Here is a 57,360-nt window from a genome sequence, read left to right as displayed (position 1 = left end):
GGACCGGGATCGGTTTCATGTTCGCGCCGATCCACCACCCGTCGATGAAGGTGGTGGCGCCGGTGCGCCGCGAGATGGGCGTGCGCACCATCTTCAACATCCTCGGCCCGCTCACCAATCCGGCCAGCGCACCCTCGGTGCTGATGGGCGTGTTCCACCCCGATCTGGTGGGCATCCAGGCGCGCGTGCTGCGCGAGCTGGGCACCGAGCGCGCCATGGTGGTCTGGGGCCGCGACAACATGGACGAGATCTCGCTGGGCGCCGGCACCCTGGTCGGCGAATTGCGCGACGGCAAGGTGCGCGAGTACGAGATCCACCCGGAGGACTTCGGCATCGCCATGTCGGCCAGCCGCAACCTGCGCGTGGATGGCCCGGAGCAGTCCATTGCCCTGCTGCGCGCGGTGCTGGACAACGAGCCCGGCCCGGCGCTGGACATCGTCGCGCTCAATGCCGGCGCCGCGCTGTACGTGGCCGGCGTGGCCAGTGACATCGGTGACGGCCTGGCCCGTGCCCGCGCCGCCATCGCCAATGGCAGCGCCCGCCAGCGCCTGCAGCAGTATGTTGAGACCACCCGCGCGCTGGTTGCCTGAGCGCGTGGTTCAGCCTGACCCCGTCGATGGCCGATAATGGCCGTCCTCACCGCCCCCGCACCGAACCGAAGACGATGAGCGACATCCTGCAGACGATCCTGGCCCGCAAGGCCGAAGAAGTAGCCCAGCGCCGCGCCCAGCGCCCGCTCGAGGAGCTGCAGGCCGCCCTGGCCGGCGCCCCGCCGGTGCGTGGTTTCGTGCGTGCGCTGCAGGCCGCCGTGGCCAACGGCGACCCCGCGGTGATCGCCGAAGTGAAGAAGGCCAGCCCCTCCAAAGGCGTGATCCGCCCGGATTTCCGCCCGGCCGACATCGCGGTCAGCTACGAGTTCGGTGGTGCCAGCTGCCTGTCGGTGCTGACCGACGTGGATTTCTTCCAGGGCGCCGACGCCTACCTGCAGCAGGCCCGCGAGGCCTGCACGCTGCCGGTGCTGCGCAAGGACTTCGTGATCGATGCCTACCAGGTGTACGAGGCGCGCGTGCTGGGCGCTGACTGCATCCTGCTGATCGTGGCGGCGCTGGACGATACCCAGCTGGCCACGCTGTCGGAACTGGCACTGTCGCTGGGCATGGACGTGCTGGTGGAAGTGCACGACATCGACGAGCTGGAGCGTGCGCTGCAGGTGCCGGCGCCGATGATCGGCATCAACAACCGCAACCTGCGCACCTTCGAGGTCTCGCTGCAGACCACCCTGGACATGCGCCTGGCCGTGCCGCGCGACCGCCTGCTGGTGACCGAGAGCGGCATCCTCGGGCCCCAGGACGTGGCGCTGATGCGTGATGCCGGCATCCACGCGTTCCTGGTCGGCGAGGCCTTCATGCGCGTGGAAGAGCCGGGCGAGGGCCTGCGTCAGCTATTCTTCGCGGCATGAAAACGCATTACCCGACGCCACGCGCGGATGCGCCGCTGGTGGTCTTCGACTTCGATCACACCCTGTACGACGGTGATTCGGGCACGCACCTGTTCGCCTCGCTGATCAAGCGCAACCCGTTGCGCATGCTCGCGGCGCTGCTGGTCACCCCGATCGCCGGGCCGATGGTGGCGATGCTGCCGACCCGCCGTGCCGGCATTTCGATCTACGTGTGGATCGGCAGCTTCGGCCTGCATCGTGCGCGCGAGTTCAACCGGGTGATCGACGCCTACGTGATCAGGAACGAGGCGCAGATGCGCGCCAAGCTGCTGCCGCAGGCGCTGGAGGTGTTCGCCGCGCACCGTGCAAAGGGGGATCGCGTGGTGGTGGCCACGGGCGCCCCGCCCGAACTGGCCCGCGCGATCCTGGCCTTCGTTGCGCACCAGGACGTGCCGGTCATCGGCACGGAGGTCGGGCCGCGCCTGGGAGGGGTGGGGCCGACCCGTCACTGCCACAACGAAGAGAAGATGCGCATGCTGCGTGAACGTGGCTACGGCGACATCGACATTGCCTACTCCGACAGCACTGCGGATCTGCCGCTGCTGCTGGCGGCGAAGGCGCCGGTGGTGGTCAACCCGAAGCCGGGCAAGGTGGCGTTCTTCCGCAGCGTACTGCCGGCGGGCACCCGCATCCTCAACTGGGGCTGCGTCGACCGCGGCGGCGACAAGGCCTGATCCACCGGACCCGCCGGGCCATGCCCGGCGAGCGCGGAGCGCGGTCAGCGCGCCAGGTACCCGGTCACCGCGTGGCCGATCTGGAACAGGCTGATGCCCAGTACCAGCACGCCAACCGCGACCAGTACCCAGCGTTCCTTGACCCGCTTGACCAGGATCGCGGCCACCGGCGCGGCCATCATGCCGCCGATCAGCAGCCCGGCGACGATCTGCAGGTGCTGCACCCCCATCGACAGCAGGAAGGTGGCCGAGACGGTCAGGGTGACCACGAATTCGGCTGCGTTGACCGTGCCGATGGTGGTACGGGCCTGGCCACCACGCGCCAGCAGGGTGGACGTGGCGATCGGGCCCCAGCCACCGCCGCCGCTGGCGTCCAGAAGGCCGGCGAAGAAGCCCAGAACCGGCACGCGGCGGATCTCGCCGCTGGGCATCCAGCGCCCGGCAGCACGGGCCAGAATGACGATGGCAAGCACCAGCAGGTACAGGTAGATCAACGGGCGGATGAAATCGCCGGGCAGTTGGGCGAGTACATAGGCACCGATCGCACCCCCGATCGCGCCGGGCAGCGCCAAGCGCACGAACAGGCGTTTATCGACATTGCCAGCCGCAAGATGCGACACACCGGAGGCGCCGGTGGTGAACACTTCGGCGGTGTGGATGCTGGCGCTGACCTGCGCCGGCGGCAATCCCATGCTCAGCATCACCGATGAGGAGACCAGGCCGAAGGCCATGCCCAGCGCTCCATCGACCAGCTGCGCACCGAGGCCGATGAGGATGAACCACCAGAATTCGCTGCTCAGTTCCATGCACCGAGCCTAGCGCGCGAAGGAGTGCGGACCAAGGTCCGCACCCACCGGGTGCTCAACGTTCAACGGGTGCCGTAAAGCACCACGGTCTTGCCGCGGGCATGCAGCAGCCCGTCGGTCTGCAGCTTCTTCAGCACGCGGCCGGCCATCTCACGCGAGCAGCCGACCAGGCGCGCCAGCTCCTGCCGCGAAACGCGCAGCTGGCTGCCCTGCGGGTGGCTCATCGCCTCCGGCTCCTGGGCCAGATCGTGCAGGGTGCGAACGATGCGGTCGGTGACGTCCAGGAACGCCAGGCGGCTGGCCTTGCGGCTGGTGTCGAGCAGACGCTTGGAGATCTGCTGGCCCAGCGCGTACAGCAGGCGCGGGGCGTCGGCCGACAGCGGGCCAAGGAACAGCTGATGCAGGCGCTCGTAGCTGATCTCGGCCAGCTCGCAGGCGGTGCGGGTCCGCAGGATCACTTCGCGGCGGTCCGATTCCACGAACAGGCCCATCTCGCCGACGAACTCGCCGGCACCGAAGTAGCCCAGCACCAGCTCACGATCGTCATCTTCCTCGGCCATGATCGAAACCGAGCCGCTGATGACGTAATACAGGGTTCCCGCCGGGTCTCCTGGTCGGAAGACGTCGGTCCGGGTGGGATATCGCCGCCTGTGGCTGTGCGCCAGGAAACGATCGATTGTTGCGATATCCAGGGCCAGTGGACTGCTAGCTAGGCGCACGGTTGACACGATAGGGGCGCTCCCTCTGCGCATGAACGGATTCACGGGGTCGATAGCGGAGCTTAACCAGCGCAATTGTTAAGGGCAAACAGTGTGCCAGAACTCTTGCGTCTTCACGTTCCCCCCGGGGGCGGTTTGCCCCATAATTCACCCTTTCTCTTCTTACACAGGAATCGACCGCCGTGGTCAAGCCGTTGCCTCGCCTGAGGTTGCAGGGTTTCAACAACCTCACCAAGGCGCTGAGCTTCAACATCTATGACGTGTGTTACGCGCGCACCGAAGAGGAGCGTCAGCGTTACATTGAATACATCGATGAAGAGTACAACGCCGACAGGCTGACTCAAATCTTGACCGATGTCGCCGAGATCATCGGCGCCAACATCCTGAACGTGGCCCGCCAGGACTACGATCCGCAGGGTGCCTCGGTGACCATCCTGATCTCCGAAGAGCCGGTGATCGACAAGAAGCTGGCGGGCAAGGAGCTGATCTCCGACGCCGTGGTCGCGCACATGGACAAGAGCCACATCACTGTCCATACCTACCCGGAAACCCATCCGCAGGAAGGCATCGCGACGTTCCGCGCGGACATCGACGTGGCCACCTGTGGCGTCATTTCGCCGCTGAAGGCCCTGAACTACCTGATCGAGAGCCTGGAATCGGACATCGTGATCATGGACTACCGCGTCCGTGGCTTCACCCGCGATGTGAAGGGCAAGAAGCACTTCATCGATCACAAGATCAATTCGATCCAGAACTTCCTGGCCAAGAACATCAAGTCGCGTTACGAGATGTTCGACGTCAACGTCTACCAGGAGAACATCTTCCACACGAAGATGCACCTGAAGGACTTCGACCTGGATCAGTACCTGTTCGAGGAAAAGGCCAGGAACCTGTCGTTCAAGGAACGCATGAAGATCGAGGCGCTGCTCAAGCGCGAGATCGAAGAGCTGTTCCACGGTCGCAACCTGTCCGAGTAACACCCCTGTGCGATGCCGGCAGGCATCGTCACCCAGGCGGGACGACCCGCCCCGTGGAACCTGCGTGCTGCGCAATTCATAGTTCCACGGCGATGTATCGACCTACGGCCCGGTGTGAAGACACCGGGCCGTTTCGTTTTTCAACCACTAGGTAAGGACCCCCACCCATGCCCTGGATCTACCTGCTGCTGGCCGGCCTGTTCGAGATCGGCTTCGCGCTTGGAATGAAGTACTCCGAAGGCTTCAGCAAGCCACTGCCCACGGCCGCCACGGTCGTTTCCGCGCTGATCAGCCTGTACCTGATGAGCCAGGCCATGAAGAGCATTCCGGTCGGCACGGCCTATGCCATCTGGACCGGCATCGGGGCCATGGGCGTGGCAGTGCTGGGCATCTACCTGTTCAACGACAGTGCTTCACCGGCCCGCCTGGCCTGCGTGGGCCTGATCGTCGCCGGTGTGATCGGCCTGAAGCTGGTGTCGCCGAACTGAGCCGGCGCTGAGGCGTCCAATGCCGCGTTGCCGGCAGCGCCGGGCCATGCGCGGCGGCCGTTCAGAGGCGGTACGCGATGGTCTTCATCACCTTCGAGGCCAGCGCCATCGCCCCCGGAATCGGGAAGGGCAGGCGGCGGGCGCCGGCCTGCTCGGCATGGTCCGCATGCCGGGCCTCGTCCTGCTTCATCACTTCGATGACCGCGCGGCTGCGCAGGTCGGCGGCCGGGAGATCGACCAGATGCTCATCCAGGTGGGCCTCTACCTGGCGTTCGGTCTCGACGACAAAACCCAGGTTCCAGCCATCACCGCGCAGCCCGGCCAGGGTGCCGATGGTGTAACTGCCTGCGTACCAGAGCGGGTTGAACAGGCTCGGCCGGCTGTCCAGTTCGGCCAGGCGGGTGGCACACCACGCCAGGTGGTCGGTTTCCTCCTGCGCTGCCTCCAGCAGATGCTCGCGGGTGGCCGGGTCGCGGGCCACGGCGGCCTGGCCGAAATACAGGCCCTGCGCGCAGACCTCGCCGACGTGGTTGATCCGCATCAGCCCGGCCGCATGGCGGCGCTGGCGGGCGTCCATGCCCGGCTCGTCGGTGTCCACCGCCGGATAGGGGCGGCTGGCCGGCGGGTTGCCGAACACCGTGTCCAGGGCGCGCTGGGCTTCGGTCAGCAGGTGGTCCAGCGGGGTGGTCTGGCGGAGCACGGTCATGGCGATACGGTGGGGCGGGAGACCCGCCGATTCTCGCCCGCGCCCGCGCCCCTGCCAACCCGGGACAGGGGGCGGCTTGCGCCGGGGCCTGGACCTGCGTACAATCCCGCCTCTTGCGCTTCACCTTTCACAACGCGTGGCAGAGTTCCGGCGAGTCCTTCGCCGCAATGAGCCCGACCTAACCTAGAGTTCTTCATGAGCACTTTCACTGCCAAGAACGAGACCGTCCAGCGCGACTGGTACCTCGTCGACGCCGAGGGCAAGACCCTGGGCCGTCTCGCCACCGAGCTGGCCCGCCGTCTGCGTGGCAAGCACAAGCCGGTCTACACCCCGCACGTTGATACCGGCGACTACCTGGTCGTCATCAATGCAGAAAAGATTGCCGTCACCGGCAAGAAGCTGCAGGACAAGATGTATCACCGTTTCACCGGTTACATCGGCAACCTGAAGACCGAGTCCCTGGCCCAGGCGCTGGAGCGCCACCCGGAGCGCGTGATCGAGATCGCCGTGAAGGGCATGCTGCCGAAGGGCCCGCTGGGTCGCCAGATGTACCGCAAGCTCAAGGTCTACGCCGGCACTGAGCATCCGCACGCCGCACAGCAGCCGCAGGTTCTGGATATCTAATCATGGCTATCACTCAAAACTACGGCACTGGCCGCCGCAAGTCCTCCACCGCTCGCGTGTTCCTGCGCAAGGGTTCGGGCAACATCACCGTCAATGGCCGTCCGCTGGACGAGTTCTTCGGTCGTGAGACCGCGCGCATGATCGTGCGCCAGCCGCTCGAGCTGACCAAGAACACCGAAAGCTTCGACATCTTGGTCACCGCCACCGGCGGCGGCACCACCGGCCAGGCCGGTGCGATCCGTCTGGGCATCGCCCGTGCGCTGGTCGAGTATGACGAAACCCTGAAGTCCGAGCTGCGCAAGGCTGGCTTCATGACCCGTGACGCCCGTGAAGTCGAGCGTAAGAAGGTCGGTCTGCACAAGGCCCGTCGCGCCACCCAGTTCTCCAAGCGCTGATCCACTGCGCCTGGCTGGGCTCCTCCGGGAGCCCGCTGGTTGGAAAAAGCAAAAGCCCGGCTTTGGCCGGGCTTTTGCCGTTTCGGGGTTGTGCATTGGAGAGGGTGGGGTCAGGGCCCATTCCTGCGAACAACCCCGGGGTTCTCTCTGGAGGGGAGCCCCCGCGGAGCCCAGAAACGCAGAAGGCCAGATCTTTCGATCTGGCCTTCTGCGTTTAATTTGGCTGCCCCGGATGGATTCGAACCACCGAATGCCTGAGTCAGAGTCAGGTGCCTTACCGCTTGGCGACGGGGCAATGTATCGTGTAACTATTTTCTCACTTTTCACGCTGAAAAACAACTTCAGCATGGTGGCTATGGGTGGACTCGAACCACCGACCCCAGCATTATGAGTGCTGTGCTCTAACCGGCTGAGCTACATAGCCTTGGTGAGCCCGCTATTCTGCGGATACGCCGTGGGACTGTCAACACATTTGTGCCGCGCTTGTCGCCTGACAGGCGGCGTGGGATAGTCCTGACCAGTAGATTTTTTTAGGAGTCCGCATCGTGATCGATCCGGACGGCTATCGACCGAACGTCGGCATCGTGCTGATGCGGCAGGACGGGCAGGTGTTCTGGGCACGACGCGTGCGCCGGGATGGCTGGCAGTTCCCGCAGGGTGGGATGAACACCGACGAGACGCCCGTCGAGGCCATGTATCGCGAACTGCAGGAAGAGACCGGCCTGCTGCCTGAGCACGTGGAAGTGCTGGGGGCAACGCCCGGCTGGCTGCGCTACAAGCTGCCGGCGCGGGCAGTCCGCCGCAATGAACGGCAGGTCTGCATCGGCCAGAAGCAGGTCTGGTTCCTGCTGCGCCTGACCGGTGACGAATCCCATGTGTGCCTGGACCATACCGATTCGCCGGAGTTCGATCACTGGCGCTGGGTGGATTTCTGGTATCCGGTGGAGCATGTGGTGATGTTCAAGCGCGGCGTCTACGCGCGCGCGCTGCGACACCTGGCGCCGCTGGCGCGCGGGGTGGCGGGGCAGGGCGTCACTGCCATGCCGAAGAGCGCAGCGGAAGCGTGGATGCCCGGCAACACCGCGGGCCACGACCGACCGCGCAAGCGGCCGCGCAGCAGGGGCTACTGGCCCAAAAAGGCGCAGGAAGGACCGACGAGCTGACCGCCTGAACGGTATCGAGAATGGTTCAGGTCTCTGATTGACAACCATTCTCGTTTCCATTGGAATAGCGACCAGGCCGCTTCTGGCCTGTCAGCCCGGTTCCCGCCTGTGTACGTCTGCATCTGCAACGGAGTCACCGACCACCAGATCCGCGAAGCCGCCAGCCATGGCGTGACATCGGTGGCCGAGCTGACCATGCGCACCGGATGCGGCGCTACCTGCGGGTCCTGCCTGGACATGGCCGGCGAGCTGCTGGCCAAGGCACGCGCCACCCACGATCTGCCGCTGCCGGTACTCGGTCTGGCCCAGGTCGCCTGACTGTCTTTTCCGCGGCGCGTTGATGCCGCGCCTGCGCATCCTTCACGTGTGGCCGCACAGGCCAATGCGCACGATTCGCGTTCCTTCACGGCCGCACGCAAGGCGGTAAAGTGCCTGCGTTTTCAGCGTGCAGGAGTATCCCCATGAAGGGCGACACCAAGGTCATCGAATTCCTCAACAAGGTCCTCTACAACGAGCTGACCGCGATCAACCAGTATTTCCTGCACGCCAAGATGCTGAAGAACTGGGGCATCAAGGAACTCGCCGAGCATGAGTACAAGGAATCGATCGACGAGATGAAGCATGCCGACATGCTCGCCGACCGCATCCTGTTCCTTGAAGGACTGCCGAACTTCCAGGCGCTGGGCAAGCTGCGCATCGGCGAGAACCCGACCGAGATCCTGCAGTGTGACCTCTCGCTCGAGCGTGATGGCGTGGTCACCCTGCGCGAGGCGGTGGCCTATGCCGATTCGGTCGGCGACTATGTGAGCCGCCAGCTGTTCGTGAAGATCCTCGATTCGGAGGAAGAGCATATCGACTGGCTGGAAACGCAGCTGGACCTGATCGAGCGCATCGGCGAACCGAAGTACCTGCTGAGCAAGCTCGAAGAGTGAGTCAGCCCGCCTGGCCGGCGCGATGCTGTGCCAGGTACCCGCCCAGCGCCACCCGTGCCCGGGCGAATTCGGCCACCAGCAGCGCAACCGCAACGGCGGGGCGCTGCAGACTGCCGGCGCGGGCCTCGTGCTCGATCCGCTGTGCGACCGCCGACAGCGACATCGCGCCGACATTCGCGCTGGAGGACTTCAGGCTGTGCGCGACTGCCTGCAGGCGCTGGCCATCGTGGTCCTGCGCCGCCTGCTGCAGCGCCTGCACCATCGCCGGTGCGTCTTCCAGGTACACCGATACGATCTGCGTGGCGGCATCACCGATGACCGCCTGCAGCTCGTCCAGCACGTTCCGGTCCAGAACCGGGTGGGCGACAGGTTCTGGACCGGCCTTCGCTGCCGCCGCCGGAACTGCCGGCGTGGGGAGGGCTTTGGGGCCCCAGCGCAGCAGCAGCGCGTGCAGCGTGTCGCGCGCGATCGGTTTGGACAGGTAATCGTCCATGCCTGCTCGCAGGCAGCGTTCGCGATCACCGGCCATGGCATTGGCGGTCATGGCGATGATCGGCAGGCGCCGGCTTCCGGCTGCGATCTCTTCCTCGCGCCACTGGCGCGTCGCGGCGTAACCGTCCAGCACCGGCATCTGGCAGTCCATCAGCACTACGTCCACACCGCCTTCGCGCAGCGCGACCAGTGCCTGCTCGCCATCGGCGGCGTTGCGGACCTCGCACTGGAATACCCGCAGCAGGTGTTCGGCCACCATGCGGTTGACCGTGTTGTCCTCCACCAGCAGCACGCGTAGACCGAGCGCTGGCAGGGCAGCCGGTGCCTGGCCCTCTTCGGCGGCAGCCAGCCAGGCGGACGGGCGCGCGCTGGCGGTGGGCGTGGCAAGCAGGGCGTGCAGGGCGGCATCCTCGAAGGCGACCGGCAGCTGGCGATGGCGCTCCTGCGCGGGCAGCGGCTCGTCCTGCAGCCACAGCACCTGCAGCGTGTCGTCCTCACCGCGCGCAGCCAGCGCCTGCCGCAGGCGGGTTCCGCCGCTGCGGCGCGCAGGCGCATCGATCAGCAGCCAGGCCGGCGCAGCGTGCCCGGGGCGGGGCACGGCTCGCAGCCGCTCGGCCAGCGCGTCCATCCCGTCGATGACCTGCACCTGCAGCTCGTGATGGGCGGCAATGCGTTCGATGCGCGCCTGCAGGTGGCTGTCGGCACTGAACAGCAGCAGGGTGGCCGGTGGGCGTGCCATCGCCGGCAGGTCGCCGGGAACCTTCAACAACGGAATCTCGAACCAGAAGCGGGCGCCCTGGCCGGGGGTCGACTGGACGCCGATGTGGCCGTGCATCAGGTCGATGATGCGTTTGCAGATGGCCAGGCCCAGGCCGGTGCCACCATAGATGCGGGTGGTTGACGCATCGGCCTGGCTGAAGGACTGGAACAGGCGTGCCTGCTGGGCCTCGTCGATGCCGATGCCGGTGTCGATCACTTCGAAGCGCAACTGGTGCTGGGCCGGACCTTCGCCCAGCCGTTGCACGCGCAGCTGCACCTGGCCGCGTGCCGTGAACTTGATGGCATTGGCCAGAAGGTTGCTCAGCACCTGCCGCAGGCGCACCGGATCGCCGCGCACGGGAAGGCGGACCGTCGGATCCAGTTGCAGCACCAGTGCCAGTCCCTTGGCGTCGGCAGCGCGCTGCATCAGCTGCACCACGGCGTCGAGCAGCTCGCGCAGATTGAAGCTGGTGATCTCCAGCTCCAGTGCCTGTGCTTCCAACCGCGAGTAATCGAGGATGTCGTCGACGATACGCAGCAGCTGCTGCGAGCTGGCCGATGCGGTGGCCAGCATCCGCCGCTGGTCCTCGCCCAGCGGGCCACGCGCGATCAGCTCCAGCATCGGCAGGATGCCGTTGAGCGGCGTGCGGATCTCGTGGCTCATCGTGGCCAGGAACTCGCCCTTGGCCAGCACCGCCGCCTCGGCCGCCTGCTTGGCCTGCAGCAACTGCTGTTCGAGCTGGCCCTGACGCTCGGTGGTGCGGCGCAGCTGGTCGCGCTCGCTGGCCAGCGCGGCACGATCCCGTTGCAGTGCGGCCAGCGCCTGGCTGCGCGTGCGCAGGCGCAGCCCCGCCAGCAGCAGCGCGATGGCCGCCACGGCCAGGGCCACCAGCAGCACCGCCCACAGCGGCATGTCAGAGCACCGCGTTGTGGAAGTCGAAGTTCAGGTCGCTGCCGGCGGACTGCACCATGTTGCCCTGGATGTAGTCGACCCCTCCCACCCACATCGCGGCCGCTGCCTGCGGATCTTCGATCTGCTGCCCGATGATCTGCAGACCGGCGCCGTGCGCCCGCTCGATCGCCCTGCGCAGTTCTTCGCGCGTGCCTGGATTGGCGTGGCTGCTGGAGAACCGTGCAGCCATGCGTACGAACGAAAGCGGCAGCTGGCCCAGCAGCGCGTCGGCATCGTTGCCGGGCTCGAACTGGCTCAGGCAGAAGCGCACGCCGGCCTGCGCCATGCGCTGACAGAACTGCTGCAGCGGCACGGTGTGGATCAGCGCATCAGGCAGGCGCACGTCGATGACCAGCGCACTGCCTGGCAGGTCGCGCTGCTGCAGCGACTCCAGCAGCCAGTCGGCGAAGGCGTCGCGCTGCAGGGTACGCAGCGACTGCGAGACGAACAGATTGAGCGGCTGGGTGGCATGCCGGTACAGATCCAGCAGGCCCAGCGCATGATCGAGCACCTGCTGGTCGAGGTCGGCGATGCGGCCGGCGGCTTCGGCGGCCGGAATCACCTGGCCGGCGGTCAGCACGGTGCCGTCGGCCTGGCGCAGCCGCAGCAGGACCTGGTACTGCGCGCTGCCTCCACCGGCGACGGCGACGATGGGTTGGTAAGCCAGTTCCAGCTGGCCTTCCAGCAGGGCCAGATGCTCCTGTTCGCTGATGGCCTGCCGATGCACGTGGCCGGCCACGCCGGCACTGAGCAGGCGTGCCTGCAGGGTCGTGCGCTCGACGGCTTCCAGCGCACTGGCGGCATCCTCGAAGCCGGGCGACAGCGGTGCATAGCCGACCACGCCACGCAGGTGCACCGATTCGTCATCGCGGATCACGAAGGCCCTCGCGGAGAGCTGCTCGCGCAGGGTGGCGGCCACGCTCTCCAGCCTGTCCTCATCGGCATCACGCGCCAGCAGCAGGAAACTGTTGTCGTTCAGGCGCGCCAGCAGGTGCGGATGGCCGGCTTCGGCCAAGCGCTGTCCGGCCTGCACCATCAGCCGTTCGAACGCAGCGTAGCCATAGCGCTCGCGCAGGCCCAGCGCGCTGGCCACCTCGATGAAGAACAGGCCGCCACGATCATGGTGGGCCAGGGCGGCATTGAGCTGCTGCAGCACATGATGGCGCGTCGGCAGGCCGGTTTCAGGATTGCTGGTGGCCGGCGTGCCGGAGGCGCCGGGCAAGGTTGCCGCCTGCGCGCGGGCACGGCGGATGCGGTTGGCGACCGCCGCGATCAGGTGCCGCGGCCGGATCGGCTTGCTCAGGTAGTCGTCGGCACCGCTGTCGAGCACTTCGAACTGGCGCTCCGGATCGGGATCGCCGCTGAGGAACACGATGGGCAGCAACTGCAGGCCGGGCTGCTGGCGAATCATCGCCGTCAGCCGCATGCCGTCCAGGCCGGGCAGGTGCAGGTCCATCAGGATCAGGTCAGGGCGATGGTCCTTGATCGATTGCTGGACGCCTTCGGCATCGCTGAGCACGATGGCCTGCATGCCGGCGCCGTGCAGCACGCTCTGCGCGAACAGGGCCTGCGCACGGTCGTCCTCGACGATCAGCACGCGGTAGGGTGAATCCGCCGGCGCCGGTGCCGGGTCGTGGTTGCCCGCCTCGGGCTGTGAGGTGACGCCCGGCAGCGGCGGCGGAGCACCGCCGGAGGCAGGCCCACTGTCAGCGACGCTGGACGGAACCGATGGGGAGGCACCCGCGTCCACCACCGCAGTGGCCCAGCGTTGCCAATGATCGGCCGGTGGCGTTTCAGCGCGACCCGGGCGGACGCCTGCGGGGGATTCAATTGCGGCCATGGGGGCTCCTGATGATCGCAGCCATTATGCGACACGCCCGGCGTTCATCCGGTGCGTGGCTGTTGCCGGTCAGTGCCGTTGCCGGCACGGGCAAGCCAACGCACGCCGCGCCACAGAGCGCGCCATGCCAGCCAGACCAGCAATGCGCCGGCCAGGCTGCATGCCAGCACCACGACCAGCGCGATCCACGGGTGTGCCAGGGCCAATGCCAGGCCGCCAACCACCACGGTGTCTTCGGCGATCGAGGCGACCCAGTTGCTGGCCGGCTCCGGCGAGGTGTTGAGCAGGGCACGGGTGCCCGCCTTCAGGCCATGGCTGGCCAGGGCTACGCCGGCGCCGGCAGCGAGCGCACCGGTACCCAGCTGCCCATCCGGCGACAGGGTGGCGGCGGCGAGGAAGGCGCCGGCGGGGACCCGGGCAAGGGTCTGCACCAGGTCCCAGACCGAATCCACGCCGGGAATCTTGTCGGCAAAGAACTCGGTCACGGCCAGCGCCGCTGAGGTACCCAGCACCCACCACGACTCGGTCGCCTGCAGGGCGGGTGGCAGGTCGACCCAGCCGAGCAGGCCGGCCAGGCCGACACCGAAGACGGTGAGGTAGACACGGATGCCGGCCAGCCAGGCCAGCAGGATGCCGATCACGAACAGGTGGGCTTCGGTCATGGCGATGCTCCGACGGCGGAACTGTGCGAGGGGCCACACTATCGACGATGGCGTGCCTGAACGCCACAGACCTCGGTCGCCTCCAGCGCAGGAATCCTGCCGATCCTGTCATACACTAGCCCGTCGTTTGCCACACGGGCCGTGCCGGTGTCGCGCCCGCGATGCCACGGGATCTACCCATGACCAACCGTCCTCCCATGCGCGTGCAGGTCCGCCTGCCCGGCGCGTCACATCCGCCCGCGGACCGCCGTCGCCTGTGGGTGATTGGAGGCATCTGGCTGCTCAGCCTGGTGCTGGCCACGATCGGAGGCTGCTGGATGGGGGCGCCGCGTGGCGAGCAGGGACAACGGTTGCAGGCAGCCGAGAAGCGTGCCGAGAGCCTGCAGGCGCAGCTGACTGAACTGCGCCAGAAGCAGGCCACGCTGGAAGCCTCCGACCGCATCAGCCGCGCCGCCAACAACGAAGTGCAGTCCTCGCTCGCCGAGCGCGACGAAGAGATCGCCGGGTTGCGCGCGGACGTCGCCTTCTATGAGCGCCTGGTCGGTTCGACCAGCCAGCGCAAGGGCCTGAACACCCACTCGATCGAGTTCAGCCCGGAATCGGCCGGCACCTGGCAGTACACCGCCGTGCTGACCCAGAATCTCAACCGCGGGGCCATCAGCCAGGGGCAGATGCGTTTCACCGTGGAAGGCGTGAAGAACGGCAAGCTGGCCACGATCAGCTGGGATGATCTGCACCAGCGCAGCAAGGTGCCGGGACAGGACTACTCGTTCCGGTACTTCCAGCAGCTCACCGGCAGCGTGATGCTGCCGGCTGACTTCACTCCGCAACGCGTGCGGGTGACATTGGGGAGTGGTGCGGGGGGCGCCACCCAGGTATTCGACTGGAAACAGGCCGGCGCGCCGGCCAGCAAAGGGGAGTAGGCAGATGTTCGGAAACAGCAAATCCAACCGTGACGGCCAGCTGGTGGTGGATGCCCTGATCGGCAACCAGGTGGTGATCCGCGGTGATGTGGAGTTCAGTGGTGGCCTGTACGTGGAAGGTCGCATCCATGGCAAGGTGATCGCCGCCGAAGGCGCCAGCACCGCGACCCTGACGCTCGCCGAGCATGGCGTGATCGAAGGGGAGATCCGTGCCCAGGTGGTGGTCATCAGCGGCCGCCTGGAGGGGGATGTCCACGCCACCGAAAAGGTCGAACTGACCCCGAGCGCGCGGGTCAACGGCAATGTCCACTACGAGGTGGTGGAGATGAACGCCGGGGCCCAGCTGAATGGACGCCTGATCCATGCCAGCGCACCGCTGGCGGCCCTGCCTGCACCCGAAAGCGGGGATCCCGCCAGTGGCAAGGGCGACACCGCGGCCCGACGCAAGCTGGCCGAAGCGATGGCTTGAAAGCCACCGCCGGTGCCCCCATGCTGATGCCATGAGCACGCTAGTCTCCCTGCCCGGCGCCCCCACGGCGGCCGCGCCCGATTACCAGTCGCTGGAGCGGCCGCTGAACTTCACCGAAGCAGCGGCCTCCAAGGTCAAGTCGTTGATCCAGGAAGAGGGCAACCCCGATCTGGCGCTGCGTGTGTATATCGAGGGTGGCGGCTGTTCGGGCTTCCAGTACGGTTTCGAGTTCGACGAGAACCGTGCCGAGGACGATCTGGCGGTACAGACCAGCGGGGTGACCCTGCTGGTCGACCCGCTCAGCCTGCAGTACCTGATGGGGGCTGAAGTGGATTACACCGAGAGCCTGACCGGCGCGCAGTTCGTGATCCGCAATCCGAACGCGAAGACCACCTGCGGTTGCGGCAGCAGCTTCAGCATGTGATTGCAGGGCGCGGGGCCTGCGCTCCGCGCCAGGTGTGTCGAGCGGTCTCCACACCTCACAGCAGAATGCGCACAGCGCCGACCTTGCCACCCGCATCGAATGGCGGCAGGCTTGCTGGATGTCCAATATTCTTTCGCCGCTGTCCGGTTTCGCCTTCATTGGCGAACCGCTGGAGCGCGCCGATGCCCTGCGCGAAGATGCCGATGTGCTGGCACGCCTGTGGCCGGATGCGCGGGTTCTCGTGCTTGACCAGGACGGCAGTGCCTTCACCGGTGCTGATGACCAGCCACTGGCGCTGACCGGCGCCGACATCGGGGGCGGCCCCGGTGCCGCGATCTTCCTGGGTCTGCGGGGTGAGCAGGCCTGGTTCTCGGTGGAAGCGTCCGCGGTTGCCGTCACTGCGCCTGGCCGGCTCGACCTGCGCCAGGCGGCACTGCTGTGGCCGGTGGCCGATGCGACCGCTTTCAGCTACGCGCGCGGCATGTCCTACTGGCATTCGCGCACGCGCTTCTGCGGCGTCTGCGGGGGGGCGGTGGCCTTTGCCCGCGGTGGCTTCGTTGGCCGCTGCGGGCAGTGCGCGACCGAGCACTATCCCCGGGTGGACCCGGCGGTGATCGTCGCGGTGGAAAACCAGGGCCGGTTGCTGCTGGGGCGGCAGTCCAACTGGGCGCCGCGCCGCTATTCGGTACTGGCGGGTTTCGTCGAACCAGGCGAGACCTTCGAACAGACCGTGGTGCGGGAAGTGCACGAGGAGAGCCGGGTGCGCATCACTGCCTGCCAGTATCTCGGTTCGCAGCCCTGGCCGTTCCCGGGCGCGCTGATGGTGGGGTTCCGCGCGCAGGCGCAGGACGATGTGCCGACCGTGGATGGCGAACTGGAGGATGCGCGCTGGTTCAGTGCCGACGAGGTGGGCGCGGCGCTGGCACGTGATGTTGAAGATGATGGCCAGGGCATCCGCCTGTCGCCGCCGATCTCGATTTCGCGGGGGCTGATCGAGCACTGGTATCGCCAACAGCGGGCGTGAAGACCGCACCGGCCTGTCAGAACGGCGGCGACCATTGCCGCCACCTGAACACGGCCCGGGTTACAGTGCGGCAGACCGCTGATGGCGGCGTCGCGACGGGTAAGGTAGCGACGCCGAGCGCCTTGTTTCGTAGGGAGACCTGCCATGTTCACCACTCTGGCTGCCGTGCTGGTTGCACTGGCCCTGGGCCATGTCGCCCCGGCCGCTGCCGCCTCGCTGCGCCGCTTTGACAGCTTCCGGCGCTGGCTGGGCTGGCTGGATGCGCACGGCGGCAAGGCCTGGCAGGGCCCCATGGGCGTGGTGCTGGCGCTGCTGCCGCCGCTGGTGTTGATGGCGCTGCTGGCCTGGCTGCTGCGGGGCGTGCTGTTCGGGCTGCCCTCGTTGCTGCTGGGCGTGGCGGTTCTGGCCTGGTGCTGGGGGCCGCGCGACCTGGACCGTGACATCGAAGCGATCATCGATGCCGATGACGCACCGACCCGGCAGGCGGCCGTGCGCCATCTGCAGGCGGCCGGTGGCAGCCTGCGCGAGGATGTACCCTCGCTGGTGGAGGCGACCGTACTCAATGCGCTGCGCCGCTGGTTTGCGGTGCTGTTCTGGTTCCTGCTGCTGGGCCCGGTGGGCGCGCTGGGCTATCGCCTGCTGGCGCTGATGTCCGAAAGCCCGATGCGTGCACGCGTACCGGTGGAACCGCTGGCAGTGGCCCAGCGCCTGCTGGGCTGGATCGAATGGCCGGTGGCACAGTTGATGGCGTTCTCGATGGCACTGGTCGGCAACTTCGACACGGCGTGGAAGGCATGGCGGCAAGCGCATGGCGAGCGCCTGGTCGGAGGCATCGGATTCCTGGGTGCGGTGGCGCGGGCCAGCGTCAATGCCGAGCTGCGCGAGGACGCGCATGACTACACCGAGGCGGGCCTGCTGCCGGTCTGGCAACGTCTGCCCGACCTGCGCGATGCCATGAGTCTGGTGTGGCGGATGCTGCTGCTGTGGCTGGCGGTGCTGGCCGTGCTGGTGATCGCCGGCTGGGTGACGTAGCCGCTGGCCAGGCGCGTGCGGCCTGACCGCAGCACGCGTTGCGACGCGCCTGGACGCGAAGTGGGAATCTAGACCGGCGCCAGTGCGGTGAACTGTGCCCACGGCAGGTTGCGCAGCAGAGCGTAACCGGGCAGCAGCCACAGCCAGAACATGGGGTTGGCCAGAATCCGCATCAGCGGATCAAGCACACGCGGGCGGATGCCGGCGATGTTCAGCAGCATCAGCAGCAGCAGGGGCAGGCTGATGACCAGCAGCGGGTTCATCGCCATCGCGCCGGCCAGATCGAAATGGACCAGCGAGTAAAGGCAGCGCGTGCTGCCGCAGCCGGGGCAATACAGACCGGTGAGTGCGTACAGCGGGCAGCCCGGCAGGGGATTGCCGGCCACGTAGGGATTGACGTTGCGCAGCACCACGGCCGCGCCTGCGGCCAGGCCGGTGGAGGCCAGCAAGGGTGCCCAGCGGGCGAGCCGGGAAGGAAGAGCGGACACGATCAGGCGAAGACGGATCCGGCGCGGACGCCGCCGGATCCGTCCGCAGGCCTCAGTAGCTGCCGTTGCTCATCGCGCCGATGCCACCGAGCACGACGAAGAACAGCACATACAGCACGACCATGATGACCCAGGCGATGGCCGACCAGATGGCCCACTTCTTGGCCTTGGCGGACGAGTCCTGTGCACCGGCGATATCGCCAGCGGCCAGCTTGCCGTTGACCTGTGCCGCATAGACGATCGACACGATGCCGACCGGCAGGCAGCAGAGCAGGGTGCTCAGGATCGCCCAGACCAGGTTGTTCGGGACCTGCGGAGTAGCGGTGTTCATGATTCAAGCTCCTTGATGGGTGGTGGTGGATCAATGGTCGGAAAGAGCGCCCAGTGCGGCCAGGCCGCCGAAGAGCCCGAACCACAACAGCAACAGGACCGGCAGGGCCGCGGCCGAAGCCGCCGCCCACCAGCCCGCCTTGCGTGACGCGCTATAGGCTCCCGCCAGATCGCCGGCCGCGCGGCGGCCATCGACCTGGGCGGCATACACGATCGACACCACGCCCAACGGCAGGCAGCAGAACAGCGTCGTCAGGATCGCCCACACCAGATGGTTGGGGATGTAGACCGGACGGCCGAGTGGTGGCGGTTGATTCAACGTGAGACTCCATTCCTTGGTGGCCGACCGTAGTGAACGGGCCGGACCTCCCCCCTGTGGGTGCGTAATCTACCGCAACCTGCGTCGCATGTATGCGTTTTCAGCCCGGCAATGACGGGCACGGCGCTTGACGCTGGCGTATGTGGGGGATGGCCCGGCTATGCGCGAACGGAGGGATTCCGTCAGGCGTGATCGCCGCGAAGGGCGCGGACCTGGGCTTCCAGTGCCGGCGCGTCGGTGCTGCGACCATCGATGGCAGGTGCTGCCACCACCTCGACGGTGGCGCGGAAGCGGCGCGGAACCCGCATGCGGCCAAGCCGGCTGTCGCGCCGGCTCCACATGCTCGACCACATCCCGCGCAGGGCCATTGGCACCACCGGCACCGGCCGGCGTTCGAGGATCTTCTCGACGCCGGACTTGAACGGCGCCATCTGCCCATCGCGGGTGAGTGCTCCCTCCGGGAAGATGCAGACCAGCTCACCCTCGGCCAGCGCCGCATCGATCTCCTCGAACGCGCGCTGCATCAAGGCCTCGTCCTCGCGAGCCCCGGCAATCGGGATGGCCTTGGCGGTGCGGAAGATCCAGCGCATCACCGGGATGTTGAAGATCCTGTAGTACATGACGAAGCGTACGGGGCGCGGAATCGTCGCCGACAGGATCAGTGCATCCATGTAGCTGACATGATTGCAGACGATCAGTGCTGCGCCTTCATCCGGCACATTGGCTTCGATGCCATGCGGGCGCAGCCGGTACAGGGTGCGCACCATCACCCAGCTCAGGAAGCGCATCAGGAATTCGGGGACGATGGTGAAGATGTAGATCGCCACCACGGCATTGGCGATCGCCAGCGCCAGGAACAGCTGCGGGATGCTCCAGTGCAGCAGCTCGCGCGCGGCCAGCGACAGCAGTGCGGCGGACACGATGAAACCGGAGTTCTGGATGTTCAACGCGGCGAACACGCGTGACATCTGCGCCTTCGGCGTGCGGCTCTGGATCAGGGCGAACAGCGGAACGACGAAGATGCCGGTGAACAGGCCGATTCCGACAAGGTCGATGACGATGCGCACGCTGCCGGGCTGCTGCAGGAACTGGGTGATGCTCAGCCCCTGCACGGTGGCCTCGCCGCTGCGGGCGAAGTAGAGATCGAGCAGGAACGCGGTCATGCCGAACGCGCCCAGCGGCACCAGGCCGATCTCCACCGTGCGCGCCGACAGCCTCTCGCACAGCAGTGAGCCAACGCCGGTGCCGATGGAAAACAGCGCCAGTGCCAGCAGGTACAGCTTGGGTTCGCCGCCCAGGTTGGCCAGCGCATAATTCGGCAGCTGCGAGGTCAGCACGGTGCCGACGAACCAGAACCAGGACACGCCCAGGATCGCGTTGCGCACCGCCTTCTGCTGGCGTGCCATGCGCAGCACCACCAGCGACTCCGGCAATGGGTTCCAGTTGATCTTCAGGCCCGGGTCGCCGGCATCGACCTTGGGAATCATCCGCGCCGCGATGTTGCCGCAGACCGCCAGGGCGATGACCAGCGATGCCGCGAACACGGGCCCGTGGCTGCCGGCCAGCAGGAACACGGCGCCGCCGATGATCATCCCTGACAGGATCGAGATCGATGTGCCCATCTCCACCAGCCCGTTGCCACCGGTCAGCTCCTCGGGTTTGAGTACCGAGGGCAGCACCGAGTACTTCACCGGGCCGAACAGGGTCGACTGCATGCCGGTGCAGAACAGCGCCACCAGCAGGAACGGCAGGTTCTCGGTGAGGAAGCCGATCGCTGCCAACGACATGATCACGATCTCCATCGTGGTGGTGATCACGATGAGCCGCGACTTCTCCAGTTTGTCGGCGATCTGCCCGGCCAATGCCGAGAACAGGAAATAGGGAAGGATGAAGATCGCCGGCGCCAGCGTGGTGTACAGCGAACGCTGCTCTTCGGACACGCCCAGGTAGAACAGCAGGCCGATGATGGCCTGCCGGTATACGTTGTCGTTGAAAGCGCCCAGCGCCTGCACGATGAAGAACGGCAGGAAGCGGCGCTGGCGCAGCAGGGCGAACTGGTTGTGACCGGACATGGAATCTCCTTGACCGGCGCAGCCTAGCATTCCTGCCCGCCGGCCGGGCCCGGATCCAGTGCTGCCGGGCGGCGGTCAGGTCAGGCTGCGTACGGCCTCGTTGGCGGCGGCACGCAGCTTCGGCAGCAGGCGCAGCACCAGCGCCATCTGGGTGCGGATCAACTGCAGCTTCGGTGGCATCACGTCCTCGATCTGCTCCAGCTCCGCAGCGACTGCGCGGTCGGCATCATTGTCATCCTCCGCGACCGCCTGCCGTGCGGCCAGCGCGCCGGCCAGCTGCTGCAGCGCCTTGCGTACCCGGTCGCCGGCGGCCAGTGCCAGCGGGTCGCCGGCGTAGCTGTCGACCTGGTCGCGGTGGGCACCCAGTGCCGACAGATGACCGAGCAGGGTGTTGGACAACGCCAGGAAGTGGAAGCCGGCATCCAGGTTGCGGCGTACATGGCCGGGCTCGCGCAGCATGTTCGACAGTGCAGTGGACAGCGCCGCATCGGCGTTGTGCATGTCGCGGCGGGCGATACGGTAGGCCAGGTCGTCGTGCATGCCACTGCGGTACTGGCCCAGCACCGCATCCAGGTAACGCGCGGCGGTATCCAGTACCCGTGACAGCACCCGATGCAGCTGGCGTCCCTGCCAGTCCGGCAGGATCAGGAAGGCGGCCGCCGCAGCGATCGCACAGCCCAGGATCGTATCCACCATGCGCGGCACGATCAGCACGAAGCCATCGCCGATCAGGTTGAAGCAGGTCAGCGCCATCACCGTGATCGCGGCCGAGGCCACCAGGTAGCGATCGGTGCGGGTGAAGAAGAACAGCAGCGCCGACAGCAAGGCGATCAGCAGCTGCACGTGCAGCTGTGGGAACAGCTGCAGCAGGGCCCAGGTCAATACCAGGCCGGCCAGGGTGCCGACGATGCGCTGTGCCAGGCGCTGGCGCGTGGCGCCGAAGTTCGGCCGGCACACGAAGACGATGGTCAACAGCACCCATGAACCGTTCTGGGCATTGAACAGGCGGATCGCCAGGAAGCCGGCGATCAGCGCCAGCGCCATGCGCAGGCCATGGCGGAACAGCACCGAGCCGGGCGTGAGTTGCTGGCGCAGCCGTACCCCCATCTCGCGCAGGGTGTGCGGGTTGCTGTCACGCAGGCGCGTGTCGACATTGTCCAGGCTGGCCTCGGAGCGTTCGGCGTCGAGCAGCCGGCGCTCGATGCTGCGCAGGTTGTGCACCAGCAGATCCAGCGAACCGAGCAGGCGCTGCCATTGCGGACGCTGCTGGTCGCGCAGGTAGGCCAGCGCGTCGGCGAGGTCGCGTCCGGCCTGCTGGTTGCTCTCGCCATACACGAACGGGCGGCGCAGGCGGATGGCTTCGCCCAGACGCGCGCAGGCCTGCCCCTGCAGGTCGAGCAGGCGCTGGCAGCGGTACAGCACGTCGCTGTGGAAGAACGCATCCACCAGTGCGCCATAGGGATAGTGCGAAGAGCTGGCGCGCTCGTGGAAATCCTGCGCCATGTAGTACAGGCGCAGGTACAGGCCGGAGTTGACCCCGGGCCGGCCGGAACGGCCGAAGCGCGCAAGGATCGCCGTCTTTGCTTCGTTCAGGGCTCCCACCACACGCCGGTTCTGTTCGGCCAGATCCAGCTGGCGGCGCTGCAGGTCGGCCTCACGCACCGGCTCGAACAAGGCGGCTTTCAGCTGCAGGTAGCGGCCCAGTTCCTGGTAGAGACGGGCCACGCGTTCGCGCACCGGGCGGTTGGCGAACAGCGCGGTCCAGACGATGGACAGCAGGCCATACCAGACTGCACCGGCCAGCAGGTGGCTGACCGCATGCAACGCACGTGGCAGATCTCCGGCGCCGCCATGCTGTTCCAGCCCGATCATGGTGTAGATGGCCAGGGTGACCGTGGCCTGGGCGATGGAGGCGTAGCGTTCGCCCAGAGCGCCCAGCAGGGTCAGGCCGAAGGTGGACAGCGCCAGTGCGCCGATGAACAGCCACGGCCACGGGAACAGCGCGATCACCGAGGCGGCGGCGATGCAGAAGCACAGCAGCGACAGCAGCACCGCTTTGGTGCGGCCCCACCAGTTGTCGTCGGTTTCGGCGATCGCGCTGGCGATGATGCCAAGGAACGCCCCGGGCAGCGCGGGGAGCGCGTCCAGCTGCCAGCACACGGCCATCGCAGCCGACAGGGCGATGAACACGCGCAGGCCATAGCTGGCTTTCTCGTGTGCCCACAGGCGGCTGAGGCGGGAATGGGACGCGGACATGCAGGCTCGGGCGGCGGATTGCCTCCATTATGGCGGTGTGCGCGTGGGTGCGGTGTTCAATGTGCGGACCCACGGTCCGCACCCGCACAAGCCGGGTTACATCTCCCAGCGCACGCTCACCGCGAAGGTGCGCGGCAGGCCGACGCCCGCGTTCGACCAGTACCTGCGATTGGCCAGGTTCTCCACGCTGGCGCGCAGGGTGACCGGGTGCCCCGACGCCATCAGGCGGTAGCCCACACCGGCATTGACCAGGGTGTAGTCGGGCAGCTTCAGGGTATTGTCGGCGTCGTACCAGACATCGCCGTAGTAGCGCACGGCAGCATAGGTTTCCAGTCCATCGACCCACGGCAGCTGGTAGCTGGCATGCAGCACACCGCTCCAGCGCGCGGCGCCGACGGTGCGGTTGCCTTCCTGCGCGGCATTGTCGGGCGACAGCCTGTCGTAGGTCGGGTCCAGCCAGGTCACGCCGCCACCCACGGTCAGCGCATCGGTCAGGTGCAGGTCGGCGCTGGCTTCCACGCCTTCGTACAGGGTGATGCCATCCTGCACCAGGCGCAGGCCGGCGTCGATGGGCTGGTCGATGTTGGCACCGCGTTCCAGGCGGAATGCGGCCACGTTCGCATTCCAGCGCGAGGCTTCCACCTTGGCGCCGACCTCGTACTGCTTGCTGATGGTCGGACCCAGCACATCACCGGCGTTGATGTAGGGGTTGCCCACGCGGCTGCCGGCTTCCAGCGATTCAATGTAGCTGGCGTACAGGGTCACGGCCTCGCTGGGCTTGAACATCACCGCATAGGTCGGGGTGACCGGGTAGGTGTGGTAACGGCCCTTGGTCTCGAAGTCGTTGTAGCGCCAGCCGGCCAGCACCGACCAGCCCCCGCCGAAGTCCACGGTATCGCTGGCGAATACGGCCTGCTGCACGGTTTCATCGCCGCGGGTCATCACCCGCGAACCCACCGCGTCGTGGCGGATGGCCGAACGCTGGTACAGGTTGGCGCGACCAATGGTGTTCCACTCGTAGGGGCGGTCCCAGCCCAGCCCGGTCTGGTGGCTGACGCCGGCCACCAGCTGGTGCTGCAGCGGGCCGGTGCGGAAGCCGCCCTGCACCAGCGCCTGCGCCAGTTTCCATTGGCTCTTGCCGCCCAGCTCATACACATTCACGTTGTAGTCGCCGTTCGGATCGTCGATGTAGGCGAAGATCTTGTTGACGTCGTTCCAGGAGGTGGTGACGCCGTAGCTCAGGCTGGCCTTCCAGCCGCTGTTGATCTGCCAGGTGAACGCCGTGGACAGCAGGCTGGAACGGGTATCGTAGTAGGTGCCCGGCACGCTGTTGTCGACGTCGCCGGCAATCGGCCGCGGCAGCGAGGTCATGCCGATGAAGTAGTACTGCGGCGACTCTTCGCTCAGGTCGCGGGACTGGAACACGCCGTCGAAGGTCCAGGTGAGCGCATTGCTCAGGCGCGCGTCCAGCGACAGCGCGCCGACCTTGCGGTCGACATGGCCGCCGTTGAAGGTTTCGCCCTTCTCCTGATACGCGTTGAAGCGATAGCCGAACATATCTTCGTTTCCGAAGCGGCCGCCAGCATCGACACCACCACTGATGATGGCCTGTTCGCGCCAGCCCAGCTGCGCCGAGAAGGCAGGGGTATCGGTCGGCTTCTTGGTGATGTAGTTGACGATGCCGCCGGGCGCGCCGAAGCCGTACAGGAAGCCGCCGGGGCCCTTCAGCAGGTCCACCTGTTCCATCACTTCCAGCGGCCATTCGGTGCCCCACGAGGACACCTGCAGACCGTTCACGCGGTAGCTGTCGTAGTTCAGATCGATGCCGCGGTTGCGGATGGGCGAGCTCCAGCCGCTGGCGTAGGCGCTTACCTGGGTGGTGACCGATGGATCGAACAGGAAGGCTTCGCCCAGCGATACGACCTGGCGCTGCTCGAGCTGTTCGCGGCCGACCGCAGTAATGGCGAACGGGGTATCGCGCAGGGCACGGTCACCCAGCGCGCCGGCTTCGGTGTGGGTGCGTTCGCCGACCACCTTGATGGCGTCCAGGTCGGTGGCGCTGCGGGCATCAGCCGGGGCTTGCGCATGGGCTGCGCAGGCGGTGGACAGGGCGGCGGCCAGCAGGGCCAGGCGCGGGGTGCGGAACGAAGGCATCGATCGGATTCCTCGGCGGACGGCCACAGGCCATCCACCCATGGTTGGGGGAAGAGGCAGTGGCTGGGATCACGCAGGCTGTCCGTGAACTGGGAGCGGGGCGCCGCAGGGGCGCAGGACCATGGCTGGTTGCGAATTGTTCTCTTTTCGTTACAGCGCGTCAAACCGTGAGCGTCGCCCGGGTGGTAGCGGCGCGCCGGGCGTGGCCCGGCGCTACCGAGGCTAGGCGCGCTGCGCGCGCTTGAGCAGTTTCGCCTCGCGCCTGCGCGCGCGCCGCGCCCGCCAACGCTCGGCCAGGCAGGAGAAGATCACGTAAAGGGCCGGCGTGCTGAGCAGGGTCAGACTCTGCGAGAACAGCAGGCCCCCGATCATCGCGATGCCCAGCGGCCGGCGCAGCTCCGACCCTTCGCCCAGGCCGATTGCCAGCGGAACCGCAGCCAGGATGGCCACCATCGTGGTCATCATGATCGGCCGGAAGCGGACGATGCTGGCCTCGCGTGCGGCCTCGCGCGGGGTCAGTCCGTGCTCGCGCTGCGCCACCAGCGCGAAGTCGATCATCATGATCGCGTTCTTCTTGACGATGCCGATCAGCAGCACCAGCGCGATCATCGAGATGACCGACAGCTCGGTGTTGGTACCGAACAGGGCCAGCAGCGCGCCTACGCCTGCCGCCGGCAGCGTGGACAGGATGGTTACCGGGTGGATCAGGCTTTCGTACAGCATGCCCAGCACCAGGTACACGGTCAGGATCGCCGCCAATACCAGGATCAGCATGTCGCTGGGATCGGAATTGAAGCCAAAGCCCGCATCGTCGGCCAGGCGGATGTCGCCCGGCATGCGCATGCCGGCCACGGTCGCATCGATGATCGCCTTTGCCTCGCCCATGCTGACGCCGGGGGCGAGGTTGTAGCTCAGGTCCATCGTCGTGTACTGGTTCTCATGCGTGATCTGCGAAGGCGCCAGCCCCGGTACCTGGGTGGCCACCGCAGTGATCGGCACCATCTCGCCATTGCCTGCGCGCACATGGACCTCGTCCAGTGCGGTGGGGGTCGCCGTCTGCGAAGGCAGGGCATTGACCACGACGCTGTACTGGTTGATGTCCGAGTAGATCGTCGAGATCTGGCGCTGGCCGAATGCACCGTACAGCGCACCGTCGATGGCACCGACCGAGACGCCCAGTCGCGCGGCCTTGGCGCGGTCGATCACGATGTTCTGGCGCAGGCCGGCGTTGTCCACGTCGGTGCCGACATCGCGCAGCTTGGGATTCTTCTTCAGTTCCGCCTGCAGCTTCGGCAACCACTCCTGCAGCGCCGCCAGATCGTTGCCCTGCAGCGAGATGCGGTACTGCGCGCCCTGGCTGGAGCCGCCGCCGTCGTTGCTGGGCAGATCCTGGATGGCGCGCAGCCGCAGCTGCAGGTCGGGATAGCGGTCGGCCTTGGCGCTCAGTCGCGCCAGTGCGTGCGCGGTGGTCTCGCGGCGGCCTTCCTTGCGTGACTTCAGTTCGACATTGAACTGCGCGCTGGAACCCTGGCGGCCACTGCCCAGGCGCACGCCGACGGTCTTCACCGCCGGGTCGGCCATCAGCATGTCGGTGATGCGGCGTTGGCGGTTGACCATGTCCTCGAAGGACACGGTCGCGCTGGAGTTGGCACGGCCCCAGATGAGCCCGGTGTCCTGTGGCGGGAAGGCGCCCTTCTTCACCGCGCCGAACAGGAAGACGGTCACGCCGATCAGGATCAGCGGCGTGAGCGAGAGCAGCAACGCGTGGCGCAGGGAGAAATCGAGGAACACCGTGTAGATGCGCAGCATGCGTTCGTGGCCGGCGTCCAGCCAGCGGCCCAGGCGCGAGGGTGACGCGCGATGGTCGTGCGCACTGAGGAACCGGCTGCACAGCGCCGGCGTCAGCGTCAGCGAGACGATCATCGAGACCACGATCGCCGCCACCAGGGTGACGGTGAACTCACGGAAGAACGCGCCCATCATGCCGCTGGCGAACAGCAGCGGGATGAACACCGCAACCAGCGAGGCGGTGATCGAGACGATGGTGAAGCCGATCTCGCGTGCGCCGGTGAACGCTGCCTGCAGGCGCGGCATGCCTTCGTCGAGGTGGCGCATGATGTTCTCGATCACCACGATCGCATCGTCCACCACGAAGCCGATCGCGATCACCAGCGCCAGCAGGCTCAGGTTGTTCAGGGTGAAGCCCAGCGCATACATCACCAGTGCGGCGCCGGCCAGCGACAGCGGCACCGTCACGGCCGCGATCAGGGTCGGGGCAAGCCGGCGCAGGAACAGCGCCATGGTCAGCACCACCATCGCCAGGCTGATCAGCAGGGTGATCTGCACTTCGTGCAGCGACGAGCGGATCGTCGGCGTGCGGTCGAAGTATGGCGTCATCGTGGTTCCCGGCTGCAGGTAGTCACGCAGCGTCGGGATCTGCGCCTTCACCCGGTCGACGGTCTCCACGATGTTGGCGCCGGCGCGGGTGAACACATACATGACCACCGCGGGCTTGTGGTCGAACCATGCCGCCTGGTAGGCGTCCTGCTGGCCGTCGTAGACGTTGGCGACGTCCTTCAGGCGGATCACCCGGCCGTCGCCTTCGGTCTTCACCACCAGGTTGGCGAAGTCCGCAGCGCGGGCCACCGAATCGTTGGTAATGATCGCGGTGGTGGAGTTGCCATCGCTGAGGAAGCCGGTCGGCGAGGTCACATTGGCCGCGCGCACCGCGTTGCGCAGGTCGTCGGCGGTCAGGCCCAGCGCGTTCATCAGCCGCAGGTTGACGTCCACGCGCACTGCCGGCGTCGACGCGCCGGCGATGTCCACCGAGGCCACGCCGCTGATCTGGCGGATGCGCTGGGCCAGCAGCGAGTCGGCCACGTTGTACAGCTCATCGGCCGACTGCGTCTGCGAGGTCAGTGCGATGGCGATCACCGGGTCGTCGTTCGGATTCGCCTTCTGGTACATCGGCGAGCCCATGCCCGAGGGCAGATCGGCCTGCGCGGAATTGATCGCGGTCTGCACGTCCAGCGCCGCCGAATCGATGTCACGGTCGCTCTGGAAGATCATGAACACCAGCGAGCTGCCTTCCGAGCTCGACGAGCGCATGCGGTCGATGCCCGGCAGCTGGCCCAGATGACGCTCCAGTGGTGCGGTGACCGTGGAGGCCATCGTCGCCGCGTCGGCACCGGCCTGGCTGGCGTGCACGAAGATCACCGGAATCTGGATGTTCGGCAGTGCCGATACACCCAGCCTCAGGTAGCAGATCAGACCCACCATGAACAGGCCGATGGCCAGCAGGGCGGTACCGATCGGGCGGCGGATGAAGGGGCCGGACAGGTTCATCGCGCGGCCCCCCGCAGCAGCGGGGCAGGGGTCATGCCTGCGGCTCCTGCAGCGTGCCCTCGCGCAGTGCGCGTTGCTCGCGGCGGCGCGCCAGCCACTCGGAGAAGCGCTCCATGTACAGGTAGATCACCGGCGTGGTGTACAGCGTCACCAGCTGCGAGAGCAGCAGGCCGCCGACGATGGCGATGCCCAGCGGACGGCGCAGTTCCGAGCCGATGCCGGTACCCAGCGCGAGTGGCAGCGCGCCGAGCATGGCCGCAGCCGTGGTCATCATGATCGGGCGGAAGCGCAGCAGGCAGGCGCGGCGGATCGCTTCATGCGCGTTGGCACCAGCGCGGCGTGCTTCGATCGCGAAGTCCACCATCATGATGCCGTTCTTCTTGACGATGCCGATCAGCAGCACGATGCCGACGATGCCGTCCACCGACAGGCTCAGGCCACACAGCATCAGCGCCAGCAGCGCGCCGACGCCTGCCGGCGGCAGGGTCGAGATGATCGTGATCGGATGGATGTAGCTCTCGTACAGCACGCCCAGCACGATGTAGATGACCACCAGCGAGGCCAGCAGCAGCCACACCACATCGGTCTGGCTGCCGGTGAACTCGGCGGCCTTGCCGATGAACTCGGCATGCAGGTGCGCCGGCATGTCCAGACTGTCCTTGGTCTCCTGGATCGCGCGTACCGCTTCGGACAGCGAATAGCCCGGCGCGACGTTGAACGAGACGGTCACGGCCGGCAGCTGCTGCTGGTGGCTGACCACCAGCGGCGCGCTGGTCACCTGGCCTTCGGCCAGCGCCGACAACGGAATGATGCTGCCGGCACCGACCGTGATGCCGGTGTTCTGCGCGCCGATGCCGGTGGCCGTGGAGGAGTTGGAGGAGGTGACCTGGCCGAAGCTGGTGGCGTTGGTGCCGGTCAGCGCGCCAGCACCGTTGGAGGCCACCGCCAGCTGCTCCATCAACGCGGTGCTGGTGCGGAACTCCGGTGCCACTTCCAGCACCACGCGGTACTGGTTGAGCTCGGTGAAGATGGTTGAGATCTGGCGCTGGCCGAACGCATCGTAGAGCGTGTCGTCGATGGTCTGCATCGGCACGCCCAGCACGCTGGCCTTGTCACGATCGATCGTCAGCTGCAGGGCACGGCCCTGGTTGGACAGGTTGTTGTCCACGTCGGCCAGCTCCGGCCGCTGGCGCAGGGCCTCGGTCAGGCGCGTGGCCTGGGTGGCGACGGTGGCCGCGTCCACGTCCGACAGGGAGTACTGGTACTCGGTCGCGGCCACGCGGGTGTCGAGGGTGACGTCCTGCACCGGCTTCAGATACAACGCTACGCCGGGAATCCCGGCGACGGCCTCCTGCAGGCGCGGCAGGATCCGGTCCAGCCCATCACGCTGGCTGCGCTCCTTCAGCACGATCGACAACTGGCCCTGGTTGAGCGTGGGGTTCATGCTGCCAGCGCCGATGAAAGCCGACACGCCAGTCACATCCGGATCCTTGCGCAGCGCTTCGGCCACCTGCCTGGTGCGCTGCTCCATCTGCGGGAACGCGATGTTCTGGTCGGCCTGCACCACGCCGGTGATCAGGCCGGTGTCCTGCTCGGGCAGCAGGCCCTTGGGAATCAGCACGTACAGCAGAACGGTCAGCACAAGGGCGCCGCCGGCCACGGCCAGGGTCAGGCGCTGGTGGTCCAGCACCCAGTCCAGGCTGCGCTCATACAGGCCGACGGTGCGGCTCCACACGGTCTGCTTGCCGGCCGCGTGCGCACGTTCATGCGCGTCCTCGCCTTCCGGCAGCGCGTCGGGCTTGAGCAGGTAGGCGCACATCATCGGGGTGAGCGTCAGCGAGATCAGCATCGACAGCACGACCGCGATGCTCAGCACCCAGGCGAACTCATGGAACAGGCGGCCGGTGACGCCGGGCATCAGCAGCAGCGGCAGGAACACTGCCACCAGCGATACCGTCAGCGACAGCACGGTGAAGCCGATCTGGCGCGCACCGATCTCGGCCGCTTCCTTGCCGCTCTTGCCCTGCTCGATGTAACGGACGATGTTCTCGATCATGACGATGGCATCGTCGACAACGAAGCCGGTGGCGACCACCAGTGCCATCAGCGAAAGGTTGTCCAGCGACATGCCGGTGAACGCCATCACCGCGAACGTGCCGGCCAGCGACAACGGTACCGCCACCGAAGGAATGATCGTGGCCCACAGGCGGCGCAGGAACACGAAGATCACCGCCACGACCAGGCCGATGGTCAGTACCAGGGTGAACTGCACTTCGTGCACGGAGGCGCGGATGGTCTCGGTACGGTCGTTGAAGATCTCCAGATGCACGTCGGCCGGCAGCACGCCCTGCAACTGCGGCAGGATCGCGCGGATGCGCTCGACGGTCTGCACGATGTTGGCGCCCGGCTGGCGGCGCACTTCGAGAAGGACAGCCGGCTTGCCGTCGGCCCATGCGGCCAGCTGGTCGTTCTCCACGCCGTCCACCACCGCGGCCACGTCCGACAGCCGCACCGGGCGGCCGTTCTTGTAGCTGATGATGGTGTCGCGGTATTCGGCGGCACTGGACAGCTGGTCATTGGTGCCGATGCTGTAGGACTGCGTCTTGCCGTTCAGCGAGCCCTTCGGCGCATTGACGTTGGCCTGGGTGAGCGCGCTGCGCAGTTCTTCCAGGGTCAGGCCCATGTTCGACAGCTGCGCCGGATTGACCTGGATGCGCACCGCCGGGCGGACATTGCCGGCGATCGACACCAGGCCCACGCCCTGCACCTGCGACAGGCGCTGGGCCAGGATCGAATCGGCGTAGTTGTTGACCTCCCGCAGCGGGCGCGTGTCCGAGGTGAGCTTCAGGGTGACGATGGCCGCATCGGCGGGGTTCACCCGGTTGTAGACCGGCTGGTAGGGCAGCGACGAGGGCAGGGTGGCCTGGCGGATCGCCGCCTGCACGTCCTGCGCGGCGATATCGATGTCGCGGTCCATCGAGAACTGCAGGATGATCGTCGACAGCCCGGCCGACGAATCGGACGTCATCAGGTCCAGGCCGGAGATCTGGCCGAACTGCCGCTCCAGCGGGGTGGTGACCAGCGAGGCCATCGTGGTGGCATTGGCACCCGGGTACTGGGTGGTGACCACCAGGCTGGGCGCATCGATTTCCGGCAGTGCCGACACCGGCAGCTTGCGATAACCGAGAATGCCCAGCAGCAACAGGCCCGCCATCAGCAGCGAGGTGGCGATCGGGCGGCGGATGAAGATCGTCGAAAAGCCCACGGACTGATCCTTGCTGGCGCTTCAATGGCAGCGCCGGCGTCGATGCCGGCGCGAAAGGAATCGGTGGCCTGCGCTCAGCGCGGGCCACCACCGCGGCGGCCTGCGCCGCCACTCTTCTGTTCGGCGGCCTTCAATTCGGCCTCGGTGGGTGCAGCCGGGGTCTCACCGGGCTTCAGGGCCGTGACCTTGCTGCCGGGCTTCAGGCGGAACTGGCCTTCACTGACCACCCGCTCGCCGCCCTTCAGGCCCTCGGCGATCTGCACGTGGCTGTCGCCCACTTCCACGCCGCTGCGCACGGTCTGCATCTTCACCGTGTTGTCGCCCTGCACGACGTAGACATACTCGCCGTCCGGGCCACGCAGCACGGCCTGGGTCGGAATCACCACGCCGCCGCCGATGGTGCGCAGCTGCATGCGCACATTGACGAACTGGCCGGGCCACAGGCCGTTGTCCGCATTGTCGAACACCGCGCGTGCCTTGAAGGTGCCGCTGTCGGCGCTGATCAGGTTGTCGACCACATCGAGCTTGCCGTCGCCGGACAACACGTGCGAATCGGCACGGTCCAGCGCGGCCACCGGAACGCTGCCGGCCGCCTGTGCCTGGCGCACATCGCCGAGCTGGCGTTCGGGCAGGTTGAACAGCACGTGGATCGGGTGGATCTGGGTCAGGGTGACCAGGGCGGTGCCCGCGTTGACCACGTTGCCGGCATCGACTGCACGGATGCCGGCGATGCCGGAGATCGGCGCAGTGACCTTGGTGTACTGCAGCTGCACCTGCGCCGAGCGCATGCTCGCCTCGTTGGCGGCCACTGCGCTTTCGTACTGTGCCACTTGGTTGCGTTGTGTATCCAGATCGGTCTTGGCGACGTACTGGCGGTACTCGGGGGCATTGGAGCGCTGGTAGTTGGAGCGCGCGGTCGCCAGCAGCGCCTCGTTCTGGCGCTTGGCGGCAGCGGCCTGGTCATAGCTGGCCTGGGCGGTACGTGGGTCGATCACCGCCAGCACGTCGCCCTGCTCCACTTCCTGGCCTTCGCGGAAGTTCAGGCTCATCAGCTGGCCGCCGACCTGAGGGCTGACCGTGACGGTATTCATCGCGGTGACCGTACCGAGCGCACTGGCGTAGACGGGCACGTCCTGGCGCACGGCGTCGACCACGGTCACCGGTACCGGTGCGGCATCGGCGTCATCGCCACCTTGGCCGGCGGCGACGCCGGGCCTGCCGGCCTTGTCCTTGCCACCGCCCAGCATGCGCAGGCCCACCACGGCCAGCACCAGTACCGCCACGACCAGCAGCACGATCTTCCAAACACGTGACATTCAAGGACTCCAAGAGGGCTGGACGGGCGGGGCCCGGTGGGCAATGCGCAAAGCATACCTGTGCCACATCACGTTTCCTGCATGACGGATGGGACGGGCGCTAGGACCGGGACCGGCCGCGGAGGTTCCCGTAAAGGCAGCGTTGCCCTACATTCAGGTGCAGAACCCTGCCGTGGAGTACCGAGATGCGCCGTTCGTTGTTGCTGTCCGCCCTGATCCTGGCCCTGCCGGCCCTTGCCCATGCCCAGGACGGGCAGCGTCCCGAGGTGACCGCGGCCGCACAGCGGCTGCAGGCCAAAGTGGTGGAGTGGCGCCGTGATTTCCACCAGCATCCGGAGCTGTCCAACCGCGAAGTACGGACCTCGGCCGAGGTCGCCAAGCACCTGCGCGCAATGGGCCTGAAGCCGAAGACCGGCATTGCCCATCATGGCGTGGTGGCGATCATCGAAGGCGGCAGGCCGGGTCCGAAGATCGCCCTGCGCGCCGACATGGACGCGCTGCCGGTGACCGAACAGACCGGCCTGCCGTTCGCCTCGAAGGCGACCGACCAGTACCGCGGGCAGACGGTGGGCGTGATGCATGCCTGCGGCCATGATGCCCATACCGCCACCCTGCTGGGTGTGGCCGAGGCGCTGGTGGCAATGAAGAAGGACCTGCCGGGTCAGGTCATGCTGATCTTCCAGCCGGCAGAGGAGGGCGCGCCGCCGCCGGAAGAAGGCGGTGCCGCGCTGATGCTGAAGGAGGGCCTGTTCGCCGACTTCAAGCCGGAAGCCGTGTTCGGCCTGCATGTGTTCTCCAGCGTGCAGGCCGGTCAGATCGCCGTGCGTGGCGGTCCGCTGATGGCCGCCTCGGACCGCTTCGGCATCAAGGTGATCGGTCGCCAGACGCATGGCTCCGCGCCGTGGAACGGTGTCGACCCGATCGTTGCCACGGCCGATCTGGTCGGTACCGCGCAGACCATCGTCAGCCGTCGCGCGAATCTGTCCAAGCAGCCGGCGGTGCTCACCTTCGGTGCGATCAACGGCGGCATCCGCTACAACATCATTCCGGACGAGGTGGAGATGGTCGGCACCATCCGCACGTTCGACGAGGGCATGCGCCAGCAGATCTTCGCCGACCTGCGCAACGTCGCAGAGCACACTGCGGCCGCGCACGGGGCAAAGGCGGTCACCGACATCTACGAATCAGAAGGCAACCCAGCCACGGTCAACGATCCGGCGCTGACGGCGCGCATGCTGCCGAGCCTGCAGGCGGTGGTGGGCAAGGACAACGTGTACGAACCGCCCCTGCAGATGGGCGCGGAGGACTTCTCGCTGTATGCCAAGGAGGTGCCGGGGATGTTCTTCTTCGTCGGCTCCACCAGCGTGGGCATCGATCCGGCGACGGCACCGGCCAATCATTCGCCGAAGTTCCTGCTGGATGAGAAGGCGCTGGACGTGGGACTGCGTGCGTTGCTGCAGGTGAGCCTGGATTACCTGCACGGTGCCGGCACTCCGGCAGGGTGAGGGTTTCCGGCAGGGCTTGCAGCCCTGCACCCCTGAAGCAACGGCAACGTCAACGGCAAAAGCGGTGCTGGATTTCTGTTGGTTGGGCGGGGCGGTGTGGGCCTGCAGGACACGCCGTAAACCCGTCCATGGGGGCTCGATGGCGCCATCCATGGCGCCAACGGTCCTGCAGGCCCACACCGCCCCGGCCCCGACAGGTTCACGCGGCTGTTGGTAGGTGTCGACCTTGGTCGACACAGGCAGACATCGGGAATGTCTGAAGGATTGGCTTTTGATTTTGATTTTTCTGATCTTTCCCGTGGTGGTGGCTGCGTGCAGGGAACTGTCAGGGGCCGGGTGGGTAGGCGGGGCGGGGGTGTCCGCGGCATGGATGCCGCGGCCAAGCCCCCAAGGACGGGTTTACGGCGTCCCCCGACCCGCCTACCCACCCGGCCAAGCCGATAGACCGCCTTCCACGACCAACCGACAAAACCACCACGGAGGGGCTCCGCCGTTGGCCGGCCCGGCCGGAGGCCCAGCCGCGTCGCGATACAATGGCCCCATGAACACCCCCCAGGATTCCAGCCTCGGTCGCGAGGTCAGTTACCCGTCGCAGTACGATCCCGGCCTGCTGTTTCCCATCCCCCGCCGCGCCGCCCGCGCCGAGATCGGCCTCGACGACACCGCGCTGCCGTTCGTCGGCCATGATCGCTGGCATGCGTTCGAGCTGAGCTGGCTCGACCCGCGTGGCAAGCCGCAGGTGGCCGTCGCCACCGTGCAGGTGCCCTGCACCTCGCCGTGCCTGATCGAATCGAAGTCGTTCAAGCTGTACCTGAATTCCCTCAACAGCAGCCGCATCGACAGTGCCGAGGCACTGCATGCGCGTCTTGTCGACGATCTGTCAGCCTGTGCCGGCGCACCCGTGCAGGTGGCGTTCGGCCTGCCCGAACTGCGCCCGGTACCGCTGGGCGAATCCATCGACGGCCTGGACCTGGAGATCGACTGCTACGGCCCCCCGCAGGCGGACTTCCTCTCGGCCGACGCTGCGCAGCCGGTGGAGGAGACCTTGGTCTCCGCGCTGCTGAAATCCAACTGCCCGGTTACCGGCCAGCCGGACTGGGCCACGGTCAGCCTGCGCTATCGGGGGCCGAAGATCGACCGGGCCGGCCTGCTGCGCTATCTGGTGAGCTACCGCGAGCACGCGGAATTCCACGAGCAGTGCGTGGAGCGGATCTTCAGCGAGGTCTCCGCGCGCTGCCGGCCGCAGTGGCTGGAAGTGGAAGCGCGCTACACGCGTCGCGGCGGCCTCGACATCAATCCATGGCGCGCCAGCCCCGGCATCGCGGCCCCGGCCGCGACCTACCGCGAGCTGCGCCAGTAACCGCCGCAGGCGGTTACGGTAGCGCCGGGCATGGCCCGGCGCTACCGGTGGAGCAGCGGGCAGGGGGTGTCCATCTCCCGATTGTTCAGCCCCCCGGGGGGCGGCTTCACATCTGCACCATCCCCATTTAACAACCGCCATGGCACCGTGCGAACCACGTAGTCATGCAGACGGGAGTTGTGGATGAGTACCGAGAAGAAAGCTGATTTCTCCGGCGTCAGCGCCAGCGTCGACAGTACCGCCCAGCAGGCACCGAAGGCGGACTTCTCCGGCGTCAGCGGCTCGGTGGACAGCACCGCCGAGGTGGTCAGCGGCGGCACCTACACCGTGCAGAAGGGGGACTCGCTGTCGAAGATCGCCAAGGCGCATCTTGGCGATGCCAATGCCTGGAAGAAGATCTTCGAAGCCAACCGGGACGTGCTCGATGACCCGGACAAGATTTTCCCTGGCCAGACCCTGAAACTGCCACCGAAGTAAGCCGGCCGCGCCCGCACGCCATCCGACAATCCTGGGAGGAACACCGAATGATCAAGACCACGCCGCTCCAGACCGCCCTGCTGACCGCCCTGTTGGGCAGCGTCGCCCTGGTGGGTTGCAAGAAGAAGGAAGAGTCGACCGACAGCAATGCAGCGCCCGCTGCCACCGCCCCGGCCGAAACGGCCCCGGCACCGATGACCGGCGCGCCGCCGCCGATGTCTGAGGCGGCAGTAGCCGTCTCCTCCGTCTCCGTCGGCAAGACGGCGGCAGCGGACAAGTCCGTCGCTCCGGCAGCACTGTTCGCGCCGAAGGACGATGTGATCGTGTCGGTCCGCACCGACGGTGCTGCCAACAACGTCAACGTCGGCGCCAAGCTGACCTTCCAGGACGGTCAGGTCGCCGGCGAGCAGAATGCCACGCTGAACACCAGCGGTGCCGAGACCACCAACATCACCTTCAAGAATGCCAATGGCTGGCCGGCCGGCAAGTACCGCGCCGAAGTCATGGTTGATGGTAAGGCGGCCGGAACGCCGCAGGAGTTCGAGGTCAAGTAAGTCCTGCCGACTCTCTCCCGGCAGGGCTCACGATGGACGCAGCCGCGAGGCTGCGTCTTTTTTTTTGCGTGACACCCCCAGCCGGGTGAATCACTGCGTTGCAGTACCGGCGCGTATGGCGCGGCTTTGCCCCGCGCGGCTGAAAACGCGACAATGCAGGGGTTTCCCCGCCGCGCGCCCACCCTGACGGCGACGGGGGAAAGCGTGGGGCCAGGCCCCGCGCGAGACACGGTTGCACGTGGTCCGGCGCTGCCGCCGGGCTTTCCCTGAGCACTGCTACAGAGTCCAAGTCCCCCATGTCCAAGATTCTCTACACGCTGACCGACGAAGCCCCGTTCCTGGCCACCCAGTCGCTGCTGCCGATCGTCGATGCCTACACCGCCACCGCTGGCATCGTGGTGGAAACCCGCGACATCTCGCTGTCCGGGCGCATTCTTTCGCAGTTCCCGGAACTGCTGGGCGAGGAGCAGAAGGTCAGTGACGACCTGGCCGAGCTGGGCCAGCTGGCGACCACGCCGGACGCCAACATCATCAAGCTGCCCAACATCTCCGCCTCGGTGCCGCAGCTGAAGGCGGCCATCAAGGAGCTGCAGGACCAGGGCTATCCTTTGCCGGACTACCCGGAAACGCCGGCCGACGACCAGCAGCGCGACTACAAGGCGCGCTACGACAAGGTCAAGGGCAGCGCGGTGAATCCGGTGCTGCGCGAAGGCAACTCCGACCGTCGCGCGCCGCTGTCGGTGAAGAACTATGCCCGCAAGCATCCGCATCGCATGGGCGCCTGGTCCGCCGATTCGAAGTCGCACGTCTCGCACATGGACGCGGGCGACTTCTATGGCAGCGAAAAGTCGGCAACCCTCGCCAACGCCGGCACCCTGAAGATCACCTTCCATGGCAATGACGGCAGCACCGTCGTGCTGAAGGAAAAGACCGCGGTCAAGGCCGGTGAGATCGTTGATGCCGCCGTGATGAGCCGCAAGGCGCTGGCTGCCTTCATCGACGCGCAGATCGCCGATGCCAAGAGCCAGGGCGTGCTGTTCTCGCTGCACCTGAAGGCGACCATGATGAAGGTCTCCGACCCGATCATGTTCGGCGTGGTCGTGGAAGAGTTCTACAAGGACGTGCTGGCCAAGCACGCCGACGCCATCCGGCAGGCCGGTTTCGATGCCAACAACGGCATCGGAGACCTGGTCGCGCGCCTGCCGTCGCTGCCGGAGGCCACCCGCGCCGCCATCGAAGCCGACCTGAAGGCCGAGTACGCGCAGCGCCCGGGCCTGGCGATGGTCAACTCGGACAAGGGCATCACCAACCTGCACGTGCCGAGCGACGTGATCGTCGACGCCTCGATGCCGGCGATGATCCGCGACTCCGGCAAGATGTGGAATGCCGAAGGCAAGCTGCAGGACACCAAGGCGGTCATCCCGGACCGCTGCTATGCCGGCGTCTACCAGGCCGTCATCGACGACTGCAAGGCGCACGGCGCCTTCGACCCGGCCACCATGGGCTCGGTGCCGAACGTCGGCCTGATGGCGCAGAAGGCCGAAGAGTACGGCTCGCACGACAAGACCTTCCAGATCGCCGCCGACGGCGTGGTCAAGGTCACCGATGACGCGGGCAGCGTGGTGTTCGAGCACGCGGTGGAGGCCGGTGACATCTGGCGCATGTGCCAGACCAAGGACGCCCCGATCCAGGACTGGGTCAAGCTGGCGGTCGAGCGCGCGCGCCTCAGCAGCACCCCCGCCGTGTTCTGGCTGGACGCTGCCCGCGCCCATGACGCGCAGGTCATTGCCAAGGTCGAGCAGTACCTGAAGAACCACGACACCGCCGGCCTGGACATCCGCATCCTGCCGCCGGTGGAAGCCACCGCGTTCTCGCTGGCCCGCATCCGCAAGGGCGAAGACACCATCTCGGTGACCGGCAACGTGCTGCGTGACTACCTGACCGACCTGTTCCCGATCATGGAGCTGGGCACCAGCGCCAAGATGCTGTCGATCGTGCCGTTGATGGCCGGTGGTGGCCTGTTCGAGACCGGTGCCGGCGGCTCGGCTCCCAAGCATGTACAGCAGTTCGTTGAAGAGGACTACCTGCGTTGGGATTCGCTCGGTGAGTTCCTGGCGCTGGCAGCGTCGCTGGAGCATCTGGGCAACCGCTACGACAATGCAGCAGCCCGTGTGCTGGCCAAGGCGCTGGACGAAGCCAACGGCCAGTTCCTGGACAACGACAAGTCGCCTTCGCGCAAGCTCGGTGGCATCGACAACCGTGGCAGCCACTTCTACATCGCGCTGTACTGGGCGCAGGCCCTGGCCGCGCAGGACGAGGACGCCGCACTGAAGGCACGCTTCGCCCCGCTGGCCAAGGCCCTGACCGACAACGAGCAGAAGATCGTCGAAGAGCTGATCGCAGTGCAGGGCAAGGCCGTGGACATCGGCGGCTACTACCGTCCGGACGTGGAAAAGGCCAGCAAGGCGATGCGCCCGAGCGCGACCTTCAACGCCGCGCTGGAGCAGCTGCGCGGTTGATCCATCGCCGTTCGGTCGTGACCCCGGAACCCGCGCTTCGGCGCGGGTTTCTTTTTGGCTCCGGGGTCAGATCCCCTTTTGCCATGCAAAAGGGATCTGACCCCAAGCGATGAAAACGTGACTTTCGTCAGCTGTCGGAATGTCGTCAACACGGCATGAAACTTGCCCGCGATGGCCGTCGCAGAACCGATGCGTGCGTAGGCGCGGGCACTGTCAATCTGAGCGGTCGATCACGACGGATGCCGCGGGCGATGACCTAGCCTTGGCGACGCGAGATCGCCGGGGAGGCGGTCGCACGGGGAACACGGATGGCACGCGTGCTGGTAGTGGGAACCGATATCCAGGGAGAGCAGGCCCTGCTCAGGCGCCTGCGCATCGCTTCGGCCCTGCCTGACGGCCAGATCCGCCGCAGCCAGGATCTGGACGACTGTGATCTGCTGGTCATCCGCGATACGCCCGCATTGCGCAACGCGGCCCTGCGCATGCGCCAGCAGCGGCCCCGCCTGCAGTGCTGGATCGAAGATCCCGGTGGCCAGCTGCGCGACGGCGATGGCCAGCAGCGTGTGCTCGATGACGGCGCCATCGGCCGCGCACTGCGTGGCATGCAGCGCCCACCGGAACCCGTAATTCCACACGTGCCCGCGCCGATCCGCCTGGCCGATGGTGCACACGCGATCACCCGCCTGCTGCGCGAGCGCTTGCCACTGCGGCAGGGATACGCGCTGCTGGGGGATGCCGCTGCGCCCCTGCTGCTGCTGGACCTGGAGCAGGACCAGGCCATCGCACTGCACGAGCCCGTCGTGGCATTGGTCGAACGCCTTGCGCGGGGGTTCGAACAGCTCTGGCTCGATGCGCTGACAGCAGCGCAGCTGCAGGCCCAGGCGGCAGATCGCACCCGGCAGCCATTGCGCCCGTTGCTGTGGCAGTGGGCGCAGCGCAGCCCGCATTGGCAGGCCCTGGACGAGCGCCTGCGCGTCGCCTCGGTGAAACTGCTGCGCTGGCCTGACTTCCGCGTACTGGGCCACGATCACGATGGCTTCCGCCTGTGCTCGCTGCTGCTCAAGCGCGCCTGTACGGTGGACGAGTGTGCCGTGCTGCTCGACCTTCCGCAGGCTGCAGTACGCGATTTCGTGCACGCCGCTTATCTGTGTGGCTATGCGCAGCTGCAACCGGCGCCTGCGGCGACGGTGACGGTCATGCGCGGCACGGGCAACGACAGCGGGCTATTGGCCCGGCTGTGGCGCCACCTGCGCGGGAGCGAACGCAATGCGTGAGCACAAGGTGGTCGTGCTGGGTGGCATGGGCAGCGGCAAGTCGACGCTGGTGCGCAGCATCGCCGCCGGCACGGTGGTGGACACCGACGTCGCCAACAGCGATCGGCTTGGCGCCGACAAGGCATCGACCACGGTGGCGCTCGACTACGCCGACATCGATCTGCCCAATGGCGAGCGTCTCCGCCTGTACGGTACGCCGGGTCAGCAACGTTTTGATTTCCTGTGGCCGATCCTGCTGCAGGGCGCGCGCGGCGCGGTGCTGCTGCTGGATGGCCGACGTGCCGGCGTGGCTGCCGAACTGGACGGCTACCTGCAGGTGCTGCGGCCGTTCGGACCGGCGCTGGCACTGGTGGTGGCGGTGACCCATCTGGACCAGGCACCGGCGGCCGCGATGGAACACTGGGCAGCACATGCGCAGATCGACGGCCAACCGCTGCCGCTGCTGCCGCTGGATGCGCGCGACCGCGAACAGGGGCTGTTGCTGATGGATGTGCTGATGAGCGAGATCGAAGCGTACGCGCTGGTGACCGCGCATGGCTGACGGACAGGCCGCACTGCTGCCCGATGCACGCCAGCGCGAACGCCTGCAGCCGTTGCTGCAGGACCTGCAGCACCGGGTGGAAGGGGTGCGCACCGTGGTGCTGGCCAGTGTCGATGGCTTCGCGCTGGTCAGCGCCGGTGCCGAAGGGCGTGGTGAACGCCTGGCCGCGATGACCAGCGCAATGCTGGCGTTGGCGGCAGCAGTAGGGCGCGAGCTGGTCCTGGGAGACCTGCAGACGCTGATGCTGGAAGCCGCGGGCGGCAAGGTGCTGATGCTGGCCATTCACGGTGAAGGGCGTGCGCCGCTGCTGCTGATGGCAGCCTGCGACCAGCGCAGCGTGATCGGCCAGGTGCTGTGGCAGAGCAGGGAATGTGGCCAGGCGATCCTGGCCGAACTCGGCGGACCGTGAGCCCGGCCGCAGGGGAACGAGGGGCTCGAACCTACACCGACAAGGGGTGCAACGTGTCTGGATTGACTGAATCGTTGAATGCACTGATGGGTATCGATGGCGCGCAGGCCGTGGCGCTGGTCGACTATGAAAGCGGCATGCTGCTGGGCGAAGCCGGTGCGGGGATGGACATGGAAGTGGCGGCAGCCGGCAACACCGAAGTGATCCGCGCGAAGATGAAAACCGCAGCGTCGCTCAACCTCAACGACAGCATCGAGGACATCCTGATCTCGCTGGGCAGGGCGTACCACATCATGCGCCCGGTGGCCAGGAAGAAGGGCCTGTTCTTCTACATCGTGCTGGACCGTAGCAAATCCAATCTGGCATTGGCCCGGCGCAAGGTGCAGGAAGTGGAGGCCGAGCTGGCCATCTGAGCCGATGCTTGTTGGAGCCGGGCATGGCCCGGCTCTACACATTCCACCCCACGCCGGCGTATGGTTGAGCCATCTTCTCCGGTGAGCCCTGCATGTCCACGCCTGACATCGCTGCCGAGCTGGCGCCGCGCGTCGCCGGCGCCATCCGCGATGGATTCGAGCAGTACCATGCCCGCTTCGCGGCGATCACCGCCCGCGCGCGGCAGCGCTTCGAGCAGCGCGACTGGAGCGGTGCTCGCCAGGACGCCGTCGAGCGCATCGCCCTGTACGACCTGTGCATCGCCGAGCAGATGGATGCACTGCGCCGGCTTGCCGGCGAGGCGATCGGCGAGCGCTCGCTGTGGCTGCAGGTGCACGGCGCCTACAGCGCCCTGCTGCAGGGGCTGATCGACGCCGAGCTGTACAAGACGTTCTACAACACGCTGTCGCGGCGGTTGTTCGCCACTCGCGGCGTCGACCCGGCGGTGGAGTTCATCGCCTTCGATGTCGAGCCGTCCGATGCGATCACCCATCCGGTCGCCCGCCACACCTATGCGGTCTCGCCGACGCGCCCGGTGGAGGCGCTGCAGCGGGTGCTGGCTGACTATCGCTTCGATGTTCCCTATGCGCACCAGCTGCGCTGTGCCGCCGCCATCGCCGTACGGCTGCAGGATGATCTTGCGCACTGGGGCGATACGCCGGTACGCAGCATCGAACTGCTGGATACCGTGTTCTACCGCGAGCGTCGCGCCTATCTGGTAGGGCGCGTCTTCGGCGAGCATCGCTTCTCGCCCTGCGTGATCGCGCTGGTCAACGACGAACAGGGCCTGCGTGCCGATGCAGTGCTGACCCGTCGCCGCGATGTCGCCCACCTGTTCGGCGTGTCGCGCAGCTATTTCCAGGCCGACCTGGCCACCGTCGGCGACGCCGTGGTGTTCCTGCGCAGCCTGCTGCCGGGCAAGCCGATCGACGAAATCTACACCGTGCTGGGCCGTGCCAAGCAGGGCAAGACCGAGCGCTACCGCACCTTCTTCCGCCATTTCAATGAACATCCACACGAGCGCCTGGTCCACGCCGAAGGCACCCCCGGCATGGTCATGGCCGTGTTCACCCTGCCCAGTTACCCGCTCGTGTTCAAACTCATCCGCGATCGTTTCGCCTGGCCGAAGGCGATGTCACGGCAGCAGGTGGAAGAGAAGTACGCGCTGGTGTTCAACCTGGACCGTGTCGGCCGCCTGCTGGACGCGCAACCCTATCGGCACCTGCGCTTCCCGCGCGACCGCTTTGCGCCGGCGCTGCTTGACGAACTGCTGGGCCAGTGCGCGCAGAGCATCCGCGTCGATGGCGACGAAGTGGAAGTGGCGCTGTGCTACGTGCAGCGCCGTTTCCGCCCGTTGAACCTGTACCTGCGCGAGCAGGGCGCAGAGCCGGTGCGCGCTGCGGTGCTCGACTACGCGCAGGCGATCACCGACATGGCGCGCAACAACATTTTCCCCGGTGACATGCTGCCGAAGAATTTCGGTGTTTCACGTCACGGCCGCGCGGTCTTCTACGATTACGACGAACTGTGCCTGGTCAGCGACTGTATGTTCCGTGCCTGGCCGCAGCCGAGCTCGCCGGAAGAGGCGATGGCCGACGAGCCCTGGTTCCACGTTGGCCCGCGCGATGTGTTCCCCGAACGCTTCGGCCCCTTCATGGGATTGCCGGCCGGCGAACTGGCGGCCGTGCGTGAGCACTATCGGCACCTGTTCGATCCCGGCTGGTGGCAGGCCCTGCAGGCCCGCTTCGCCAGTGGCGACTATCCGGACACGCCGCCCTATGCCGCCAGCCACCGGCTGGCGTAGCCCCGCGCGCCTGCGCTTCAGTCTGCGTGGGGGTAGACGATTACCCGGTTGCGCCCCTGTTCCTTGGCCAGGTACAGGGCCTTGTCGGCCAGGCGCAGGGCCTGCTCGGCATCGGCATGGAAGCTGGGGAAATGGGCCACGCCCAGCGACACCGTGATCGTGCCGACCGGTGCGTAGGGGTGATCGGCGATGTGCTGGCGCAGGCGCTCGGCGGCCTGGCGCGCAGGCTCGGTACCGATACCCGGCAACAGCAGCAGGAACTCCTCGCCGCCAGCGCGGCACAACAGATCGCTCTCGCGCGAGTGGCGGCGCATCTGCTCGGCGATATGGACGATGACGGCATCACCGACGTCATGCCCATGGCCGTCGTTGATCGATTTGAAGCGATCAATGTCCAGCGCCAGGATCGCGAAGGGAATGCCCTGCGCCTGCAGCGCATCCAGCGCATGCTGCAGCCCGCGACGATTCAACAGACCGGTCATCGGATCGGTGCGGCTGGCGCGGTTGAGCGTGCCGATCCGGTCCTGCAGTGCGTTGAAACTGTGCAGCACCGCATGCTTGAGCTGGGCAACCTCGAAGTACCAGGCGCGGATGCCGTTGACATGGCTGATCGCGTTGCCGGTGTCCTCGCCGGCCTGCACGTTGCGCGCCAGCTGCCACAGCGGCAGCGAAATGCGCCGGGCGAACCACCAGGTGATCACCAGTGACAACACACCCAGCGGGATCGCGTTCCAGATCACCGCCGACATCAGCCGCGACAGTGGCTGCAGGGTGGCTTCGGTGGGCCGCTGGGCGACGATGCCCCAGCCGGTGACAGCGACCGGGGCATAGCCGGCCAGCATCGATACACCGCGGTTGTTGCGCACCTGCTGCGCTCCCCGCTCACCGTGGATCACCGCCGTCACCGCCGGATTGCCGACCACATAGTCGCCCACCCGCTCGCCTTCGACGTGGTACAGCAGGCGGCCATGGCGGTCGACCACATACAGATACGAGCCGTCGCGATAGTAATGCGTACCCAGCAGCGTATGCAGCGCGCTGCGCTGGCGCAGGTACAGGGTGCCGCTGATATAGCCGCGGTACCGGCCCTGGCCGTCGAAAATCGGATGCGACAGTGAGACCAGCAGCTTGCCGGTGGCCGACTGGTAGGGATCGCTGATCATCGGCTGACGGGAGGCCAGTGCCGCATTGTTGCCCGCGCTGTGCAGGATCTCGCCCTGCAGCTGCAGCGTCTGGGGCGAGGTGGCGATCACCAGGCCATCGGCATCCACGACCAGCGAGGAGTTGAAGCTGCTCGACTGCAGCTGCAGGCGGCTGGCTTCGCCCTGCGCCTGGCGTGGATCCATGTCCGCCTCGCCCAGCCGGGTCGCGCTGTAGGCCAACTGCTGCTGGGCGGACAGCAGGAAGTTCTGGGTCGTCTCGGCCAGCTTGCTGGCATAGACGCGGTTGGCCTCCAGCGTGTTGCCGACCAGCTGGTCGCGTTGCACGCGGTAGCTGGCCAGCAGTGTATTGGCCAGGGCGATGATGGCGCTGAGCAGGGCGAGGGCCAGGATCAGCTTGCCCAGGTTGAGGCGGGGCGAAATCAGGCGCATGCGGAGCAGGATGGGGCGGGGGGGACCGCAATGCGGGCAGGCGCAGGCGGAATGCAGGCAGCATTATCGCCAGAAACGGCGTCGGCGCGGGTGAAGCCCGGCGCGACCGGCGGCCTCAGCGCTGCAGGCGGCGCAGCAGGGTCTGGCGCACGTGCGCGGCCGCCGCTGCGTCGAGCGTTCCCAGCACACCCTGCGCCTGCATCGGGATGTGTGCGGTCGCTGCCTCGCTGTCGGCGAACACATAGTGGTCGAACATCGCGCGCCACTGCGCGCGCTGTGCCGCAGGCAATCCGCGCAGGGCCAGGATCGACAGCATCAGGGCATTCATCGGCGAGTCCATCCAGGCCGGCACCGGCCGCCACCAGGTGTTGACCAGCACATTGAATGTTTCCAGACCTTCCATGTGGTGCCACCACAGTGAAGGGATGAAGACCGCATCGCCCGGTTCAAGTTCGGCCACCAGCGCCTGCTGCAGCGCCTGCGGGAAGCGCGGAAAGCGATCAAGGTCCGGTGCGTGGAAATCGACCAGGCTGATCGCCTGCCCTGCGGGAGTGAAATCGAGCGGGCCGATGTACAGGTTGTCGATCTGGTCCGGTGGGAACAGCGTCACCCGGCGGCGCCCGGCCGCCACGCATGCCAGGTTGTCCGGTACGTCCTGATGGGCGGCAATGCGCGAGCGGTTGCCGATCCAGATGCTGCTGAGAGGTTCGTCCACGCCCAGCTGCAGCGGATTGGCCCGGGTGAAGCCGGGCAGAAAGCTGTCCAGCGTCGTCGATGCCACGTAGATCGATGGCGGCGCCGGATCGGTGGCGTACTTCAGCAGCGTGGCCAGCACCACTTTCAACGGTACCTGCTCGCGGCGGAAGTTGAAGCCGCTCATGTCCGCGTTGTAGAACAGCCGGCCGCCGGCGTCGGGTGCTGCCGTGGTCGCGGTCACCGGCATCTGCCCGTGGTCGAACGCGGCCAGGTGCGCAACCGCCTCCGCAGGCGAGCGGCGCGCGGCCGCGACCAGGGGCCAGTGCGCGACCAGCCCGCGGATCACCTTCGGCGTGGTCCAGGTGTGCAGCCGGGCCGGCAGCTCATCCGGGTCCAGGTCCCGCACGTCATCGATGGGTCGGGGGTGGGGCAGCATGCGTGGACATCCTGGGCGTGATGGAGGGCCGGGCCCGTGCCCGGCGGCCTTGGGTCCGCGCATCATGCACCCGTGCGGCGTGGGCCGGGCATGAACCCGGCCCACGAGGCCTCCGGCGCCGGTCAGAACTTGTAGCGGACGCCGAACATGTAGCGCGGACCGGTCTGGGTGGCATAACGCAGCATGTTGGTGTGCCGCGAATAGGTGCGCATGGTCTCGTCGGTCAGGTTGATTGCTTCCAGGCTCAGCGTCAGCTGTTCGCTGACCGCGTAGCTGATGTTGAGATCGAGCTGACCGTACGCGGCAGTGTAGTTCGGGTTCGGGCCCTGGCCACCGATGCCGTTGAGGAACTTGTCGCGCCAGTTGTAGGCCGCGCGGATCTGCCAGGCGTTCTTGTCGTAGAACGCGACCACGTTGGCCGAATCGCTCAGGCCGATCATCGGGTACTGGTCGCCCAGGCTGAGGTTGTTGAACGTCAGCCCCGACTTCACCTTGGTGTAGTTCGCGGCCACGCCGAAGCCGGACTGGCCGAACAGGTGCTGCACCGCCACTTCCCAGCCGTCGAGGTGATCCGAGTGCTGGTTGGCCGGTACCGTGATGTCGAAACCGGCCACCGGGTCGTTGGGCTGGCCGATGATGGTGCCGGTCATCTGCCCGGCCGAATTGCGCCCGGTATAGGTTACGCCGGGATCCCCGGCATGGTTGGTGAAGATGTAGTCGCGGATGCAGGGCATGTCGGTGGTGCCGCAGCCCGATGCCAGTGCCTCGTTCCAGTACGCGCCACCGACCGGCGTATGCAGGGTGCCGGCGTTCTCGCGCACGATGGTGTCGCTGATGAAGTTCTTGATGTTCTTGCGGAAGAAGCCCACGGAGGCATAGCTGGCCTCGCCGTAGTACCACTCCAGCGACAGATCGAAGTTGTCCGAGATCAGCGGCTCCAGACCCGGATTGCCGCGGGTGCCGGTGCCGCCCTGGGTGCGCACGATGTCGGCCAGCGACTGACCGCTCTGGATCTGCGTCCAGCTCGGCCGGCCCAGGGTGCGGCTGTAGCTGCCGCGCAGCGCCAGCGTCTCGGCCAGGTCCAGTTTCAGATCAACGTTCGGCAGCACGTAGTCGTACTTGCCCTTGCCACCGACGAAGCCGCGATCGGCGGCGTAGTCGATGTTGAACTCGTTGGCCGAACTCCAGCTGATGCCGGTCGGTACGCGCACCAGCGCATTCGACTCCACCTCGGTCTGCTCGTAGCGCGCGCCGACGGCCACGTGCAGTGGCATCGACCAATCCAACGTGGTGCGGTACTGCAGGTAGGCACTCTTCGACTTCTCGGTGGTGCGGATGTCCTCGGAGTACTCCGTCGGTGCGTAGTAGCAGCTCGGGCAGGCCGGATCGGAATCGGTGCCGACCTGGGCCGCCCGATCGATCAGGCGGTCGAAGTCGAACACCAGGAACTGGCCGGTCAGGCGCGGATCGTTGTGGCCGGAGAATGCTTTGAAGTACTTGCCCATGTTGTCGGCGTACCAGATGTCATCGGCGTAGTCGGCCGGAGAGCCCAGACCGCCCCAGCTGTTGCGCTGCATGATGGCTGAGGCAGAGCGGTTCTCCACCTGGGTGTGGCCCACGCCGAAGTCCAGCGCCGAATAGTCGGCGAAGCGGAACGTGCCGCGGCCCTGGTACTGCTGCACCTTGGACTTGTTGTAGCTGTTCTGGAACACCGAGCCGGTGACCAGTGCGTCGGAGGCCTGCACGCCGCCCGGCGGCAGTGCGATGTTGATGATCGGCAGGTCGCCGCTGTAGTCGACGGTGGTGGTGCCACGCACGAAGGCGGCCACGCCGAGCACGCCCGCCGAGCCATAGGGACTGTCCGGCCGCGATTCCGACTCGGCGTTGTGCACATCGAAGGACAGGTCCAGCGCGTCGTTCACTTCCCAGTCGACGTTGAAGCCCAGCGAGTGCATGTCGGTCTTGGTGGCCAGTTTGGCGCCGCCCATCGACACGTCCGAATTGGTCATGTCCTCGCTGTAGATGATCGGCGCGGACACCGGGCCGTTGGTCCAGATGCTGTCGCCCGGACCATAGTTGAACCAGACCGACAGCTCGCTGCGCTGCTGCTGCACCTTGTTCTCGACATAGGTGTAGTCCAGCGTGGTGGTGACATTGTCGGCCGGCTTCCACTGGAACGTCGCCTGCGCGTTGGTGCGCTGCCGCTGCACGCCATTGACGTTGTAGGCGGTGTTCTGCGGACGCGCGTAGACGTCGTCGGGGCCGGGGCGGTTGGTGATGCGGTCGGAATACCCCTGGCCCGGCAGCGGCAGTGCCCGCCAGTCCGCGCTCTCGTCGCCCTTGAACGTGGCCCAGCCCTCGGCCACGGTGGCCTGGTTGAAGCCGGAATCACGTTCCTGGTGGCTGGCACTGAACGTCACGCCGAAGCGATCGTCGGCGTAGCGCTGGCTGAAGATGCCCGAGAGCTCGCCGGTGACGTTGGAGCCGCGCAGGGTCCGCGGCAGGTTGTCGTTGGACGAATCGTTGACCGCCTTCAGACCAAGGCTGATCACCGGTTCGGACTCCAGCGGCCGCAGCGTCTTGATGTTGATGGTGGCACCGATGCCACCGGCAGGATTGTCGGCGCGGCTGGTCTTGTATACCTCCACCGCAGAGATCGACTCGGAAGCGAGGTTGGCGAAGTCGAACGAGCGCGAGCCGGACAGGCCGCCGCCGCCGTTGCCCAGATTCGACGCCGGCATCTGCCGCCCGTTCAGCAGCACCAGGTTGTAGTCCGGACCAATGCCGCGCACGGTCACCTTGGACCCTTCGCCGCTGGAGGTGCGGTCGATGGAAACACCGCTGATGCGCTGCAATGATTCGGCCAGGTTGGTGTCCGGGAACTTGCCGATGTCCTCGGCGACGATGCCGTCAACCACGCCCTGGCTGTCGCGCTTGAGGTTCATCGATGAGGTCAGGCTGCCGCGGATACCGGTGACCTGCACCGCATCGAGCGTGGTCGGATCGACTGGTTCGTTGGTGGCGGGTGCGTCCTGTGCCCATGCCGGGGCGGCCAGCGCAGCCAGCAGCGCGGAAGTGAGCATCGTCTTGCGAGGTACTGCCTTGTACGTCTTCATGGAAGCTCCCTCCCCAGGGAATTCGGTAATGGCGATCCTGCTTCGTTCAATCACGGACTACTGCATGTGGCCCGGATTGGAGCGACGCTTGACAGCGTTGTCAACAAACTGCCATGAAGTGCGCCGCGTCGGCGGTCGCAAGGTGCGCTGTGAAATCGTTGCCAGAACCTCGTCGCTTCGGAAACAACGCCTTGTGCGACGGCATCTGCAGCGGTTTTGCAGGGATGACAGCGCTGCCAACACGAGGGCAGGAAAGTGTTGTGCGGTGCAGAACAAAACTGCGCGGATCAGCTTTCAGCTCGCAGGTGTCAGGTCATTCGTCGGATTGACAGCGCTGGACAATCACAATGGCTGCAAATGTCACGCCTGACCGCAGGATGGCTTCGATCACTGACTGGAAGGACAAGCAATGGACACAGTAACGACCGTTCGAGGACATCACGTGCAGGGCACCACCCGCGCACTGGCGGTGGTCACCGCCATCTTCTTCATGTGGGGCTTCCTGACCTGCCTCAACGACATCCTCATTCCGCACCTGAAAGCGGCGTTCGCGCTGAGCTGGGTGCAGGCGATGCTCATCCAGTTCACCTTCTTCGGCGCCTACTTCCTGATGTCGCTGCCTGCGGGCCGGCTGGTGGCTGCGGTGGGATACAAGCGCGGCATCGTCGCCGGGCTGGCCATTGCAGGCGTCGGCTCCCTGCTGTTCTGGCCGGCTGCGGCCGCCCATGTCTATGGGCTGTTCCTGGCGGCGTTGTTCGTGCTGGCCACCGGCATCACCGTGCTGCAGGTGGCAGCCAACCCCTACGTGGCATTGCTGGGCGAGGAGCTCACCAGCTCCAGCCGGTTGACCCTGGCGCAATCGATGAACTCGCTGGGCACCACGCTGGCACCGTTGTTCGGTGGCCTGCTGATCCTGTCGGCGCAGCCGCGCAGCGAGGAGCAGCTGGCGCTGTTGCCGCAGGCCGAAGCACTGGCCTACCGTGCAGCCGAAGCGCAATCGGTGCAGCTGCCGTACTTCGGCCTGGCCGTGGTCCTGTTCCTGCTGGCGGCAGCGATCTGGATGTTCCGTCTTCCCACCATTCCCGGCGTGGAGGAACGCACCGGCGCGCGAAGCCGGCCGTGGGACGTCCTGCGCCACCGTCATGTGCGACTGGGTGTGCTGGCCATCTTCTGCTACGTGGGCGCGGAAGTTTCCATCGGCAGCGTGCTGGTCAACTTCCTGTCCTCGCCGGGCATCGGCCAGGGCATGACCGAGCAGGAGGCCACCGGTTATGTCTCGCTCTATTGGGGCGGTGCGCTGGTCGGGCGCCTGCTTGGCGCGGCGCTGCTGGCGCGGTTGGATGCGCGCTGGCTGCTCGGTCTTTTCGCGCTCGCGGTGGTGCTGCTGCTCGGCATCACCGTCTCCACCACGGGTGGCCTGGCCAAGTGGGCGGTGGTGAGCATCGGACTGTTCAACTCCATCATGTTTCCGACCATCTTCGCGCTGGCGATCACCCGACTTGGAGCTCTCACCGGACAGGCTTCAAGCCTGTTGGTGATGGCGATCGTCGGCGGTGCGGTCATTCCGCTGGCCATGGGCTGGCTTGCCGACAATCATGGCCTGCAGCTGTCGTTCCTGCTGCCGGCGCTGTGTTATCTCTACATTGCCTTCTATGCATGGAAGGGTTCGCGGCTGCCTGCCGCGTGAGCCGCAGGTTCGCCGCTGGCTCAACGTCGCCGTGGTGCGGCGGTCGACTCGCGTTCGAGTACCGCGTGCTCGACCGTGATCATGCGGCCAGCGGCTTCGGCACGGATGTGCTCGATCAGCTGTTCGGTGGCCAGCCGCCCCATGTGCGAGGTCGGTTGGCGCACGGTGGTGAGTGCAGGGTAGATGTGCCCTGCGATCGGGGTGTCGTCGAACCCGCACACCGAAAGGTCGCGCGGCACGCGAAGGCCGCGTTCGCCCGCGACGCGATACACGGCCGCGGCCATGTCGTCGTTGGCGGCGAAGATTGCCGTGGGAGGCTCATCCATGTCGAGCAGCAGGTTGGCTGCGTCCACGCCGGACTCGAACGAGAACTGGCCGTTGACCACCAGCGCCGGATCGTAGGCGATACCTGCCTGCCGCAGGGCCTGGCGGTAACCGGCGTAGCGCCACTGGCAGGCACCATGCGCGCGCGGCCCCTTGATGTGGGCAATGCGGCGGTGGCCCTGCGCGACCAGGTGACCGATCAGCTCGACCACCGCAGTGGTTTCATCCATGCGCACGCCGATGCGTCCCTCCGGGTGTCGCGGGGCGATGCAGGCGAAGGGAATGTCATGCTCTTCCAGGTACGACAGCACTACTTCGTCGTCGGTCAGCGGCGGGATCAGCACCACGCCATCCGGACGCGAGTTCTCGAACAGCGCGGTCATGTCGGGCAGGGTACGCCGGCCAGTGCCCACCGGGCCGAGGATCAGGTTGTAGTGCTGTGCGTGGCAGGCCTCGAGCATGCCGTTCTGGATTTCCATCAGGTAGTTGCGCGAAGGATTGTTGTAGACCAGTGCCAGCGCGTACGAGCGCTGTCCGGCCAGGCTGCGCGCGGAGAGATTGGGCTTGTAGCCCAGGCGCGCCACGGCCGCCAGCACCCGTTCGCGGGTCTGCTCGCGCACGTTGGGCTCGCGGTTGAGCACGCGGGACACCGTCTTGATCGATACCCCGGCAACGGCGGCGACATCCTCGATTCGACTGCGCATGATGCGGTGGATCCTCCTGGAAGGCGGCTACGCGCCGATGGTAGTGCGTACCTGCGATGTCGGTGTTGCCGGAGCAGGCGGATGGTGCCACGACGCGAGGGGGACTGGCACGTCCTGAATTCTTGTCGCGTCGCAACACCCACCGCCGCGGGCCGTGTGCTGCGTCGGCCGCAAAGCCCGCCGTTACGCGATTGCCGCCACAGGATGTGCGATCGCTCATTGACACGATGCAGGCAGGCTTATATGACAGCGCTGTCAGGACGGGCGTCCGATCGCCCATGCCGACGTGCCGCTGCAGTCCCGCACGCCAGGAACGTCATCCACGGAGGTAATACCCAGTGAAGCGCCCCACCCAGACCCTTCTTTCCGGCTGTCTGCTGGCCGCCCTGGCCGCATCGGCGGGTGCCGCGCCGTCCACGGGCGAACGCCTGCAGGACTGGCCGCGCGTCCACAGCGTGATCGCTGCTGATGCGGATATCGAAAGGCGCGTGCAGGAGATCCTTGCGCAGATGACGCTGGCGCAGAAGATCGGGCAGATGACCCAGGCCGAGATCAAGACCATCACGCCGGACGAGGTGCGCCGCTACTACATCGGCTCGGTCCTCAATGGCGGTGGCTCCTGGCCGGGCATGGACAAGCACGCCAGCGTGCAGGACTGGCTGCAGCTGGCCGATGCCTACCACGCTGCATCGCTGGCAACCGATGCGAAGACGCCGGTGCCGGTCATCTGGGGCACCGATGCGGTGCACGGCCACAACAACGTGCTGGGTGCGACCCTGTTCCCGCACAACATCGGCCTGGGCGCGGCCGGCGATGCCGAACTGATCGAACGCATCGGCGAGGCGACCGCGCGCTCGGTGCGCGCCACCGGCATCGGCTGGGTGTTCGCACCCACCCTGGCCGTGGCCCATGACCCTCGCTGGGGCCGCACCTATGAGAGCTATTCGTCCGACCCGGCGGTGATCCGCAGCTACGCCCACGCCTACGTGAAGGGAGCACAGGGCACCTTCAAGGACGACGGTAACGTGGTCACCACCGCCAAGCACTACCTGGGCGATGGTGCCACCGACAACGGCCGCGACCAGGGTGAGGCGCTGGTCGACAAGAACACCATGATCAACGTCCACGCGCAGGGCTACTATGGTGCGCTTGCCGAGGGTGCGCAGACGGTGATGGCCTCGTTCAACAGCTGGAACGACCGCGCCGCAGGCGTGGACTACGGCAAGATGCACGGCAGCAAGGCGCTGCTGACCGATGCGTTGAAGGACAAGATGGGTTTTGATGGCTTCGTCGTCTCCGACTGGAACGGCATCGCGCAGGTGCCCGGCTGCCGCAACGACAGCTGTGCGCAGGCCATCAATGCCGGCATCGACATGGTGATGGTTCCTGACGACTGGAAAGCGTTCATCGCCAACACCACCGCGCAGGTCAAGAGCGGTGAGATTCCGCTGACGCGCATCGACGATGCGGTCGCCCGCATCCTGCGGGTGAAGCTGCGCGCGGACTTGTTCGACCACAAGCCGTCCGACAGCCGCTACGCCGGCGATGCCCGCGCCATGCAGCACCGTGACCTGGCCCGGCGTGCCGTGCGCGAATCGCTGGTGCTGCTGAAGAATGAAGGCAAGGCACTCCCGCTGCGCCGCGATGCGCGGGTGCTGGTGGTCGGCAAGAGCGCCGACAGCATCGGCGACCAGTCCGGCGGCTGGTCGCTGACCTGGCAGGGCACCGAGAACAGGAATTCCGATTTTCCCAACGCCGATTCCGTGCTGGGCGCGCTGCGCGCCGAACTGGGGGCGGACAAGGTCAGCTTCAGCGCCGATGGCCAAGGCGTCGATCCGAAGGCTTTCGATGTGGTGCTGGCGGTGATCGGTGAGACGCCCTATGCGGAAACCAACGGCGATATTCTCGCTTCGGATACCGTCAGCCACAGCCGGGCCTACCCGCAGGACCTGGCCGCGCTGAAGGCCGCAGCTGCAACCGGCAAGCCGGTGGTGACCGTCTACCTGTCCGGTCGCCCGATGTATGTCAACGACCTGCTCAATCTGTCCAGCGCCTTCGTCGCCGCCTGGCTGCCGGGCACCGAAGGCAAGGGCGTGACGGATGTGCTGGTGGCGGGCAAGGGCGGCAAGCCGGCACACGACTTCCGTGGACGCCTCAGCTTCCCGTGGCCGGGCGTTCCGTGCCCGGCACCGATCGACCAGCCCGACGCGAAGAAGCCGGCGCTGTTCGCGCTTGGCTATGGCCTCAGCTACGCCAAGGGCGGCAAGGTCGCCAGGCTCGAGGAAGCTGACCCGGACAGCTGCGGCGAAGTCACCGTGCTGCCGATCTTCAACCGCGCCGACACGCCGCCATTCGCCCTGCACGTTGCCGCCGCGGGAGCGACCCAACCGCTTGGCAATGATCTGAACGCTACGCTGCGCTGGCCCACCGCCAAGCCGGTGGTGCAGGTGCGCACCGTGCAGGTGAACACCCAGCAGGATGCCAAGGAGGTGACCTGGCGGGCCCCGGCGCAGCTGATCGCACGCAGCACCTCGCGCCGCAATCTCGGCGCACTGGCGCGCAGCAACGGCGCGCTGCAGTTCGATGTGCAGCTGGTGAAGCGCCCGGCATCGCCGGTGAAGGTGACCATGCAGTGTGGCAGCGGCTGTGAGGGTGGGGTGGACATCGCCCCGCAGCTGGTCGCGCTGGCGCCCGGGCAGAAGCAGACGGTGACCGTACCATTGGCCTGCTTTGCAAAGCGCGGCGTGGACCTGGGCGCGGTGGAAGCCCCGTTCGTGGTCAGCGCCGACGCGCCGTTCGCCGCGGCATTCACCCGGGTCAGGTTGACGGCCAACACGGCTACCGCCGAAGGCGCGGTGGCCTGCCCGTAACCCTGCCTGCTGGATAGAAGGCAAGCTATGGCTGTTTAGACAAATCTCCGACGAGCGCGTATGTGGGTGCTTGTATCATCACGCTTCACATCAAATGTGTGCAGATAGCATGATTCTGGCGCGAATGAAGTACTGGTTGTACGAGCTCAGGATTCCGATCCTTGCATTGGTTCTGAGCGGCACGGTGATCATCGCAGTGACCGGTCGCTGGTCGTGGGTCTCGGGTCACGTCTTTCCAAACACAACATGGGGGCTTTACTCGAAAGATTTCTTCGAGAATGTGTTGGTCGAAGCACATGGAATGATTCTGGACCTGCTGGTCATCGGTTTGGTCGCCTATCTGTTCCAGCGGAGAAGCGAACGGTCCGATCTAAAGAAGCAAGTTCTTCGTGATCTTGAGGATCTCAGACACTACAGGGGGAGTGATGCCGGATATCGGATCTACGGAGAACTACGCCGCCTGTCCTCGCTGGGGGTGAAAAAGGTCACGATCGCAACCGCTCGTATCAATGATGTAAGCCTTGAGGGATTGGATCTTGTCGACTCCAGTGCACAGGGCGTAGTCATTTCAAAATCCAGTCTCAGAGATTGCGCCTTCACCGGATGTGACTTTGATGGGGCCGTTTTCCTTGACGTCAGAGCAAAGCGGACTACTTTCCGTGGCGCGAAGCTCGTGCGCGCGAAACTGGTGGGGGCCCGCTTCAAAGGCTGCGATTTCTCTGGGGCAGATTTGACTGGTGCAGATTTCTCAAACGCAGATCTGAGCAGCGCGATCTTTCGAGGTGCAAACTGCACAAGGACGAAGTTCGACGGGGCGAAGCTTCGCAGCGCGAACTTTGTCGGCGCAACCGGCCTGTCTGAGGAGCTTAGCTCGATTGCTGCGGATGCTAAGCACATCAAGATGAAGTAAAGACGGGGGGGAATCGAACACCCCTGGCGAATTGAGATTCGCTTAGCACCAGCCCGCTAGTCTTCAGGATACCACGGCAAACGCGGTGCCCACGTGGGCGGGGCCCAATGCCTATCGGGGAACTATCGTATGACAAAAAAAGCCCCGCAGTGCGGGGCTTTTTTCTTATCGCTTCATGGAACCGAAGAACTCGTCGTTGGACTTGGTGTTCTTCATCTTGTCCAGCAGGAATTCCATCGCGGCCATTTCATCCATCGGATGCAGCAGCTTGCGCAGGATCCAGATCTTCTGCAGCAGTTCCGGCTCGATCAGCAGGTCTTCGCGGCGGGTGCCGGAGCGGTTGATGTCGATGGCCGGGAACACGCGCTTCTCGGCGATGCGGCGGCTCAGGTGCACTTCGCTGTTGCCGGTGCCCTTGAACTCTTCGTAGATCACCTCGTCCATCTTCGAGCCGGTGTCGACCAGCGCGGTGGCGATGATGGTCAGGCTGCCGCCTTCTTCAACGTTGCGCGCGGCACCGAAGAAGCGCTTCGGGCGGTGCAGGGCGTTGGCGTCCACACCACCGGTCAGCACCTTGCCCGAGCTCGGCACGACGTTGTTGTAGGCGCGTGCCAGGCGGGTGATCGAGTCCAGCAGGATCACCACGTCCTTCTTGTGCTCGACCAGGCGCTTGGCCCGTTCGATCACCATTTCGGCGACCTGCACGTGGCGTGCGGCCGGCTCGTCGAAGGTCGAGCTGATGACCTCGCCGCGCACGGTACGCTGCATTTCGGTCACTTCTTCCGGGCGCTCGTCGATCAGCAGCACGATCAGGTGCACGTCCGGATGATTGGTGGTGATCGCGGTGGCGACCTGCTGCATCATCATCGTCTTGCCCGCCTTCGGCTGGGAGACGATCAGCGAGCGCTGACCCTTGCCCTGCGGGGCCATCAGGTCGAGGATGCGGCCGGTGATGTCTTCCGACGAACCGTTGCCGCGCTCCAGGGTGAAGCGGCGACGCGGGAACAGCGGGGTCAGGTTCTCGAACAGCACCTTGTTCTTCGACG

General features: G+C 66.5%; 48 protein-coding genes and 2 tRNA genes (2 of these 50 only partly in view). 28 read left to right on the top strand and 22 right to left on the bottom strand.

Translation table 11 applies throughout. From position 1 onward, the window contains the following. The 3 genes from trpD to ACX9OW_RS13605 form a co-directional block, all read left to right on the top strand. Nucleotides 1–590, top strand: partial view of an anthranilate phosphoribosyltransferase gene (trpD, locus tag ACX9OW_RS13615; RefSeq protein ID WP_065174377.1) — the 3' portion only. The gene continues 442 nt to the left of window position 1, outside the view; only the last 590 of its 1,032 coding nucleotides appear in the window; its start codon lies off the left edge, out of view; its stop codon occupies nt 588–590. Between the two features lie 74 nt (nt 591–664). Beyond that, nucleotides 665–1,459 carry an indole-3-glycerol phosphate synthase TrpC gene (gene trpC, locus ACX9OW_RS13610; protein ID WP_065174378.1) on the top strand — a complete coding sequence of 265 codons (795 nt, stop codon included), beginning with the start codon at nt 665–667 and terminating at the stop codon, nt 1,457–1,459. Next, nucleotides 1,456–2,172 carry a haloacid dehalogenase-like hydrolase gene (locus ACX9OW_RS13605; RefSeq protein WP_053515578.1) on the top strand — a complete coding sequence of 239 codons (717 nt, stop codon included), beginning with the start codon at nt 1,456–1,458 and terminating at the stop codon, nt 2,170–2,172. The genes trpC and ACX9OW_RS13605 overlap by 4 nt, the downstream gene beginning before the upstream one ends. Nucleotides 2,173–2,216: 44 nt before the next feature. On the opposite strand, the gene ACX9OW_RS13600 is transcribed toward ACX9OW_RS13605, so the two are convergent. Together ACX9OW_RS13600 and crp are read right to left on the bottom strand one after the other, a co-directional pair. Next, nucleotides 2,217–2,978 (bottom strand): sulfite exporter TauE/SafE family protein, encoded by a 762-nt coding sequence (locus tag ACX9OW_RS13600; protein WP_065174379.1) that lies wholly within the window; start codon nt 2,976–2,978, stop codon nt 2,217–2,219. Nucleotides 2,979–3,040: 62 nt separating this feature from the next. After that, nucleotides 3,041–3,730, bottom strand: a complete 690-nt coding sequence (crp, locus tag ACX9OW_RS13595) for a cAMP-activated global transcriptional regulator CRP (RefSeq protein WP_010482649.1) — start codon at nt 3,728–3,730, stop codon at nt 3,041–3,043. 149 nt (nt 3,731–3,879) lie between these two features. On the opposite strand from crp, the gene speD reads away from it, so the two are divergent. Next, nucleotides 3,880–4,674 (top strand): adenosylmethionine decarboxylase, encoded by a 795-nt coding sequence (gene speD, locus ACX9OW_RS13590; protein WP_019661504.1) that lies wholly within the window; start codon nt 3,880–3,882, stop codon nt 4,672–4,674. Nucleotides 4,675–4,841: 167 nt separating this feature from the next. Beyond that, nucleotides 4,842–5,162 (top strand): DMT family transporter, encoded by a 321-nt coding sequence (locus ACX9OW_RS13585; protein WP_005411314.1) that lies wholly within the window; start codon nt 4,842–4,844, stop codon nt 5,160–5,162. Nucleotides 5,163–5,223: 61 nt separating this feature from the next. Here the strand turns inward: ACX9OW_RS13585 and coq7 are convergent, their stop codons facing one another. Further along, nucleotides 5,224–5,868, bottom strand: a complete 645-nt coding sequence (gene coq7 / locus ACX9OW_RS13580) for a 2-polyprenyl-3-methyl-6-methoxy-1,4-benzoquinone monooxygenase (RefSeq protein WP_053515583.1) — start codon at nt 5,866–5,868, stop codon at nt 5,224–5,226. Nucleotides 5,869–6,063: 195 nt separating this feature from the next. Here coq7 and rplM point away from each other — a divergent pair, with 195 nt between their 5' ends. Both rplM and rpsI read left to right on the top strand, forming a co-directional pair. Next, nucleotides 6,064–6,492, top strand: a complete 429-nt coding sequence (rplM, locus tag ACX9OW_RS13575) for a 50S ribosomal protein L13 (protein ID WP_005414692.1) — start codon at nt 6,064–6,066, stop codon at nt 6,490–6,492. Between the two features lie 2 nt (nt 6,493–6,494). Continuing rightward, nucleotides 6,495–6,887 (top strand): 30S ribosomal protein S9, encoded by a 393-nt coding sequence (gene rpsI, locus ACX9OW_RS13570; RefSeq protein WP_053515585.1) that lies wholly within the window; start codon nt 6,495–6,497, stop codon nt 6,885–6,887. A gap of 220 nt (nt 6,888–7,107) precedes the next feature. On the opposite strand, the gene ACX9OW_RS13565 is transcribed toward rpsI, so the two are convergent. After that, nucleotides 7,108–7,182: transfer RNA gene (locus ACX9OW_RS13565), tRNA-Gln, on the bottom strand. Between the two features lie 52 nt (nt 7,183–7,234). Further along, nucleotides 7,235–7,311: transfer RNA gene (locus tag ACX9OW_RS13560), tRNA-Met, on the bottom strand. A gap of 121 nt (nt 7,312–7,432) precedes the next feature. Between ACX9OW_RS13560 and ACX9OW_RS13555 the strand changes: the two genes are divergently transcribed. The 3 genes from ACX9OW_RS13555 to bfr all read left to right on the top strand — a co-directional run bounded on the left by ACX9OW_RS13555 (nt 7,433) and on the right by bfr (nt 8,982). Further along, nucleotides 7,433–8,050, top strand: a complete 618-nt coding sequence (locus ACX9OW_RS13555; RefSeq protein ID WP_053515586.1) for an RNA pyrophosphohydrolase — start codon at nt 7,433–7,435, stop codon at nt 8,048–8,050. A 108-nt stretch (nt 8,051–8,158) separates the two neighbouring features. Further along, nucleotides 8,159–8,368, top strand: a complete 210-nt coding sequence (locus ACX9OW_RS13550) for a (2Fe-2S)-binding protein (protein WP_032951724.1) — start codon at nt 8,159–8,161, stop codon at nt 8,366–8,368. A 143-nt stretch (nt 8,369–8,511) separates the two neighbouring features. Continuing rightward, nucleotides 8,512–8,982 (top strand): bacterioferritin, encoded by a 471-nt coding sequence (gene bfr, locus ACX9OW_RS13545; RefSeq protein WP_005414691.1) that lies wholly within the window; start codon nt 8,512–8,514, stop codon nt 8,980–8,982. A 1-nt stretch (nt 8,983) separates the two neighbouring features. Here the strand turns inward: bfr and ACX9OW_RS13540 are convergent, their stop codons facing one another. The 3 genes from ACX9OW_RS13540 to ACX9OW_RS13530 are packed head-to-tail and all read right to left on the bottom strand — an operon-like array spanning nt 8,984 to nt 13,687. Continuing rightward, a complete protein-coding gene (locus ACX9OW_RS13540) occupies nt 8,984–11,146 on the bottom strand; it encodes an ATP-binding protein (RefSeq protein ID WP_459062392.1) in 2,163 nt (720 codons plus the stop codon). A 1-nt stretch (nt 11,147) separates the two neighbouring features. Beyond that, complete coding sequence (locus ACX9OW_RS13535) at nt 11,148–13,025, bottom strand: EAL domain-containing protein (RefSeq protein ID WP_065174381.1); 1,878 nt, start codon at nt 13,023–13,025, stop codon at nt 11,148–11,150. A 44-nt stretch (nt 13,026–13,069) separates the two neighbouring features. Further along, nucleotides 13,070–13,687, bottom strand: a complete 618-nt coding sequence (locus tag ACX9OW_RS13530) for a DUF4126 domain-containing protein (RefSeq protein ID WP_053515592.1) — start codon at nt 13,685–13,687, stop codon at nt 13,070–13,072. Nucleotides 13,688–13,866: 179 nt separating this feature from the next. Between ACX9OW_RS13530 and ACX9OW_RS13525 the strand changes: the two genes are divergently transcribed. The 5 genes from ACX9OW_RS13525 (at nt 13,867) to ampE (ending at nt 17,559) form a co-directional block, all read left to right on the top strand. After that, nucleotides 13,867–14,610 (top strand): DUF6776 family protein, encoded by a 744-nt coding sequence (locus ACX9OW_RS13525; protein WP_053515594.1) that lies wholly within the window; start codon nt 13,867–13,869, stop codon nt 14,608–14,610. Nucleotides 14,611–14,614: 4 nt separating this feature from the next. Continuing rightward, nucleotides 14,615–15,079, top strand: coding sequence for a bactofilin family protein (locus ACX9OW_RS13520; RefSeq protein ID WP_053515596.1), 465 nt, complete (start codon nt 14,615–14,617; stop codon nt 15,077–15,079). A 31-nt stretch (nt 15,080–15,110) separates the two neighbouring features. Continuing rightward, complete coding sequence (erpA, locus tag ACX9OW_RS13515; RefSeq protein WP_053515598.1) at nt 15,111–15,503, top strand: iron-sulfur cluster insertion protein ErpA; 393 nt, start codon at nt 15,111–15,113, stop codon at nt 15,501–15,503. Between the two features lie 118 nt (nt 15,504–15,621). Continuing rightward, complete coding sequence (gene nudC, locus ACX9OW_RS13510; protein ID WP_164151968.1) at nt 15,622–16,527, top strand: NAD(+) diphosphatase; 906 nt, start codon at nt 15,622–15,624, stop codon at nt 16,525–16,527. 144 nt (nt 16,528–16,671) lie between these two features. Beyond that, nucleotides 16,672–17,559, top strand: a complete 888-nt coding sequence (gene ampE, locus ACX9OW_RS13505) for a regulatory signaling modulator protein AmpE (protein WP_053515600.1) — start codon at nt 16,672–16,674, stop codon at nt 17,557–17,559. Nucleotides 17,560–17,627: 68 nt separating this feature from the next. Here ampE and ACX9OW_RS13500 read toward each other — a convergent pair whose 3' ends face one another. The 9 genes from ACX9OW_RS13500 to ACX9OW_RS13460 all read right to left on the bottom strand — a co-directional run bounded on the left by ACX9OW_RS13500 (nt 17,628) and on the right by ACX9OW_RS13460 (nt 33,104). After that, entirely contained in the window at nt 17,628–18,047 is a 420-nt protein-coding gene (locus ACX9OW_RS13500) for a DUF2752 domain-containing protein (protein WP_459062391.1), read from the bottom strand. A 52-nt stretch (nt 18,048–18,099) separates the two neighbouring features. Then, the gene (locus ACX9OW_RS13495; RefSeq protein ID WP_065174386.1) at nt 18,100–18,378 is read right to left on the bottom strand and encodes a CD225/dispanin family protein; all 279 of its coding nucleotides are present in this window, start codon (nt 18,376–18,378) and stop codon (nt 18,100–18,102) included. A 30-nt stretch (nt 18,379–18,408) separates the two neighbouring features. Further along, nucleotides 18,409–18,696, bottom strand: coding sequence for a CD225/dispanin family protein (locus ACX9OW_RS13490; protein WP_053515606.1), 288 nt, complete (start codon nt 18,694–18,696; stop codon nt 18,409–18,411). 182 nt (nt 18,697–18,878) lie between these two features. Continuing rightward, nucleotides 18,879–20,768, bottom strand: coding sequence for an MFS transporter (locus tag ACX9OW_RS13485; RefSeq protein WP_164151972.1), 1,890 nt, complete (start codon nt 20,766–20,768; stop codon nt 18,879–18,881). A 75-nt stretch (nt 20,769–20,843) separates the two neighbouring features. Next, complete coding sequence (gene yccS, locus ACX9OW_RS13480; protein ID WP_065174388.1) at nt 20,844–23,024, bottom strand: YccS family putative transporter; 2,181 nt, start codon at nt 23,022–23,024, stop codon at nt 20,844–20,846. Between the two features lie 96 nt (nt 23,025–23,120). Next, a complete protein-coding gene (locus tag ACX9OW_RS13475; protein ID WP_459062390.1) occupies nt 23,121–25,178 on the bottom strand; it encodes a TonB-dependent siderophore receptor in 2,058 nt (685 codons plus the stop codon). A gap of 222 nt (nt 25,179–25,400) precedes the next feature. Further along, nucleotides 25,401–28,523 (bottom strand): efflux RND transporter permease subunit, encoded by a 3,123-nt coding sequence (locus ACX9OW_RS13470; RefSeq protein ID WP_459062389.1) that lies wholly within the window; start codon nt 28,521–28,523, stop codon nt 25,401–25,403. 31 nt (nt 28,524–28,554) lie between these two features. Further along, entirely contained in the window at nt 28,555–31,788 is a 3,234-nt protein-coding gene (locus ACX9OW_RS13465; protein ID WP_459062388.1) for an efflux RND transporter permease subunit, read from the bottom strand. Between the two features lie 74 nt (nt 31,789–31,862). Then, a complete protein-coding gene (locus ACX9OW_RS13460) occupies nt 31,863–33,104 on the bottom strand; it encodes an efflux RND transporter periplasmic adaptor subunit (RefSeq protein ID WP_459062387.1) in 1,242 nt (413 codons plus the stop codon). A gap of 185 nt (nt 33,105–33,289) precedes the next feature. Between ACX9OW_RS13460 and ACX9OW_RS13455 the strand changes: the two genes are divergently transcribed. The 10 genes from ACX9OW_RS13455 to aceK all read left to right on the top strand — a co-directional run bounded on the left by ACX9OW_RS13455 (nt 33,290) and on the right by aceK (nt 43,979). Beyond that, nucleotides 33,290–34,609 carry a M20 family metallopeptidase gene (locus ACX9OW_RS13455; RefSeq protein ID WP_053515620.1) on the top strand — a complete coding sequence of 440 codons (1,320 nt, stop codon included), beginning with the start codon at nt 33,290–33,292 and terminating at the stop codon, nt 34,607–34,609. A gap of 541 nt (nt 34,610–35,150) precedes the next feature. Then, nucleotides 35,151–35,969: an NADPH-dependent 7-cyano-7-deazaguanine reductase QueF gene (gene queF / locus ACX9OW_RS13450; protein WP_053515757.1), complete on the top strand. Its 819-nt coding sequence runs from the start codon at nt 35,151–35,153 to the stop codon at nt 35,967–35,969. Nucleotides 35,970–36,152: 183 nt separating this feature from the next. Next, nucleotides 36,153–36,446, top strand: a complete 294-nt coding sequence (locus ACX9OW_RS13445; protein WP_053515622.1) for a LysM peptidoglycan-binding domain-containing protein — start codon at nt 36,153–36,155, stop codon at nt 36,444–36,446. A 47-nt stretch (nt 36,447–36,493) separates the two neighbouring features. Beyond that, nucleotides 36,494–37,000 carry a hypothetical protein gene (locus ACX9OW_RS13440; RefSeq protein WP_053515624.1) on the top strand — a complete coding sequence of 169 codons (507 nt, stop codon included), beginning with the start codon at nt 36,494–36,496 and terminating at the stop codon, nt 36,998–37,000. 296 nt (nt 37,001–37,296) lie between these two features. Then, nucleotides 37,297–39,519 (top strand): NADP-dependent isocitrate dehydrogenase, encoded by a 2,223-nt coding sequence (locus ACX9OW_RS13435; protein WP_065174392.1) that lies wholly within the window; start codon nt 37,297–37,299, stop codon nt 39,517–39,519. Between the two features lie 308 nt (nt 39,520–39,827). Then, complete coding sequence (locus ACX9OW_RS13430; protein WP_053515628.1) at nt 39,828–40,793, top strand: hypothetical protein; 966 nt, start codon at nt 39,828–39,830, stop codon at nt 40,791–40,793. Continuing rightward, nucleotides 40,786–41,334 carry a GTP-binding protein gene (locus ACX9OW_RS13425; RefSeq protein ID WP_065174394.1) on the top strand — a complete coding sequence of 183 codons (549 nt, stop codon included), beginning with the start codon at nt 40,786–40,788 and terminating at the stop codon, nt 41,332–41,334. Before ACX9OW_RS13430 ends, ACX9OW_RS13425 begins: the two co-directional genes overlap by 8 nt. Next, a complete protein-coding gene (locus tag ACX9OW_RS13420; RefSeq protein WP_065181544.1) occupies nt 41,327–41,743 on the top strand; it encodes a roadblock/LC7 domain-containing protein in 417 nt (138 codons plus the stop codon). The genes ACX9OW_RS13425 and ACX9OW_RS13420 overlap by 8 nt, the downstream gene beginning before the upstream one ends. 53 nt (nt 41,744–41,796) lie before the next feature. Beyond that, nucleotides 41,797–42,156, top strand: a complete 360-nt coding sequence (locus ACX9OW_RS13415) for a hypothetical protein (protein WP_111186564.1) — start codon at nt 41,797–41,799, stop codon at nt 42,154–42,156. A 92-nt stretch (nt 42,157–42,248) separates the two neighbouring features. Then, a complete protein-coding gene (gene aceK, locus ACX9OW_RS13410) occupies nt 42,249–43,979 on the top strand; it encodes a bifunctional isocitrate dehydrogenase kinase/phosphatase (RefSeq protein WP_459062386.1) in 1,731 nt (576 codons plus the stop codon). Between the two features lie 17 nt (nt 43,980–43,996). Here aceK and ACX9OW_RS13405 read toward each other — a convergent pair whose 3' ends face one another. From ACX9OW_RS13405 to ACX9OW_RS13395, 3 genes are all read right to left on the bottom strand, one after another. Then, on the bottom strand, nt 43,997–45,571 hold the full coding sequence (locus ACX9OW_RS13405; protein ID WP_459062385.1) for a sensor domain-containing diguanylate cyclase: 1,575 nt from the start codon (nt 45,569–45,571) through the stop codon (nt 43,997–43,999). 115 nt (nt 45,572–45,686) lie between these two features. Further along, entirely contained in the window at nt 45,687–46,703 is a 1,017-nt protein-coding gene (locus ACX9OW_RS13400; RefSeq protein WP_065174396.1) for a cupin-like domain-containing protein, read from the bottom strand. A 122-nt stretch (nt 46,704–46,825) separates the two neighbouring features. Then, nucleotides 46,826–49,819, bottom strand: a complete 2,994-nt coding sequence (locus tag ACX9OW_RS13395) for a TonB-dependent receptor (protein ID WP_445394059.1) — start codon at nt 49,817–49,819, stop codon at nt 46,826–46,828. A gap of 409 nt (nt 49,820–50,228) precedes the next feature. Between ACX9OW_RS13395 and ACX9OW_RS13390 the strand changes: the two genes are divergently transcribed. Next, on the top strand, nt 50,229–51,506 hold the full coding sequence (locus ACX9OW_RS13390) for a sugar MFS transporter (protein WP_445394060.1): 1,278 nt from the start codon (nt 50,229–50,231) through the stop codon (nt 51,504–51,506). A 20-nt stretch (nt 51,507–51,526) separates the two neighbouring features. Here the strand turns inward: ACX9OW_RS13390 and ACX9OW_RS13385 are convergent, their stop codons facing one another. Beyond that, nucleotides 51,527–52,534 (bottom strand): LacI family DNA-binding transcriptional regulator, encoded by a 1,008-nt coding sequence (locus tag ACX9OW_RS13385; RefSeq protein ID WP_053515642.1) that lies wholly within the window; start codon nt 52,532–52,534, stop codon nt 51,527–51,529. 338 nt (nt 52,535–52,872) lie between these two features. Between ACX9OW_RS13385 and ACX9OW_RS13380 the strand changes: the two genes are divergently transcribed. Further along, nucleotides 52,873–55,404, top strand: coding sequence for a glycoside hydrolase family 3 protein (locus tag ACX9OW_RS13380; RefSeq protein WP_459062384.1), 2,532 nt, complete (start codon nt 52,873–52,875; stop codon nt 55,402–55,404). Between the two features lie 124 nt (nt 55,405–55,528). Next, nucleotides 55,529–56,314, top strand: a complete 786-nt coding sequence (locus ACX9OW_RS13375; RefSeq protein WP_164151398.1) for a pentapeptide repeat-containing protein — start codon at nt 55,529–55,531, stop codon at nt 56,312–56,314. 165 nt (nt 56,315–56,479) lie between these two features. Here ACX9OW_RS13375 and rho read toward each other — a convergent pair whose 3' ends face one another. Continuing rightward, nucleotides 56,480–57,360, bottom strand: partial view of a transcription termination factor Rho gene (gene rho / locus ACX9OW_RS13370; protein WP_279941994.1) — the 3' portion only. 853 nt of this gene lie beyond the right edge of the window; the window shows 881 of its 1,734 coding nt (coding positions 854–1,734); its start codon lies beyond the right edge, outside the window — the gene reads right to left on this strand; it ends in the stop codon at nt 56,480–56,482.

It is taken from the genome of Stenotrophomonas genospecies 5 (assembly GCF_054473825.1).
This window is presented reverse-complemented; position numbering and strand designations above follow the sequence as displayed.

Bases quoted from the DNA above. Each gene is read 5' to 3' on its own strand.
- trpC (WP_065174378.1), top strand. From the start codon at position 665: ATGAGCGACATCCTGCAGACGATCCTGGCCCGCAAGGCCGAAGAAGTA.
- ACX9OW_RS13605 (WP_053515578.1), top strand. From the start codon at position 1,456: ATGAAAACGCATTACCCGACGCCACGCGCGGATGCGCCGCTGGTGGTC.
- ACX9OW_RS13600 (WP_065174379.1), bottom strand. From the start codon at position 2,978: ATGGAACTGAGCAGCGAATTCTGGTGGTTCATCCTCATCGGCCTCGGT.
- crp (WP_010482649.1), bottom strand. From the start codon at position 3,730: ATGCGCAGAGGGAGCGCCCCTATCGTGTCAACCGTGCGCCTAGCTAGC.
- ACX9OW_RS13585 (WP_005411314.1), top strand. From the start codon at position 4,842: ATGCCCTGGATCTACCTGCTGCTGGCCGGCCTGTTCGAGATCGGCTTC.
- coq7 (WP_053515583.1), bottom strand. From the start codon at position 5,868: ATGACCGTGCTCCGCCAGACCACCCCGCTGGACCACCTGCTGACCGAA.
- rplM (WP_005414692.1), top strand. From the start codon at position 6,064: ATGAGCACTTTCACTGCCAAGAACGAGACCGTCCAGCGCGACTGGTAC.
- rpsI (WP_053515585.1), top strand. From the start codon at position 6,495: ATGGCTATCACTCAAAACTACGGCACTGGCCGCCGCAAGTCCTCCACC.
- bfr (WP_005414691.1), top strand. From the start codon at position 8,512: ATGAAGGGCGACACCAAGGTCATCGAATTCCTCAACAAGGTCCTCTAC.
- ACX9OW_RS13540 (WP_459062392.1), bottom strand. From the start codon at position 11,146: ATGCCGCTGTGGGCGGTGCTGCTGGTGGCCCTGGCCGTGGCGGCCATC.
- ACX9OW_RS13535 (WP_065174381.1), bottom strand. From the start codon at position 13,025: ATGGCCGCAATTGAATCCCCCGCAGGCGTCCGCCCGGGTCGCGCTGAA.
- ACX9OW_RS13530 (WP_053515592.1), bottom strand. From the start codon at position 13,687: ATGACCGAAGCCCACCTGTTCGTGATCGGCATCCTGCTGGCCTGGCTG.
- ACX9OW_RS13525 (WP_053515594.1), top strand. From the start codon at position 13,867: ATGACCAACCGTCCTCCCATGCGCGTGCAGGTCCGCCTGCCCGGCGCG.
- ACX9OW_RS13520 (WP_053515596.1), top strand. From the start codon at position 14,615: ATGTTCGGAAACAGCAAATCCAACCGTGACGGCCAGCTGGTGGTGGAT.
- erpA (WP_053515598.1), top strand. From the start codon at position 15,111: ATGAGCACGCTAGTCTCCCTGCCCGGCGCCCCCACGGCGGCCGCGCCC.
- nudC (WP_164151968.1), top strand. From the start codon at position 15,622: ATGTCCAATATTCTTTCGCCGCTGTCCGGTTTCGCCTTCATTGGCGAA.
- ampE (WP_053515600.1), top strand. From the start codon at position 16,672: ATGTTCACCACTCTGGCTGCCGTGCTGGTTGCACTGGCCCTGGGCCAT.
- ACX9OW_RS13495 (WP_065174386.1), bottom strand. From the start codon at position 18,378: ATGAACACCGCTACTCCGCAGGTCCCGAACAACCTGGTCTGGGCGATC.
- ACX9OW_RS13485 (WP_164151972.1), bottom strand. From the start codon at position 20,768: ATGTCCGGTCACAACCAGTTCGCCCTGCTGCGCCAGCGCCGCTTCCTG.
- yccS (WP_065174388.1), bottom strand. From the start codon at position 23,024: ATGTCCGCGTCCCATTCCCGCCTCAGCCGCCTGTGGGCACACGAGAAA.
- ACX9OW_RS13475 (WP_459062390.1), bottom strand. From the start codon at position 25,178: ATGCCTTCGTTCCGCACCCCGCGCCTGGCCCTGCTGGCCGCCGCCCTG.
- ACX9OW_RS13470 (WP_459062389.1), bottom strand. From the start codon at position 28,523: ATGAACCTGTCCGGCCCCTTCATCCGCCGCCCGATCGGTACCGCCCTG.
- ACX9OW_RS13460 (WP_459062387.1), bottom strand. From the start codon at position 33,104: ATGTCACGTGTTTGGAAGATCGTGCTGCTGGTCGTGGCGGTACTGGTG.
- ACX9OW_RS13455 (WP_053515620.1), top strand. From the start codon at position 33,290: ATGCGCCGTTCGTTGTTGCTGTCCGCCCTGATCCTGGCCCTGCCGGCC.
- queF (WP_053515757.1), top strand. From the start codon at position 35,151: ATGAACACCCCCCAGGATTCCAGCCTCGGTCGCGAGGTCAGTTACCCG.
- ACX9OW_RS13445 (WP_053515622.1), top strand. From the start codon at position 36,153: ATGAGTACCGAGAAGAAAGCTGATTTCTCCGGCGTCAGCGCCAGCGTC.
- ACX9OW_RS13440 (WP_053515624.1), top strand. From the start codon at position 36,494: ATGATCAAGACCACGCCGCTCCAGACCGCCCTGCTGACCGCCCTGTTG.
- ACX9OW_RS13435 (WP_065174392.1), top strand. From the start codon at position 37,297: ATGTCCAAGATTCTCTACACGCTGACCGACGAAGCCCCGTTCCTGGCC.
- ACX9OW_RS13430 (WP_053515628.1), top strand. From the start codon at position 39,828: ATGGCACGCGTGCTGGTAGTGGGAACCGATATCCAGGGAGAGCAGGCC.
- ACX9OW_RS13425 (WP_065174394.1), top strand. From the start codon at position 40,786: ATGCGTGAGCACAAGGTGGTCGTGCTGGGTGGCATGGGCAGCGGCAAG.
- ACX9OW_RS13420 (WP_065181544.1), top strand. From the start codon at position 41,327: ATGGCTGACGGACAGGCCGCACTGCTGCCCGATGCACGCCAGCGCGAA.
- aceK (WP_459062386.1), top strand. From the start codon at position 42,249: ATGTCCACGCCTGACATCGCTGCCGAGCTGGCGCCGCGCGTCGCCGGC.
- ACX9OW_RS13405 (WP_459062385.1), bottom strand. From the start codon at position 45,571: ATGCGCCTGATTTCGCCCCGCCTCAACCTGGGCAAGCTGATCCTGGCC.
- ACX9OW_RS13400 (WP_065174396.1), bottom strand. From the start codon at position 46,703: ATGCTGCCCCACCCCCGACCCATCGATGACGTGCGGGACCTGGACCCG.
- ACX9OW_RS13395 (WP_445394059.1), bottom strand. From the start codon at position 49,819: ATGAAGACGTACAAGGCAGTACCTCGCAAGACGATGCTCACTTCCGCG.
- ACX9OW_RS13390 (WP_445394060.1), top strand. From the start codon at position 50,229: ATGGACACAGTAACGACCGTTCGAGGACATCACGTGCAGGGCACCACC.
- ACX9OW_RS13385 (WP_053515642.1), bottom strand. From the start codon at position 52,534: ATGCGCAGTCGAATCGAGGATGTCGCCGCCGTTGCCGGGGTATCGATC.
- ACX9OW_RS13375 (WP_164151398.1), top strand. From the start codon at position 55,529: ATGAAGTACTGGTTGTACGAGCTCAGGATTCCGATCCTTGCATTGGTT.